A 57,671-nucleotide genomic window follows, 5' to 3' on the forward strand; every position below is an offset into this window, starting at 1 on the left:
AGCCTGAGACAGTTCCCGGTTTGTTCAAGCAGGGGTTGAATTTTGAAAATTACGCCAAATCTGACCATACATTCGAAAAACAAAGATTCTTTCCACTTTAAAAACGTTTTGGACAGCTATGATCGCATAACAAAAGAATGGATGCAGATTTTACACAGTCTAAAATTTTTGGGGCATGCCAGAAGAAAATCGTGTGAAAACTCTTTTACATCTCCCTCTCAATAGATTGCAAAATTTGTCTGATGCGGGTATTGTTGGGATTCAATTCCTGAAGACGCCTTGCCTGCTCAAGTGCTTTCTCGTACTGTTCCTGTTGCATATAAAGCGTCAGCAGTCCGTATCGATAGTCCCCGTTTTCCGGCTCCAGTTCTATCGCCTCAAGATATGCAGACTCGGACTGTTCAGGTCGATCAAGCGTTTGGTTGGCAATAGCAAGGTTATAAAAAATTCTGCTTTGATCAGGATTAAGTTCCGATGCGCTTTCAAAATATGGAATAGCTTCTTCCAGCCGCTGCTCTTCAGCCAAAAGCAGTGCAAGGGAATAATGAGCTTGACCAAATTCCGGCTCCTGTTCAATCACTTCTCTTAAAAGTTGTTCAGCTTCAGCGTTTTGCCCTTGCCCATTATAAAGGTAAGCCAGGTTTATGCGTGCCGGATTAAACTTATTGTCTCGTTTCAGAGCACCTTTATATGCCTCAATTGCCTTGTCTATCTCACCCTGTTGTTCATAAAATTGGCCCCGGTTCATCTCTCCCTGAGGAAAATATCTATTAACCTCCAGGTAGTCTTTATACTCCTGTAAAGCATTTCGAAAATCAGCTTTGTATGCATTTCCAAAATCTTCTGCAGAATATGAGGTCAGGCTTTGCATGGCCGACATACGCACCGCTTTTAATGAATCGGTAAGATTTTTTCTGAGCACAAGTGTTCTCATCTCCGCAGGAAGATTCTGAACGGCTTTCGCTGCGCTATTTCTTATGAGAGGCGATTCAGATTCCAGTGACTCCCGAATCAGATCCGTAGTTCCCATATTTGGGAAATGGCCTGCATACCAGATCGCCGTAGCCCGAATGATCTCTGGCTGGGAGGAATCTGCAATTAAATCGCTAAGCTCCGTTCGAGCACGAATCTCATTGGAACCCGGGTTATCAGCTTGCAAAAAGATATCCGTAAAATGGGTTGAATCATCCAACCCATACCAATCCTCAATTGCGCTCGCGGCCCATTCAGCAGATTGATCGGTATGGCAGTCGTTACATGCATTGGGAGTTCCAAATTGTGCACTTTGATCGGGACGCGGAACGCGGAAACTGTGATCCCTACGGTAATCATTGCCCATATAGGTCCGCCCGGTCATGTGACAGTTAATGCATTGAGACGCCTCCGTATTCGCCTCATGAAAATGGTGGTCCGGTGTGTTGTATCTCGGCTCGTGGCAGGTCATACAGAGCGTGTTATTCGTGAGAGGCTGTTTTAACTGCAACGTATGAGGGTTGTGGCAGTCTGTGCATTGAACCCCTTCTGCAAACATTTTACTCTGAAGGAAAGAACCATACACATACACTTCACCTTGAATCTGTCCATCAGCAAAATAGTTGTCCGGATGGGGAAGCGTCGGATCGAAATGATCCAGGTAATCATCACCGTGTACATATTCATCCGTTAATTTCTGCCGAAGCGAATGACAAGGTGCACAGGTATTTATTTCAGTCATCTGGGATGTAAATCGTCCGTTCAGGAGATCCCTCCGAATTCTCTCTTTGGAAGCTTCTTGTCCCTCGGGACTGCTCACAAAATCTACGTGTTCCCCTCCGGGACCGTGGCAGGCTTCGCAACTCACATTAATTACGGACCATGTAGTATGAAAGGAATCTGCTTCGGCAATATAATTTTCCTGTAGATTCGTTGAGTGGCAATCTGCACACATCGTGTTCCAGTTCATACTGGCACCGGTCCAGTGCAGCCAATCACCGGGTTCAGGCTCTTCATCGGGACGCAGCGAGAACCAACGATTTTCTTCCGTATCCCAGGCAATCTGCAACGCCTGCATCTTACCCTTTCCAAAATCAATCAGGTATTGCTGCAGTGGCTCCCAGCCAAACGTATAGGAGATATCATATATCTGCATTTGTCCATCCAGGCCCGGGGCTTCTACTTTGTACTCCTCTCCTTCCCGAAAGAAACGATAGGTGTACTCACCATCCTGGAACTCGCTGTTTTCAAAATCTGCTCTTACAGATTCCTCATCTGCCTCGGCAATCGCGTAATCGTGATGAGATCCCAACCAATCTTCCCACTCCTGGGCATGACAAGATTGACAAGTTTGCCCCCCAACAAACCGGTGATTTTGAGAGATGTCAGCATCCCCCCCTTCTTGCCCGGCGTTATTGTTTTGGGTGCAACTGTAAATGAGCCCAAAAATCACAAAGAGAGCGAAAATACCTAAAAGCTGAAGCGTTCTTGAGAAAAAAATCTTATGAAACATTGGTTAAATCTATTCCTGGATAGTATACACAAACACGAAATGGTTCAAAAATTAAGTAGAAAAATTTGATAGAGTTTAGTTACAGTTAAAAATCTGGTACCGAAGCAGGGGCTTCGGTACGAGTAAATAATCACGGCTCAGGCGAGCCGTGTTACGTAGATCGGCTCGCCTGAGCCGATTCATAATTTTTAATTCCACTTTTATACCCTCTGTTACAAATCCAATTTCTCAACAAGTCTTTCCGAAGCTCTGAATACATAACCGGCAGCTGCGGCTTCATCATTTTCCATTTCATCCACAAATTGGAGAATAGTATTCCTGATATCATCCGTAATCAAACTTTCATCAAGGGTTTCAATCAGGTTTACTGCCCTGAGTTTAACATGTCCGTCCGGGTTATCCAGTGTTTCTTCGATCAGCTCTATTGCTTCAGAGCTTTCCCCTGCTGCTAAAAGAGCCTCGGCTACAGCTACCCGGACAGTTCCTGAGGGATCATCTCTCTTTTCCAGTAGTTCTGATGAATACTCAGAGGCAGATTCTCCGCTGATTGCTATTCCCATCGCTGCCCAAAACCGAACGGAAGATTCGGAATGGTCTAAACGGGTGACTAATTCTTCCATATTATTTTCAGGTTGAAATGAAGCTATCTCCGCAGTTTCAATGATCTGATTGATCGGAACATTGTCCTCGCGAACAGCATCATAGAGCGGACGTTCTCCCCGAAGATCATCCAAAACTCCTTCAGGAATAAAGCCAAGGTCATTAATTTGCCGAACCCATTCGGAGTTTGCTTCACGTAAACGGCGCAGATCTTCTTGATAGGCAGGATCTTCCGCCAGATTATTCACACTATACGGGTCTTCCGATATCAAATAGAGTTCCTCGGCGGGTTTCGGCTCAAAAAACTGGCTCTGAATTTCATTCAGATTTCCAGCCTGGTACTCCTCCTCCCATACCTGCATGGTTGGTGCTCTCCATAAATAATTCAAATATTGAGCATATACTCGTTGCGGCATATAATTTCTTACATACAGAAAATCCTGATCGCGAACCGCCCTTGACAGATCATATCTTTCATCCATACGGCCCCGGTACAAGTGGACGTATTCTCGCGGTTCTGTTTCATATTCGCCAAAAAACGGTTCCCCATCCATAAAATCCGGTGGCTGAATTCCGACCAAGCTCAGCAATGTTGCAGGAAAATCCACAAAAGAAACCAGCCGTTCTGTTCGATTCTCTTCAGGTTTCAGATGTTCATATTTAGGTGGGAAATAAACAATCAGAGGAATTCTAAGTCCCCGCTGATTCATAAACCGTTTTGCGCCGGGCAAGGCTCCGCCGTGATCCCCATAATAAAAGATAATCGTATTTTCAGCTTCTCCCGATTGCTCCAATTCATCAAGGACCTGCCCGACCTGTGCATCCATTCGGGTCATCTGATCGTAGTAGTGAGCCCAGTCTCGTCGAACCGTCTCGGTATCGGGGTGATAGGGCGGGACCGGTGCATCAACCGGATCATGGATCAGGGTGTCAATCGGATCATGGAGCCTGCTTTCGTGAGTCGTTGTTAAATTTCGGATATGAAAAAACGGCTGGCCCTCAGCCCTGTCACTGTAATGTGCCTCCTGGCTTGATTCATCCCATACCTCCGGCTGATCGATCGTGTTATAATCTTTTTTCACATTGTTTGTGGTATGATATCCCAGATCCTGCAAATAGGCTGGGTAAAACCGGATATTCTCCGGAATGGGATATACACTGCGCATATTCTCCGTTCCCATTCTGTTGGCGTAGGTACCCGTAATCAGTGTAAATCGCGACGGTGCACATACCGGTGTAGTAGCGTATGCATTTTCATAGACGACTCCCGCATCAGCCAGACGATCCAGGTTGGGGGTATCAGCATAATCATCTCCGTAGGCCCCCATGAACGGACTGTTATCCTCACTAGTGATCCATAAAATGTTAGGCAGCTCTTCAGGTTCCGGTTCACCACAGCCGCTAAGCATACCTACTAGTACAATGATAGCTCCAACTGCTAAAGTAAATTTACTTTCAAACATGCTTTTCATATTACTATAATCCATTATTAAATGATTATTTACGATTTGAGGATCGATTTTACAACCTTCAACAACGCCGGATCTGTCTACTCAAGTTGATATTTCTATAATACCGATTTCTTGCTACTATCCATCAATCACTTTCTTTGTTAATAATCTCCTGCATCATATTCAAAACATCAGGATGATCATCTGAAATATTATTCTGCTCTGCCCGGTCAATTTCGAGATTGAAAAGTTCAATATTGGCATTGCTGTTTTCCTGGTTATTATACTGCACCGCTTTCCACTTTCCCTTTCGAACAGCTTTTCGAAATCCATCCCAAAAATCAAACTCCCAATACAAGTACTCATGGTTTTCTTGATTTTCATTTTCACCGAGAAGTGTAGGTACCATTGAAATACCGTCAATATGATGGTCAAAGGAAGCTCCCGTCAATTCCGCTATCGTTGGATACATATCCCAAAATGCTGAAATATGATCACTTTCAGTGCCTGCAGGAATTAACCCGGGAGCCCAGGCGATCATTGGAACCCGAATTCCTCCTTCATACAGATCCCGTTTTATTCCTCTCAACGGACCATTGCTGTCAAAGAAATCCGGATCGACTCCACCCTCCTGATGGGGACCATTATCACTTGTAAAAAAGACAACTGTATTCTGATCGAGCCCCAAGGACTTCAGCTTATTTAGAAGCCGGCCGATATCCTTATCCATTCGAGTAATCATTGCAGCCTTATTTTTCTCAATCTGTGGCCAGTCTTTATCTGAATAAGGTTCATCAGAGGGTACTTCCATTCCGTTCGGTTGCCGTTCATTATTTGCATGAGGAATCGTATATGGCAGGTACAAGAAAAAAGGAGTATCACGTTCTTGTCCGATAAAGTTCAATGCATGTTCCGTAAAACGGTCATGAACATATACCTCTTTCTTATTAGCATAACTCCCAATTCCCCTGGCATATCCCTCTTGTACAATTACGACTTCATTGGGCAGTTCTACCCGGCCTTGATTACTCCAAATATAGTCCGGCCAGTAGTTATGCGCCCGAATGTGGTTGAGAAATCCATAAAACTGATCAAACCCCTGGTTGGAAGGAACCCCCGGGCTTCCCGGATCACCTAACCCCCATTTACCGATCACAGCTGTCTCATAGCCTATTGATTTTAATAATTCAGCAATTGTGAAGTCGGAATCTGGTATCGGACCTTGACCATTTCCATTCATACTAGCATTACCCGGATGCTTACCGGTCAACAAGCTTACACGTGAAGGTGCACATACAGTGTTACCTGCATAATGCTGAGTAAACCGCATTCCCTCTTCCGCCATTTGATCCAGGTGTGGTGTTTTGATCTTCGCCTGTCCATAACTCCCCAGATCTCCATAACCTAAATCATCCGCTAGGATATACACAATATTTGGTGACCGATCTTGAGCACTTAACTGAGAAAATCCGCCGCTATGCACAAAAATGAGAAGAAGACAAGTAAAAATATTTTTCATTGCTCAGTATTTATGCATCTGTTTATTAGAATTAAGATCAGTTGATGTTTTACATCTTACTGATGACCGCCACCCAATGTCCATCACCGGGTGCCTTTAAATGAATGGAATTCCGGCTATTCAGGGACTGATTCTCTGTCCAGTTACTTTTTGATATGTCAAGCCATCGAACCTGCCATGAACCATCTGCTTCCGGCATATCTACATTTACATCTCCACCGTTTGTAAAAAATACGGCATATTGATTCCCTTGAATTCGGGTAAGATAGGCTTCATCCTCCCCACGGTTGGATATTTGTTTATGCCCCGAATCGGGTTCAGCACTGAAGATGTTAAATTCATCCAAAAACATTCGGGCACTTCGCAGTTGGGTTTTTGATAATTCTTGCAATCCCAGTCCCGACTCGGGTCGATGAAAACGGGCAGATGCAGCCCCCGCAAAAATCAACCTCCAAAACTTCTCAACCGCATCGATATTATCCCCGCCATGACGTCCCCCGTCGGCTCCATAGATCTTCACGCTATTAATGGGACGTGGCTCGGATTCAATATAATTTCTCACCCACAAGAAATTTTCCCAGTGGGTTTCATCGGTCTGATGGTTGTTTTGGGATACATCCAAAAAATCAAACCGATCAGGATGATCTATTGTTCGGCGATGTTCCTCTGCAGTAAGATCCCAGTCATCCCACATTTGGGTTATATTGACTTTCCTTTTTTCTGTATCTGCCCTGTCGCGAATAAATTCAGCCCAATAAATCGCCCATGCCTCTTCACCAGAAGTTTCATTATCGATGCAATACAACACATTCGGATACTCCATGGTATGATCCAGGAGCTTATTCACAAATTTTTGCTGGTATTGCAACACTATTTGGTTATTCTGCTGATCCGGCGTAGTAAAAAAGAAAGGCTGTTCATTCGCTCCCGGGTGTTCAGGGTACTCAGGCTGGAAACCGGAATCTTCATAATTGTAATTGATGTTGTTGGCCGGATTATAGGGATGAGGAGGCCAATTCTCCCTTGAATAATCAAAACGGTCCCAGACTTCAATTTGTACGATGATATCCATCTCGGACGTCAGGCGAAGCATATTTTCAAAACGCTGCCAATACTCTTCATTCCATTGATCTAAATCATACATTACGTTGGCCAATTTTTGAAATGGATATTCCTCAAATCCTCCGGAACGGCGATCGCTCATCGTGTTCCGAATGTAGTTACCACCTGCCTCCCTCAGTTCCTCCAGGTGTTCCCTTAGATTGGGCATTTGAAAAAGGTTATCGTCATCTGTACCGCCTAAAAGAATCACGGGCTCCCCATTGTACTGCCAGTAATATCCATTCTCCTGGTACGGTTGTATACGGTCATCATTCCCTTGTGCTGAAAGTGTGTCCCAGTTGAAACTGATGACTAAAAGAAATCCGAAAATCAGGTATGTTTTTGAAGATTTTGTCATTTCCTTTTCATGTAAAGACTCAATCATTTGATTTCATTCATTTTACTAGAATTCAAGATAAGAATTCGTTGCTGGGTGTCCCCACTTTGAAGGGGGATTTTAAAAGCATTCTCCTTATATCGTACTCACATTATTTAGCAAATTGGTTAACCTTTTACTCTAAGCAACATGAATGTTTGCCTGAGAATCGAATCTGGAATCAATCCTGTCTTTCATCGGGCTCAGCCCAAACCGGAACCGGAAATTCCCGCATGGGTCCCCGGAGGCGCGGATAACTCTCCCAAACATCCGGGTTACCTGTTAGATGGGGATCTCCTGTCTCTTCAAGCATTTCTGTAAGGCGATATCGAAGTCTTTCGGTAACCTCACTGTAATCGGGATTCAGGGCTAAATTAATGACACAACCAGGATCGTTTTCAATATCGTAAAGTTCTTCGGCCGGCCGCTTACCCACTGCCAAATAGAGATATCTATTGAAATATGGATCCTCGGCCCGGCTTGTCAAAACTTCCAAAGTGGGCGCAGCATCAATATCATGATAACCGCTGTGCATGGGAGATAATGTGCCATTCTCAATACGCCGGGGAGTTCCCGCGGGCCATCTTTCCGGTGCAAAATTTCGAATGTATAAATATTGATCGGTTCGAATAGCCCGCTGTGGATACCCCAAATTGTTCCACCGGGAGCTTGAGTGCCTCTCTCGTCCTGATAAAATGGCATCACGAGAAGTATTCATACTTCCCTCCTTCTCAGATCTGAGTATTTCCAACAGGCTTGTCCCTGTCATTTCATATCGCCCCTTATGCTCAACACCGGTCGCATCCAAAATTGTGGGCATGACGTCAACCAGGCTTACCAAGTCAGAAACAACTCTTCCACCCGGCACTTGCTCTCCCCACCGAATTGCCAGGGGTACATGAATGCCATCCTCATATAGATTTGCCTTAGCCCTGGGAAAGGCCATCCCGTTGTCTGATGTAACCATGATTAAGGTATTTTCTAATTCACCGATCTCCTCCAAAAAAGCAATGGCTTCTCCCAAGTGCTCATCAAACCACTCAATTTCCACCGCATAATCCAAAAAATCACTTCGCACCTCGGGTGTATCCGGCAGATAATCAGGTACTGAAACATGTTCAAGCTTTTTTCCCGATCTCACACCGATCCCTTTTTCGAACTGACGATGAGGCTCGGACGTACCCAACCAAAAATAGAATGGTTCACCTGCCGACCTTTGTTCCAAAAAACTTTGAAAGTTCACTGCGTAATCCGTTTCGTTGATCCACCGGTAAGGAGGATTCAAGGTTTCACCCTGAAAAGCAGGGCCGGCCGGATTTCTCTCCCAACCACTAGCTTCCCAGTCACCCGGTCCCCACCCCTTTCCGGTGTACCCAACATGGTATCCTGCCTCTTGGAGCAGATCAGGAAGCAATGTAAACTTATTGGGAAAGTAACTGGCATGTGTACCCGCTTCCTCGAGCTGCCATGGATATCTGCCCGTTAGGATTGCTGCACGGGAGGGACTGCAGCCCGGTGACGCCGAAAACGCATTTGTAAACAAAACTCCTTCATCAGCGATGCGATCAAATGCAGGGGTATCGATAAATTCACTTCCATAAGCTGAAGCATGCGGATAGGATTGATCATCACTGATCACAAACAAAATGTTGGGCCGTGAATCCCGGGCATCTACACCAACACCTGTTAATATTATAAATCCGGCGAAAAATAATTTTATCAAACAGGACTTAAAATTAAATACTTCGAAACAATGTGTGATATTTCTGATTCGGCATCCCATTCTAATTCTCGCTATTTACATCTTCCGCCCACTGCTGCCATTGGGCTTCTAATAAATTCACCGTATCCGGATATTCATCAGCAAGATTTACTGTTTCTGTAAGATCAGTGCGCCGGTCATAAAGCTCCCAATCCTCGCCCCATTGCACCAACTTCCAATTCTCGGTTTGAACCGCTCTACCTTCGTTCCATTCATAAAATAGAGGCTTATTTCGTTCAATTGAATCTCCTTGAAACAGAGGCAGCAGGCTGACTCCCTCCATCGGGTACAGTTGTTCGTCTTTATATCTCTCTGGGTATGATCCACCACTTACCTCAACAAAGGTTGGCATCATATCTATAAAGTGAAGCAAACTATGGTTAATCTGTCCCCCTTCCGTAATTACATTCGGCCAGTGGACAATAAAGGGCGTTGCCGTCCCGCCTTCGTGAGAGTAGTTTTTATACAAACGAAAGGGAGTATTCGCCACATTCGCCCAGTCCTCTTTTAAAGATGCCCATCTTGTCATTGAACCAATTTCTCCATCGCCAATCTCAACCACCTCGGCCGAAGCCCCGTTATCTGAGGCAAACATCAACAGAGTGTTATCCAGCTCATCCCTTTCTTCCAGGTATTGCAGAATCCTGCCGATATTTTGATCCATCCGGTCGATCATGGCAGCATAAACCTGCATCCGGCGAACCTGGTCAGCTTTTGTTGAGTCGTTAAGAGCTTCCCATTCACGAAAAGTGGGTTCCGATCGAGGGAATCGCTCATCGAGAAGCCCCATTTGAAGCTGACTCTCATAACGATCTGATGCAATCTTCTCGTAACCCACTTCATAAACTCCCTCATATTTCTCGATCGATTCTTCGGGTGCATGCAAAGGATCATGCGGAGCCTGTAATGATAAGTAGAGCAGAAACGGATCCGCATCATTTTCATATCGTCCAAGCAGCTCCAATGCCCAATCAGTCCAGGTGTCTGTACCGTAGTAATTTTCCGGGGGTGTATACGGTTCGGCTAATGAATCATCAAATACAAATGAACGCGGGTATGCCCACTCTTTTTGGGCTGGTGGACCCGGATCGAATGACCGCTGTTCCCCGGGGTTAAAGTAGTTAGCCGCTCCATCCCGTAATCCCCAGTAGTGATCAAATCCCCATTCATGCGGATTGTCTGTTCCGTGATGTTTTCCCACAAAAATTGTTTTATAGCCAGCATTTTTCAAGACTTCACCAAACATCACTGCATTGGATAAACGATCCGGTGATTCACTCATGCCAACTCGTTGTGCATATTGACCCGTCAGCAGCGAGGCCCGTGATGGAAAACATTTACTCGTATTGTGCATTTGTGTGAACCGGATGCCGTTTTCAGCCAGGCGATCCAGGTTGGGGGTTTCAATTTCTGATCCGTATGCCCCAATGTCTGAATAACCGAGATCATCGGCTAAAATTAGTACAATATTTGGAGGTCTGTTTTGATCGGGAGTGCATCCGGTTGCCAGTAAGAACAAGAGAATACCTACCACTAAAATCGAGAAACTATTAAGTGCCCTGCTAATTAATCGCTTCATAAGATTTTTAATTCTATTCCCGTTCTGCCAGTTGGTCTTTCACTTCAACCAGGTTTTCTTTGTGCTTTTCAACCATTTCCCGGATTTCTTCTAACATCTCTGGATGTTGATCCGTTACATCATACTTTTCTCCCGGATCTTCACTTAAATCAAACAACAAGGGCGTTTCCAGCACTTGTTTCTCTTCAAACTGACCGTAAGCTCCTTCAATAATAAAGTGTGCTTTAAAATTATCTTTCCGAGCCGCATACAACGTAGCTCCCCGATAAAACAACATTTCATTTCGGGGAGAATCATCTTCGCCCATCAACACAGGAGTTAAGTTGAATCCATCAATGATGCGGTCATCCGGCAGGTCACCCCCAACCAGATGACTTATCGTGGGAAAAATATCCAGGCTACTTCCAATATCTGTTACTATTTCGGGTTTGATAGTCCCGGGCCACCAAAAGATCGCGGGTACACGCATGCCTCCCTCCCAGGTCATGCCTTTGCCTGCACGCAGCTGACCGGCACTTCCCCCATGAGTTCTGAATACTAGCCAGGGGCCGTTGTCCGACGTAAAAATCACTAAGGTTTGCTCTTCAATCTCAAGTTCTTTCAATTTTTTTATGATCTGACCAACCCCGTGATCAATCTCTTCTATCACATCTCCATACAGTCCCGCATCGCTGTGTCCGGTAAACTCTTCAGATACAAAGAGTGGAATGTGCGGAAGGCTGTGCGCCAGGAACAGGAAAAAGGGTTGATCATGATTTTCCTCGATAAACGAGATGCTCTCCTGCGTATATCGGCGGGTGATGGTATTTTGATCTGCAGGGCGTTCAATAATTTCAATGTTACGCATCAGGGGTACATTGTAATATTCTATAGGAATGTGTTCATCAGCGTATTCCCAATAGGACGGTTTATCTGCAGTGGCATCCATATCGTTGGAGTAGGGAATTCCATAATAGGTGTCAAATCCATGATTTGTGGGTAGATATTGCTCACGGTGACCTAAATGCCATTTCCCGATCATCGCCGTTTGATATCCCGCTTTTTTTACCTGTTCGGCTATCGTTATTTCCCGGTCAGGCAATCCACCCTTAGAATCCGGGAACAGAACTCTGGTTACATCACTGGCCATTCCGCTACGCACCGGGTAACGTCCCGTTAGAAGTCCGGCACGACTGGGTGTACAAACACTGGCTGCCGAATAGAAATTGGTCCACTTTTGTCCCTCTGTTGCCATTTTATCGAGATGCGGAGTTCGAATATTCGGAGAGCCGAACGAACTTAAATCTCCATATCCCTGATCATCCGTAAAAATGATAATGATATTTGGTTTTGATTTCTCAGTACTTTGAGCAAGAGATGTTGAAAATGGGTAAAGGCCAAGAAGAGCAATCAGGACTGTTATGAATATTTTCATGACGGGGATAGATTTTAATCTGAATTCGGCTTTAAAAAACTATTTGATTTTGAAGGATTCACTGCAACATTTAAAATAATCGAGTATGTCAAAAAACATAATCAAAAGAGTAGTGTTAGACTTAAAAAATCCCGGACAATCGCCACGCCACGCATAACGGTGTCTGTCAAACAGGTGTTACGATACGACAACATATATGCTTGAAGTAATAGATCTGGTGATTATCACTTCTACCATTAATACACACAGAATGCGGGATAGTATTATGGATAGACTCTAATCCTCTGTCTCTTCCAGCTCCTCATCATTTTCAGAATCTGCATCTTCATCCTCACTCTGGTAAACATCAGCTTCAGGGTTTCCAGCAGTCATCAGGTATGCCATCAGGTCTCTCAGTTCATCGGGATTCAATGAATTTATTAAGCCCGGAGGCATCTGAGATATTTCAGCTTTTTCAATGGATGAAACTTCGTCACGTGCCACAAGGATTGGTGGCTGATCGATATTCTGCGTATAAATTTCAACGGTATCCCGGCGTTTAACAATTTGTCCGGTATGTGAATCTCCATTGTTCATCTTCACCATATAACTACTGTACTGATCGGAAATAGACCAGCTCGGATGAATAATCTCTTCCAATATTCCAACTCTGTTAAATCGATTACTGACACTACTCAAATCAGGGCCAATATTCCCTCCTAAACCACCCATCCGATGACAGGATGCACACGCTGTGGCATGAAAAAGGCTACGTCCACGTTCGAAACTAAGCTCATCATTTGATTCATCGTCATTACTATTTTGACCTTCATTGAGCACTGCTAATGCTCCGTCCACAGTCCAATCCCGTCCGGGTCCGGCCGGTGGATGAATTTCAAAATCGGGCGTTTGGTTCAGGCTGACCCCGGTCAGGTCAGATACTGCTTCTATCTCCTCTTCCGATGCATTTCGAAGTGCTTCATCACGCATACGTTCTAAAAATCCGGAATAGCTATTCCCTCCCATCCCCTGTTCAGCGGCCCGGTTGATAAATGAGAAGTATTCGCGACGCTGCTCAATGCTCCAACCGTGGGCCATATTTCTAAGCATAAATGCATATTCCAGTTTATGGATAGGAGGTGGATTATTGAGCATCTCCATAATGGTTCCACCATAATCTTCACTTCTGTTAATCAGTGCTGAGTCCCAATCAGGCACCGGGGGTGCTTTATATTCCTGTAAAAGTGCAAGGGCTTTCTCAATAACCCGGGGCTCCTCCAGGTAAACCAAAAGCCTGATCGCTTCCGTATTCACTCGTACATCATTATGGGGCAGCTGTTCAATTAATATATCCGTGATTTCGGATCGCTGATTATCATCGGGATTACCCATGCGCATAAACATGAGGGATGCGGCTCGCAGATATCCCAGTTTCTGCATGGGAGTCAGAGATTCAAAATTTAGCTCAATCAGCGAATCAATTGCTCGCTCTCGGTACTCATCTGAACCGGCTCGAGCCAATGCAACCAGGGACGTGATACGCGCCTGGGGACTGTCTTCTTCCATCGCTTTTTCAGCCCACTCGTCCACGGGTTGCCACTCAACGGCTACCCTTGCAGCGTGGCGTATGAATCGGTCCGGATGGTCCAGGTGTGGCCATGCCGTATCAATCGCTTCGGGATCTTGAGTTCCATGAAACGCTTCAAGGCGTATACGCAATTCTCGAGCCTCTTTTGCCCTGGGGTCTTCTTCAAAAGAATCAGCTTCGGTGATAGATTCATTTCCTGTATAGATGACCCGATAAAGTACTGATTCTTTATCTCGACCACCCGTCACAAAGTACAGGTAACCATCACTCCCGATAACCGCATCAGTCAACGGCAGCGGGGACCCGGAAAGAAACTCCTCAACCTCTGCCGAATAACTAGCCCCTTCCGGTTTGATATGAAAAGCATACATTGTTCCGAACGTCCAATCCAAGCCAAACAACGCCTGCTGATATTTTGCCGGGTATTTTGCTCCTTTTCCAAATAATAAACCTGTTGGCGACCCCGGGCCTACATTCACAATTGGAGGTAAGCTGTCCTCATAATACTCTTTCCATTTTCCGCTTCCACTCCTCCAGCCAAAATCACTTCCACTCACAGCGTGAATCAATCGTGTGGGTCGATACCACGGCATCCCCATATCCCATTCCATATCTGAATCGTAGGCAAACAGATCTCCATGTTGATTCTGAGCGATATCATAAGTATTGCGATAACCGATACTAACCATGTGCCAATCGGTAGCATCTGAATTTATACGGGCGATATATCCACCTGGTGCCGTAACCCCCCTGGCATGGCCTCGTGCATCCCAGTTACGTGGCAGTAAGATATCTTCTTCCCAATTCAATATACTGCTCGAGGTAAAGTCAGGTGGAGGGGTATGATTTCCATTTACAAGAAAGAGATCTTCATTATCCTGTGCTTTTATCAAAGCGTGATTTCCATGTTCACCACCGCCATCAGGCCCACCAAGGTATTCCAGGATATTGAAAAGGTCACTTTCATCATCATACTTCATTCTGAAGAGGCCTTTTCCGTTAACATTCACATAAAAATAATCATCCATCCACTGTAAGCCCTGCGCACCGGAAATTGGCATAATCAATTCTTCCGTGCTGACTTTCTGTTCATCAATATCATCGGTGATCTTGATACGAAACATCCCCTTCGCTTCTTGGTCAGAGGCGATCAAATGCCCTTTTGGGCCAACACTTAACGATACCCACGATCCCTGCTGATCTCGCGGTACTTCATAGATCTTTTGAATTTCAAAACCGGGAAGCGTCTCAATATTTTGTAAAACTGAATCTCTTTCTGCGTTCGTAAAACCTTCGTTTTCCTGCTGAGAAGTAGGTTGATTTTCATTTGTACCAACATACCCCATTAAAAAAATGGTAGACAATAGGAAGAAAATATTCAGATAGAATCCTGTCCATTTAAAATTCAATTTCATGTAAACCTGGTATCCGTTAATGTTTAAAAGTCATCCATTGAGATAGTGAAACTCTGGGAATAAATCTACTATAACGTCAAGTCGATTTAAATCTACTGAGATTTGACAATTTGACTGCAGTTTCGGCCTTTTCTTGGTCGGAACGGCCTGCCCCCAACCTTCGAGAGAGTGGAAAATAAAACTCGACTCCCTTTTGATAGAAAAGCAGGCTCAATGTAATTTATTCAATCATTTAATTCATCAACATCTCAAACGATCGTAAATATATTGTAAGTTCTAGCTAATAATTCGGTAAGGAATGTCACCGAACTTTTTCTTTCCATTGCTGCCATTTGAGACGCATCTCATCCAACAATTCAGAATATGCCGGATTTTCAGCTAAGTTGACACCTTCAGTCGGATCTGCATTCAGATCATACAGCTCCTCGAAAAGAGGTTGACTGTCTATGTATCTCAAATATTTAAAATTTTCAGTTCGAACACCCTCCGATCGCGGAATCTGGTCGGGGAAACTGTGGTGTTCGTAAAAGAACTCCGTCCGCCAGTTTTCCGGAGTATCTCCTTCAAGTATGGGTACAAGCGATCTGCCTTGTACTTCTTCGGAAGCATGTAAACCGCCCCAATCAAGAATGGTGGGATGAAAATCGGTCATAAGTACCATTGCATCCCTTGGTGCGCCTTGCTTCGAAATAGGCAGTCGGGGATCATGAATAATCAACGGAATGCGGATCGACGTTTCATGACCAAACCATTTGCCCGCAAGGCCACGTGCTCCCAAATACATGCCCTGGTCAGCCGTAAAAACAACAATGGTATTCTCCAACCTTCCTGATTGTTGGAGAGCCTTCATCATCTTGCCCAGTTGATTATCTATGCCTGTCACCAAGCGGTAGTATCGACGGATTGAACGCTGAAAATTCAGTGACTCAGGTGGACCCAGCCGGTATTCCCAGCGCTTACGTCCCAGCGAGTTGCGAATGAGTTCAGGCTGATTCCGGAAAAACTCGGGATCTGAATGAGGCGGTGCCGGCATCTCATCTGTATCATACAACACTGCGGTTGAAGGAGAGGCAGGGTATGGTTCAATGGGATGGAATCCGTCTTGAACATGAGTCGCTTTAAACCCAACGGTAATGACAAAGGGCTGATCTTTGGGTGCTTCATTGATCATTTGAACAGCTTGATCTCCCAACCGGTCGGTCAAGTGAGTTCCCACACCGGGCTTTTCTTCCTCTGACCAAAATTGCCCTTGCCCCTCAAAAGACTGATCATTATCGAACATGCCCTCTGGTACGGGTCCAAGATGCCATTTCCCGACGTAGCCCGTATAATATCCGGCTTCATTTAACAGGTAGGGAAAACTCGTTTCAGCCTGTTTTTGGGTCAGTTTTTCAAATCCGTCAAAGTATATACCTGTTCTTGCTGCATATTGTCCCGTCATGAAGTTCCCGCGGCTTGTGATGCAGATCGCTGTTACTGCAAACGCATTTTGGAAGGTGATACCTTCTTCTGCGAGAGCATCAATATTAGGTGTTTGAATGATTGGATCTCCCTTAAATCCAAATTTTTCGTGATGAAGATCATCAATGTATATGACAAGTATATTCGGGCGGGCATCCTGTTTTTTAGCAGATTGTGCAGATACAGGTGTATTAACCAGACCCAATACAATCAGAGTGAGGAAACAGAAAAAAATATAGATTTTGAATGTGAGGTTAATCAGACGCAATTGATCATCGAATATAGTTTACATTGGATTTAATATTTAAAGATTGATCCTCATCTGGTGCAAGTGTTCAGCGAAGCGTCACTTGTGCCCCATTCCATTTGTAAAAAAAGATTGGGCACAAGTGACATCCTCATATTACCGATGGCACAATGATTATTCCGACAAGTAAGTACCAACATGATTCCAATTTATGTTTTGAAGTATCGGATTTAACACTTGCTCAAGTTTAAGAAAAACCTTGGGAATTTTGTTAAAATGGTATTTAGTTCTCACTTCACTCCTCAAATGGATGTTCTTCCAGCAGTTCTTCAGGAGAATAAAATCCGTTCTTATCCTGAGTAGCAGCCCGTACTTCACCCACTTTTTCAGGAGTGATGGGCGATGCTTCATTTCCAAAAGCATTTCTTACATATGTGAGTACGGCAGCCACCTCTTCGTCGTTGAGCATTCCACCGAAAGGAGTCATGGGTACATTTCCGGGATACTCTTCCCCAAGAACTTCAATAGGGCCCGCTAAACCATGCAGTGTTAATTTGATCAAACGTTCTTCATTCCCATTTACCCATTGGGTACCGGCCAGGGGTGGAAAACCGGAAGCCGTTAACCCTTTGCCATCGGGCTGATGACATGTACCGCAGTAGCCGTCTATAGCATATATCTCTCTCCCTTTCATGAAAAGCTCTCTGTCAGTTCCTGTAAGGGTGGTTTCGATTTCTTCGGGTGATTCGTCCTGAACGGTTTCTCCAAGCAGTCGTGCAAGAGCTGTGTCATAGGAGGGCCTCATCCAATCATCGATGGGATAGTTACCGACTTCGTTTAAAATCGATAAACCGTCGTCCTGGCTCAGCCATGAAGCTGCAACTATTGCTTCAAGGCGAACCCGGCCATGATCATCTCCGGCCGCCTGAACGAGCAGATCCACCTGTTCTTCCACTTGATGCCCTGTATATCGAAGCACTCGTGCTGCTGCTGCCCTGACTCTGTGATCCTCCGCCTCGAGTAATTGACGGAGTAATGGCTCGTGAACCTGGTTCAACCCCCAGCTTACCCATAATCCTTCCAAAAGGTGGTGTTCATATCTTTCATCATTCTCATCGAGGTTGTTAATCCAGGAGTCTAAATGCTGTAATACTTCGGATGCATCCCGGCCTCGCAATTCCAGGCGTGATCGCTGTCGCGTTCTGAATTCCGGAAGCTCAAGGTTTTCAAATAACTCTTCAATTGTTGCACCCGCTACGTTTGCAGGTTCCACCAGCGGCCGATCTGGATACGTAATTCGATAAATACGGCCGTGAACGTGATCTCTGAGAGGATCGCGGGCATTATGCTGCATATGACCGATCAATACATTGTGCCAGTCAACAAGGTAAAGTGAACCGTCTGGAGCAAACTCCATATCCACCGGGCGAAAATTGCGATCGCTTGACTGAACCAAATCCTGTCTGTGACTGCTTTTATATCCCGTACCATCATCTTCCAGTGTATGCTGCTTGGTGCCCAAAAAACCTATGGTGTTGTTAATCAAAAAATCTCCCTGTACTTCTTCCGGAAAATGCCGGCTCGACACGATTTCCAATCCTGAAGTCGGACGAACTCGATGTTCATCTTCAATTAGATTTCGTGATTTGGGACTCGCAACACCATACCTGGGTTTTACAGTACCCGGCATCATCCAAAGAACATCCGGTCCGGAAGTTTCGGCAAAGAAATTCTGTCCCCATTCATCGAATAAAATCCCCCATGGGTTTGGAATCGATAGCTGTGCCGTTCTCTCCAATCGGCGACGCTGCGGGTTGTATCTGTAAAATCCTCCATTTGTTGCCCGGACCGGACCATAAGATGTTTCAACATTGGTGTGCAAAAATACACCTTCACCCATATAGATAGCGCCGGACGGATCCAACGTATATGCACTATGCGCATGGTGCGTATCATGATCATCAAACCCACTTAATACGATTTCGCTGGTGTCGGCCCGGTCATCGCCATCCGTATCTTTGTAGAGCATCAAATTTGTACCCTGTGATATATAGATTCCCTCCGGAGCAAATTGAAAACCCACGGGAAGATGCAATCCATCGACAAACGTCGTCTGTTTATCTGCCCTGCCGTCACCGTCTGTATCTTCCAGGATAATCAGCTTGTCATCCGGTTTTTCGTCCCCCGGTTTGTAGTGCGGATAGCTCGGCATGGTAGCCACCCACAGACGTCCTTCGGTATCAAACGAGAGCTGAACAGGATTTGCAAGGTCAGAGAAGTCCTCTTCAGAGGCAAAAAGTTCAATTTCATAACCGGGAGCCATTTCGAAGGTTGCCAGTGCATCTTCGCCATACTTATACTCGGGATTCCCATGCTGATCGGGATCAAAATTGGTTTCCACTTCAGGCAGCTGCCGTGTGTTTTGATCCGCAGCTGCTACATCCATCAGCTCACCATCTGCCGCACGCCAGATTGCTGTATCCCTGATAGCGGTCATTTGTCGAATTTTCTCAATTTCAGCCGGGTAGTTATCGGGTCCGAATGGATTGTAACGGCGGCCGTAGGCATGCACACCGTTTGGTATTTTATAATCATTATGCCACATCCAGTTTTTTTCAAGAACAGCATCGTGTACTAATTCGCGATGTTCTTCGGCCTCTTTATTAACCTCACCAAAAACCTCATCAGCCAACAGTTTCGCGAACTTCAAATACCCTTCATCGGTGAGTTGGGAACCATCAATGGTTAATGGATCATCACCAGACTCAAACCACTCTTTGGATGGTGAAAAAGCATCCACAAATAGCACATCATTTTCTTCTGAGACCGCATTGTGTTCTTCAACAACTTCCTGCATGGCACGTGAATAGAGTCTCAGGTTTTCATTTTCCGTACTTCCGTCGGGCAGGTCATTATCATCAGAAAGATTTTCAAATGCTATGGGAGAAACAATGGCAAGCTGCGGGGGTGTTTCTCCATTATAATTCTGATTTAACGTATGGTTGATAAATGCATCCAGTTCAGACTTGTAATTCTCCAGCCCATCTTGCCCTTCAAACGATTCATTGAAGCCAAAAAAGGCGATGATAATATCGGTTTCAAGCAGGGTAAGCCACTCGTCAGGTGTTTCAAAGTGACCTTCACTTCCGGAATCTGTAGCTAATTCTGAGTAGAATTGTTCAGCACCGGGAAAAGCCCAGGGGGAATTTCGGGATGAATGTGGACGAAACCCCGGCCTGTTTCCGGGATCACTCATGTTTCGGATAAAGAGTAAACTGTCGGGATATCGAACATGCATCTCGGTTTCAAAATGACCAAAATTCATCATTCTTGATCCAAGATTATTACCGATCAGCGTGATATGAGATTCTTTGCTGATTTGAAGAGTATCATCTGTCCGGCTACATTGAACAGCACTTAGTCCAAATATAACAAGACCGATTAACCAGATTGTTTTACGCATCTAATTCCCAAAATATTTACAATTGAAATTTACTTTTATAGCTGTTTGCTCGCTTTCAAGCTGAGATTCAACCCTCTATATAACTAATAATAGTTTTCATCTACAACTGATTATTCAAATGAAGTAAATTTAACAAAAACCTTCATGGTTGTATTGGAATAATCTGCATCGTGGACCTAATCATTGACTTCAAGAGGATTTATACTTCATTTTCTACTCAGCTATTTTTTCTATATAGGTATAATACGAGGGGTATACACGTCCCTCAGCGTCTCGCAATACAGCCGTCATATCATACTTGCCCGCAGACAGAGTGCCTTCAAAATGTACAGCCTCGTCATCGGCCTCTATGGTTTTTGTCTGGCTGATATCTCCCAGATAAAGAACAGCTTGCATCAAGTCTACATCATTACTGGCCGGCATAGGAGAGCTAATCTCCATTGTTTTTGCCTTTCCTGCTACATGCTCATTGATTGCGAGGCCGCTCTCACGCGGATAACGACGAAGACTAATGCGATATCTGCCTGGTTCAGCCAGTTCCACTTTCAAAATGCCCTGCCCCATTGTTGCTTCAAGCGCCCCGTGCTGATGCCATGCATTCTTGTATGGATAAATATGCATATCGTGTGAGCTGATGCGAACCGGATTTTCATGAGGTGTTCCTGCTTTTATATATGCGTACCTCTCATTTACGGTTTGTTCCATCAGGGAAGTCCACCACTTCTCATAACTTTCCTGAAGGCGCTCTACTACTTCGGGATATTCGCTTGCAAGATCATCCGTCTGATCTCGGTCTTGTTTTATGTTATACAGCTCGCTGCCATTAACCAACCGCCAGGTATCATCCATAACCGCTGATTTTCTCCATTTTACCAGATTAAGTATACGCTGGGAATCCACGATGAGAGTGCGGTTTTTCCACTCCGTTTTGTTGTCCATCAGCAAGGGGGCGAAGCTTTTTCCATCCAACGGTTTAGTTTCTACAAATCTTAAATCCGCCAGTTCTGCGAGGGTTGGCAACAGATCTATATGAGCCAACAAGTGATCAATATCTCTGTTCTCACCTATATTACCGGCCGGCCACCGCAGGGCAAAGGGCACCCGATGTCCTCCGTCATATTCGCTATTTTTTTTACCTCTCAGACCGGCATTAAATCCAAAATCGGTTCCATTTAGGGTTCTATATCCTGCTGCTGTACCATTGTCTCCCAAAAAAATTACTATTGTGTTTTCCCGGAGACCAAGCCGAATGAGGTAGTCTTCTAGACGCCCGATATTATCATCAATATTTGTAATCATCCCGTAAAACCGTTTCTGGTCTTCCAGGAGCCTGTCTTCATCTTTGTACAAGTTGTAATACTTCTCGGGCAGATGAAAGGGAGAATGAGGAGCATTGGTCGCTATATAAGCAAAGAAAGGGTTGTCCTTATTTTTCTCTATAAATGCCATGCTCTCATTGAAAAATACATCTGTTACATATCCTTCATACTTGTGGGGCACTCCATTCTTCCAGTAGGTATCATTGAAATAGTTGTTTCCCCAGTAGTCGGGTCCTTGAGTAACGCCACCTCCGCCGTGACGCACCACCTGCTGAAATCCACGATCTTCCGGGCGAAATGGATGATTATCCCCCAAATGCCACTTACCAAACATGCCGGTAGCGTACCCATTTTCTGCAAAGATTTGAGCCAGAGTCTTTTCATCCTCAAAGAGCAACGATCGGCCGCCAATAGTATGCCATGTGCCTACACGATTGGAATATCTTCCGGTCATTAAAGCTCCACGGGTGGGGGTACAGGTAGGAGAAACATGGAAATTGGTAGCCCGAACGGACTCTTGGAAAAGCTTATCCAAATGGGGAGTTTGAATGATCTCGTTCCCGTGAAAAGCCAAGTCCCCGTATCCCTGATCATCTGTTATAATAACGATTACATTGGGGGAGCTGGCAGGTGAAATATTACCGTTACTTTGCGCTAACAACTGATTGCAGTTTATCAACAAAATAGTAGCCACAAAAAGTAATTTTGTTATACCCACATAGTAACTATATAGATCTTTTGTTGATGTATTATCTGCTTTAGAGTCTTTAATCATCTGATCATTGTAATATGGATTCACACAATTCGTATAGTGATTATTCAAACTCCATTCGTACACTGTCGATTTCGGGACTGATTTTATTTCCAGTTGTTAGCATTAGCTTAAATTCAAATTTGAATCCGTACCCATCCGGCAATCCTGACAGGGACAGTGTAGCCGGGCTACGTGTCACATGCTTGGCAAACCCTTCTCTATAATCGTAGCTTTCGTTGACCTCCTGCCAGTGGGTCCACTGGTCAACCATCCCGTCATTGTCGGTATCAACACCGGCACGCGCCTGCACCCGACCTACCCATGGCCCCGGACTTACGTAATCGGTCTCCATCTGGGTGACCAGGTAAAACTGTCCCTCTGCAAACATGATATCCGGATCAGGATGTCCCCGACCGATATGTCCCTGAAAAATGAACTTCTCATCGAGACTCGAGGCGGTAAACCAGGCCACACTCATATGCTCTTCCCCGACCGGATCGTAGTCAGCAAACAGGTAGTACTGCTCGCCAATACGTATTGCCGCCCAATCCCCAAAGGCCTCCTGTTCAGGCTCGTGGACCTCATATTCAGCCACGTTTGTATCCCAGTCCGGGTGCTGCAGCCAGTGCGGATGCTCGTAGGTACGTATTTCCCCCGTGGGTGTGGTCCGCTCATCTACGACCGGTGGTAGAATTTCGAAGTTGCCAATGCCATCCGGACTCATCGAATGACCAGCCAGCGGTGAGTCCCAACTATGCGTACTCGCGTTGATCGGGCTCCAGTCTTCGTAAATTATATGAAAGTTTCCGTTTTCTCCTCGGATCACCGCATTGTCTGAACCATCAGAAGGATCCTTAAATGCCAATCCCATATTTTTACCCGGCACTCCGTCGGTCAGGTCCTCGTCGATATACAGATGCGGGTCCTGGTCGTTGGGATAATCATAGTATAGGTAGGTCTTTCCATCCACATATTCGGCCGTGGTCACCCACCTTGAGAACCGCTCTGTGACCTGCCCGTGGTGAACCCAATGCTTCATGTCCCGACTTTGCCAGGCGTGGTATCCAAAGGCTTTGTTCTGCCCGCCGGGCGCATCATACTGATCTTCAAATGGAGTCGTTTGCAAAGGAATCTCAAATCCCGGAAGAGATGCGGACTCTGGAATAAAACCCTCGGCCTTCTCCACCTGTTCGTATAGCCCAAACATCCAATAATCGTTGGGGCCCTTTGCCAGAACCACCGGGGCATCCCCCAAATTAGAAGGGCCGATATTCCCGACAGGCATCCAGTTCAGCCATTGATCGGACTGCTTAAAAACGACCGATTTAGCCGTCCGTTTGCTATCAAACTGTTTGAGTTGGCTGCGAAAAACCCCTACATCGCCTTCTTGTTTTACAAGGCCGTCTTGAATAGCAATATTTTCCCCATCCTCACGGGCAGCAATCCACTCTTCCTGAGTATCCACCTTCCAGAACCCAATAGGTTCTTCTTGTAATGAAAAAAAGATCAACATTGCTGTCAATACTATTGAATAGATAAAACTCATGATTGGGTCACTTATACTGTTGCTTCACATATTGAATTCTTTTTAAACACACTTTTTATAATGACTCGTGAAGCAAATTGTATTATTTGTAATCAATCGGCTTAAGCCCTTCAATAAAATCCTCAAAGCCAAATTTTGTTGGGGTATATTCTCCGATAATAGTGACGTTACTATTATCAGGAACTTCTTCACCCATGTCTATTGCCCAATAACAAGCATTTACTAAAAGCCTCCGAAAGCCCTCACTTTCCATATCTTCAGAAGATCCCATTGTAGTGGTGAAAACCTTCCCGGAATTTCCCTGCTCCAACGTATAAGTTTTTGTCCAGGCGACCGGCATCATTGATTTTTCCCAGTTGATAGGTGTGTCGGGTGTCATCCCTTTTGTTGAAGCACCCCACACAAGAACGTCCACGTCCCCCTGGAGCTCCCGGGTGCCATATACATCGGTCGGTCCCCAAATATCAGATACGCCTCTTATAATCGGATGATCGTTCCGCTCCTCAATTCCATCAATCAACCCCCGTGTTCCCTCACTTCCATGATCTCCGTGGTGGTCGACCCAGGTTTCACCTAATATTTTCCGTCCAAATCCGCCCTCCCAGCCGGGAGCGTCGCTGTTCCAAGAGTATTTTGTATATTCGCTTTCTGAGTTCTCTGAGTAGGCAAACGCATGTGTTGCAGTTCGTAAAGCAACGATAGGTTTACCGGCTTGAACATATTCATCAATGTATCTCATCTGTTCGTCCGGCAGCTCGCGGAAACGGGTAAACAAAACCATTAAATCAGCATTTTCAAGATTTTCCAACCCCGGAATATTGTTTTGATAATTAGGTTTAATCTCCCCGGTTTCAGGCTCAATTGCGAAAAGAACTGTGGTTTTAAACCCGTGGTGATTCGATAAAATTTTGGCAAGCAATGGCATCGCTTCTTCAGAACGATATTCATCATCTCCACTTACCAACACAATATGTTGCCCATTACCCGGTCCCTCGTTCGGTTCAAAGGTGATCCACTGTTCATTTTCCTGACCATTACAGTTCTGGATACTGAATAAAGCTGTGATAAACAGAATTGGTATGAACTTGAAAGTTTTACTACTTATTAATGATGCTTTCATTCCTTTTTTTTTAATTCGGTTTCAGACGTTAGTCCAGTTCAATTGTAATTGATGCAAAAAATTTTGCCACTTCTTAAGATGTTAAATTCGATAATGAAATCAAGGTTCAATGTACTTTCTTTTTTACAACCTAATCATCTACTACAATACTTTTCTCAGGTCTCAGGAAAGTCCTCCCCCATTCAAAGGGGGAATCTAATCTTTGATCAAATTTTAATTCTATTCCTATATCACCTATTTCCATCCAATTCATCCCTGTTAAATACTGATTTGGGATCAGGTCTTGACCCATTCAGCACTGCGTTCACATTTTGAACTGTGGAAACGCACATATTCCGGTAAGTGGTAGCTGTAAGGCTCCCTGTATGAGGTGTAATCAGGGTTTTTGGATGCTTCACGAGAGGATAATCGCTATCCGGTGGCTCAACAGCCAGAACATCAGAAGCAAACCCGGAAATCTTTTCATTATCCAATGCCTTTATTAAAGCCGTTTCATCAATAATCGGTCCCCTTGCCGTATTTATAAGCCAGGCCGTTGGCTTCATCATATTTAGTTGTTCCTCGCCTACCAAATGCTTGGTCTCATCAAGAAGTGGTACATGAATGGTGACTACATCTGCTTGTTTAAGGAGATCCTCCATCGAAATGTTCTCATATTCCGATTGAACCGGGTACTTATCCCAGTAGATCACTTTCATTCCAAAAGCATCGGCCAGTTTTGCAACCCGCTGCCCAATATTTCCCATTCCCAAAATACCGAGTGTTTTTCCTCTCAGTTCATCTCCGCTGTATTGATTCCGCCAGCTCCAGTCCCCGTCTTTAACACGCTCAACAGATTTCCAAACATTCCTGACGCCCATCAGCATCAGTGTTAAAGCATGTTCTGCAACAGTTGACGAGTTAGAACCGGGTGCATTAATGACTTTGATTCCTCGTCTTGAGGCTTCACCCACATCCACATTATCAAGGCCAACGCCACAACGGGCTATAACTTGAAGGTCGGGGCAGGAATCCATCAACTCACGATTTACCTTGCCCTTTCCCCTTGTCACAATCGCATGAACAGCAGCACTTTTGGCAACTTCAATCGGATTCCGGGGATGAATTGCCTCATGTACAACTGTATTTTCACGCAACAGGCTATCTGCCTCTGAGGCTACAGTTTCGAGAAGAAGCACATTTTTTTTCATTGTAAAAACTTAAGTTCGATAATTAAAATTGAATATTGAACTCTTTAACTGATTATCTATTACCGTTGGCTTCAGCCAACGGTAGAAAGATCTGATATCTCAGGATGGCTTTAGCCCCAAAATTGAATGTGGCTAAAGCCATCTTTGGGTGAATCTTTTTCACCGTCAGCTAAAGCAGACGGTAATAGAAAGATAACACTAATAGATAAACCTCAACCTTCTCAAAGAATAAAGTTCAAACCGATTACTTTTTCTTTTTCTTCTCGCCGTGATAGAGGGAAGCATCATCACTTCTGTATCCCCGGTAATCTTCACGGTTCGATTTGTAGAGCCCTTCCTCATAAAATTCATCTTCAAAAATAGACTTATCAATCTCAGCGTCCGGATGGGAGGATAACTCTACAAGATTGCCGGACGGATCACGCACAAACATCTGCATGGCTCCATCTGGTAATTGTCGCACTTTGCCCCAGGGTTTGATGTCAATCGCCTCTAACTCTTTCATTCTGTAAAAGATGGAATTGAAATCATCCACCTGCATACATACGTGACCTCGAAAAGAGGGCGTATCTTCCCACTCGGAAAGATGAAGCTGCTGCTCATCGTTGATATCAAAAAACAGAACCGGGTAATCGAAATTGAAAGCGGGGAGTTTTTCAAGTCCCAGCTCATTTTCATAGAAATCACCTGCTTCTTCCAGGTTTTCTACAATGAGTGTTACATGGTTGATTTTAACTGCACGTGCCATAGGTCAGGTGGTTTAATGTTTAAGGTTTCAGGTCTAATGTTTTTTCTCATTAAAGTCATTCCGGGCTTGACCCGGTATCTCCGAACATTTATTAGGTTGGCAGATTCCAGCTCGCGGGCCGGAATGACTCAGAATTAATTTAAACTTTTTGTGTGTATTTCTTCACAAAATCCCAATTCGGTGTGACGCCCAATCCAGGTGCCACGGGAGCATTTATCTTCCCGTTTTCTGCTTCTATATGTTCGTTAACCAGCTCATACATCATGGGATTGCCTCCCAATGAAAATTCAATAATTGTTGCTGAAGGGCTTGCAAACGCAACTGTAACACCCGCCATAAAAGAAAATGCGGACCCCCAACAGTGAGGGGCAAGTTCCAACTGCCATGCCTGAGCAAGGTGACCCACCCTCATCGCTTCCGAAATTCCGCCAATAATCGCTGCATCCGGCTGCACAACATCAATCGCCCGATGACTGATTAAATCACGTACATCAAAACAAGTGTACTCGCTTTCACCGGCCGCAATGGGAATCGACGTTGAAGAACGCACCTCTGCAGTTCCTTTCGGATTATCAGGGCTTATCGGCTCTTCAAACCAGTATAAATTAGAATCCTCTACACCTCTGCAAAACTGTTTGGCCTCGGGTACACTGTAGGTGCCGTGAGCATCCGCCATAATCTTGATGTCAGGTCCCAGGGCTTCACGGGCTGCTTTTACCCTGGCGATGCTATTTGATACAGTATCGTCCATCACTCCAACCCGCATTTTAACGCCATCAAATCCTTTGGAAAGATACCCGGAAAGTTGTTCGCCAATACCATCAACATCCGCCCAACCACCGCTTGCATATGCAGGCATCTGATCCCGGCAAGGTCCTCCAAGAAGTTCAACCACCGGTACTTTTAGAGCTTTCCCCTTCAAATCCCAAAGGGCCATATCCACACCACTAATCGCTGAGACCGTAAGCCCTCTTCTGCCAAGAATTGGGAATTTTCGTCCTCTAGCCAACGAATAATGATCGCGCGAACCACTGTAGAGCTGTTCCCAAATCCGAGTGATGTTCCGCGCATCCTGGCCAATCAAAGCCGGTTTCAATTCATTTTCTACACAGCTAACAATAGAAGCACATACCCCTGAAGAACCGACTGCCGCTTTTGCCTCGCCAAAACCCTTCAGTCCATCTTCGGTGGTTACAACTACCAGTGTCATATCAAAGTGAGTAAGCAATCCATAATCGGACCGGTGTTGTTTTACTTCCTGGATGGGACATCGAAGCCAAAACGCTTCTACATTTTCTATAATCATGTGGTGGTTCTTAGTTACGTATTGAATATTGAATTTCGAGATTTTGCTCCCCCAAGTTTCGGAACCAATTCTGACTTGAGAGTGAACCAGATTGCGTTTCTTTTAGCAAAGTTATGAGGGGTGTGTTGAGATTTTCACAGTTTCACGTTAGTTAATGAAAGGGACATGACCGAACACCCCTCGCCTGCGCTACACTTCGGCACTTCCGCCAGCCGGCGGAGAGATTTTTGGTCCTCAGATTCTTCCAACAGTTACCCATTGATTAACGGCAAAAGCTTTTCAGCCGATCTGCGGGTCAGTTCCGTATAGAACTCTTCAGAAACAGAGGTACTTCCATGGTCTTCAATAAATTTTTTCTGTTCGGCACTCAGTCCTTCAGGCTTCTCATCAATAGAATTGATATATGGATTTGCGGGAGTGCGGTCAACCGGAGAACAGAATTCCACGGAAATGGCCCCGTCGAAGCCTGCTTCTTTTACAGTATCCACAATTTTTGGCCAGTTTAGTTTCCCCATTCCCGGTGCCATGCGGTTATTATCCGCAACATGAATCCCGTTAATTCTTCCCTTTGCCCGAAGAATCGCGTCATAAGTATCATCTTCTTCAATATTCATATGGAATACATCCAGGCATACACCGCAGTTAGGCCCCACCTCTTTTGCAAGAGCAAGAGCCTGGTCACCCCGATTGATAAAGTAGGTTTCAAATCTATTAATGGGCTCGATGCCAATCAGTATCTCCTGTGATTCCGCATAATCATAAATCTCTTTCATGGATGATACGGCCCATTCCCACTCCTCTTCCGGGCGGCCATCTGGAACCAGTTTTCCAACCGTACCGGGTACAACCGATACCATGGTACCGTTCAACTCTTTGACCATTTTTACAACATCTTTTACATACTGGATGGACATCGCCCGCTGATCTTCATCGGCAGCAAGTAAATTACGTTCTTCCATCATCAGGGTAACCGATCCCCAGCAGCCAATACCGTGGTCTTTTAAAAGTTTGCCGATTTTTTGGGTGTCATACGATCCCGGTTCACCGGCAATTTCCAGTTTATGGTAGCCGAGCCGTGCAATTCGCTCAATTGTGGTTTCAATAGACTCGGCACGCATCCAGTTGTGTATTGCAAGTTCCATATGTAAAGAATTCTTTTAGGATTATGTGTCTGTTTGGTAGTTTACATCAATAATAAACAAGTGTGTCAACACTTCAACTGCTTCATGTCAGTTCGCAGAAAATGTGCAGAATTGCTGATGGTTTGTCAAGCATTTTTATAAAATGGGTCTATTCTCCTCGTAACCAGCTTGTCACTCCGCCGGACAATCTCCTTACCGGACCCAATAGTCTGATAAAAATCCCGGAGAAGTTTTGGAACCGTTCAAGCTGCGAAATATCAATCACTAAATATTTACAGGAAGTTATTTCAAGGTTTTAATGTATTCGATAATGGCATCGATCTGCTGTTCACTCAGCGCACCCGCATAGGATGGCATGCCCGGATTATAGCCTGATGCAATCTTCTCATTGGGACTAAGAATACTCTCTCGGATGTAATTCTCATCAGCCGAAACCGTTTCATCCCCCTGAATTTCCCGCTCAGACATCCACAATCTCTGAAGAGATGGTCCTACAAGACTTGTTCCATCGGTCGTATGACATGTGAAACATGCATTTTCATAAATCTGCCTGCCTTGCTCAACCATGCCAACTCCTTCATCGTTGCCGGCAAGGTCCATATTATGTACTGCACCTGCAAGTATTGCAGCCTGCTGAATCCATTCGCCGGTCATGTTCTCTTCCTGAAGCAATACTTGTGAAATAGCATGCCCCGCCTCTGGACTTGACGGTTGTTCAGTCATAACTACCAGTGTACGAAGCCGTACATTCAGATCGCTATCTTCCAGCAAATCTGCATTCAGGATTGCCTGAACGGATTGATCAGAAGGCGGAAGTACCTGCACGGCATTTGCCCGTACTCCGGCGGAAGGATGTTTTAGGGCTCCAATTGCTGCATCATAAGCTTGCGAGCCGGGCTGATTCAAAGCACCCAGTCCGTGAAGGGTCCAAAGGGCATGAATCGCACCGGCATTGATGCCAACATCATCAACCGAGGCATCTTCTACAAGATCGATCAGGGCCGGAATGGCATCCTCATCTCCGCTTTCCACCAACAACCGCTGTGCATGCTGACGCCAGAGCATATTGGTGTGTGATAAGATCTCGACCAGTTGTTCTGTATTTGCTCCTTCAAGCGACATCGGTTCTGGCTCTTCCGTACCTTCGTAGACAATGCGGTAAATTCTTCCGTGCTGACGATCCCTCAGAGGATTCGCATAAGCGTTGCCGGGTGTTGGTTCCTGGCGGTCGCTCTCAGCATTGTGCTGAAGGATATAGTTGTACCAATCGGCGATCCATACATGCCCGTCCGGCCCTACTTCTGCCATCACCGGGCTGAACCACTCGTCATCGCTGGCAATAAGGTTTCTCGGATAACCGGCGCTGTAACTGTCGCCCTCTTTTTCCAAAGTCATTTCAGCCACCAATTGAACGGTCGGTTCTGTAATAAATGCTCGCTGATTCCAATACTCTGACGGCCACTCGCGTGCTGTGTACAAACCATGCCCCGCTGCAGATGTAAAAGCGCCAACCCAGTCAACCTGGCGAAACAGGTTGGTAAGAGTAATCACCCGTGCCGATTCCGCCAGCCTGTCGGTCACCAAATCATTCAGACCATCCACCTCCTCATAATGCCCCCGGGGAATTGTAAACATCGTACTTGGATTACCATTGGCCGTGGATATAAATGCATTTCCCTGTTCATTAAAACCAAGCCCCCAGGTATTGTTATTGGTTCGCTGGAGAAACTCCAGTTTCGACCCGTCTTCTTTAAAACGGTAAATTCCCATGCGAAACTCGTGCCGCTCTCCGCCAACCGTTCCTTCCATTCCGGCATACCCCAAAACGCCCCAGAGCCAGTTATCCAGTCCATAATGCAGGTTGTTCGGTCCTGCGTGGGTATCCCATTGATTCCAGCCTTCAAACAAAATCTCCCTCACATCGGCCTTATCGTCTCCGTCGGTATCCATTAAAAACAGTGTTTGCGGAGCCTGGTGAACCACTATACCGCCGTTGACAAACTCCAGGCTGGTGGGAATATTCAAACTATCAGCAAACACAGTAAATGTGTCTGCTTTGCCATCTTCATTGGTATCTTCAAGAATTATAATCCGGTCTTTGCCGCCATTATCCGGCCAAAATTCGCGGGGGTACGGATATTCGATCGATTCAATCACCCACAAACGACCTTTTTCATCCCAATCCATGTAGATTGGATTGACGATGTCCGGCTCTGATGCAAACAATTCTACACGGTATCCCGGCTGTACGATCATCCGGTCAATCGCTGTAATCGCATCAAGTGGTTTCTGTTTGCGATAATATCGCGGATTATTTCCCTGGCGGTCCATCGGGCCCACCTCTTCCTCATAGCGCAGCCGTTCCTCATGTGGCGGGGGAAAGGGCACATCCAACACCACGTATTCAAAAGGGTTTTCAATAGTCCGTGATGCCAGTTCTGCCTGAACATCCTGACCGGCTGCCCAACGGATTCCGCGCTCCAGCAGTTCATGAAATCCCGAATTTTGCCAAGTACGCTCATCATGGCCCCACGCTGTATAAAAAACACGCCCGTCTCCCTGGGTACGTATCCAGGTCCAGGGTTCATCCTCACGGTAGCTTAGAACGGTGCGATTTTCTTCGTTATGCTTTTGATGAACATAGGTTTCGTCCCAGCTTTCAAATCCGTTAAACCCTTGCATAATTTCATGGTCGGGTTCAGCAATACGTGTCCGAAACGAATCTACTTCGTGGCTCAAAAATGCTCCTCCAACAAGATTGATATATCGTTCAGAATCCCGAAAATTTCCGGATGCTGAATGTACCGGTATAAACCCGCCACCTTCTTCAACATATGTAATCAGCGCTTCTTCCACATCAGACGGCATCTCCGGGTAAGCCGGTTCGTGGTAATTTGCATAGAGCAGGAGTGCATCATACTTCCTCAGATTTTGCAAATTGATATCCTGGAGATCACTTGTATAAAATAGTTCTATACCTCTATCCATCATCGGCCTAAAAACATCACGAATCCGAACGCTGGGTTCGTGTCCGCCGTCATCGCCTAAAAACAAGACATTCAGGCGGGAATCACCAGCTCGTTCTTCATTTTGTGAACTTCCGGAAGTACAGCCGGTCAGAGCTAGTACAATGCTTGCCAGTACAAGCACACCCCATAGTTTAGATTGTATATTTTTTGACATGGAATAAATGATTACTTGGTCAGTATTTATATTTAAATCCAGTTAAATTACTGATTATATCGTCAGATCTTTAAATGATCTGGCCTGTGCCTCAATTGCCCGTTCGGTTGCTAAACGTTCCACACTGGATGCGCCGAAAAAGCCCGCCACGCCTTCAGTATGTTCAAAAATGTACTGCGCATCTTCGGGTTCTGCAATTGGTCCGCCATGGCAAAGTACAATTACATCCTCACGAATTTCTTTAGCCACATCATGCATCTCCTGGATTCGTTTTGCCGCCTCTTCCAATGTGGGCGCTACATCAGCACTGACCCCGATGGATCCTTTTACAGTGGTGTTCATATGAGTAACCAGAACATCTGCGCCGGCTTCTGTCATTTTAATGGTTTGGTCAACATCAAATACATATGGACAAGTAAGCATCTCTAACTCATGTGCCTGGCGGATCATCTCCACTTCCAGGTCGTAACTCATGCCCGTTTCTTCAAGAATTTGCCGGAAATTTCCATCGATCACTCCAACTGTTGGAAAATTCTGAACACCGTCAAATCCCATCTCTTTGAGTTGTTTGAGAAATACGGGCATCAAACGAAAGGGATCAGTTCCGCAGACTCCAGCCAGAACCGGTGTATCCTGGACCACTGGAAGAACTTCACGCGCCATATCAACTACAATTTCGTTGGCATCGCCATAAGCAAGAATACCGGCCGCACTGCCCCGACCGGCCATCCGATAGCGGCCGGAATTATAAATGATAATAATATCAACACCGCCTTTTTCTGCAAACTTTGCAGAAATTCCTGTACCGGCACCGGCACCAATAAGCGGTTGATTTTTTTTGATTTGATTGTTGAGTCGTTCGAGACATTCCTGGTAGGGTATAAATGGCATGTGTTTTGTATGTGGTTTGTTGTTAGTTGTATTCTTTTCTGTTACTAAAAGACTGGTGTCCTGTTCAATTATGTTTTTAAAAAAAGGACTTCTTATAACATTGATAACAGTTCTTCTGCAATCCTGTCGGCAAATTCAGGATCGTTGATATGGAGGTCTAATTCAACTACATTTACATTCGTGGACACACTCTCCCGCAGTGAATCAAATAATGCCTCATCAGTTTCAGAATCAAAAAATGGCTGTCCATCAGCATCCAGGCTGCTTACTCCTTTTAACGGCAATATTAATGTAACCGGCCCATTCGCCTGATTGAGTTTTCCTGCAATCTTATTCCCGATTTTTCGGCATTCATCTGCAGTGGTGCGCATGAGCGTAACCGTCGGATTATGCTTATATAGGTTTCTACCTTTAAACTGTTGCGGCACTGTTTCCATGGCATGGAAATTCACCATATCTAAAGCCCCGCAGGAAACCACTTGGGGAATGCCTTTTCTTCCTGCCGCTCCAAGACGGTCTTCTCCGGCCGGTAGAACACCGCCAACTACCTGGTCTGCCCACTCAGTCGTGGTAATATCTGCAACAGCGGCAAAAAAACCATCTTCTATCAATCCTTCCATCGCCCGGCCTCCGGTGCCAGTAGCGTGAAACACCAGAAGTTCATAACCCGCCTTTTCAAGCTTTTTTCGTACTTCGCTTACACAAGGTGTGGTTACCCCGAACATGGAGGCTGCAATGAGCGGTTTATCCTCTGCCGCCGGAGCAACCTGCTCCGCCATTCCGCAAACCGCACCCACCGCATTGGCCAATACCTGTCGGGAGAGACGATTCAGCCCGGCAATGTCGGTAACTGAATACATCATTGTAATGTCTTTAACCCCTACATAAGAACTCACATCCGAACTGGCCAGGGTTGATACCATGACTTTGGGAACCCCAACCGGTAACTGCCTCATCCCAGCCGTGGCAATATTTGTTCCGGCCCCTCCGCCTAGACTTAATACGGCATCAAAGCGTTGTTCTGAATAAAGCTGAGGGACAATTTTTTCCACACCAGCAATCATTACATCAATAGCCTGTCCGCGATCTCCTGTTGACCGTAATTTTTGAAGGCTGCTTCCACCAGCTTTAGCTACTTCTGCCGATGAAATATCAGGTTGAAGATTCACCGGATCTTCAAGAACACCTACATCCGTCAATAATACATGGTGACCCCGTCTCACAATAAGATCCCTGGCGTAGACGAATTCCTCCCCCTTTGTATCGAAAGCTCCAATTAATAAGATTTTTTTTGGCAAAAACTCGGATTTTGAGAGTTAGCGGTTTGTTAGCCTGATTAACAATCTCAATTAAATTTCAATACTCCTCATTTCACAAACCTAATAGCTATAGGCTATTACTTTATACTTGCCCACGGTTCTTGATCATCTACATAAACCATCGATCCTTCCAGGTCCGCCGCCGGGCCCAGTATCGCCAGAAAAGACAGTGTTTCATCCGTAGTGTTAAAGGTTGCATGAACCATTTTTTTGGGGACAAAAACAGACTCCCCTGGTTGCAAAAATTTCTTTTCTTGTTGGATCCACTGCTCTGCTTTGCCCGATAAAATATAAATTACTTCATCCATATCCGGGTGGAAATGAAATGGATGCCCCCCGCCAGGCCCAACCTCAACCCGAACCACAATCAAATCCTTACTACCCGTTAAATCCGGCCGGGAAAACCAGTGGTGAATTCCTCGTTCCAGCTTTTCGACCACCATATTTTCCCGGGTAAAAAATTTACCTTCAAGATCACTCATATGCACACTCGGTTTATTTGGTTTCTGTTAGCCATTTAATACTGTTTTGCAACAGGGTAATGTATGCGGGATGTAGATGTGCTTCCCCGTCATGCCCCAAAGTAATTCCTACAATCCGGCCTTGCCCGTATTCTGATGTCCAAACAACCGGGTATTCGGCCCCAGTCTCCTCTTCGAGTCCCGTTGCCAAAACATGAATCTCGTTTCCATCCGGGTCTTCTTCAAAACGGTACAGCTCATCTTTAATGGTAAATTGGCCCGGCACAGCTGCCATCAATGGATGATTAGTTTTGGTTACACTTACTTCAAACTCACCATAGGGAGGGTGGCTGCGGGATCCTCCACCCACCAGGTCTCTGTTATATTCCGGCCAGTCTTCCCAGTTGTACCAAACCGCTGGATGTACAAGCAATAATCCATTCCCCGCTTCAACAAATTCAAAGATGGCATCTCTAAGATCAGGATCAGGGAGCGGCTGATTGTTGCTCAGATAGAGAACATCAAGGCCTGTGAGCTCTGGAAGGATCTCATTCGGCTCATCCGTGTAACTGACGGAAGCACCGGTTTCTGAAATAATTTTTTGATCTTCCTCATTAAACCAACGCTCAAAATCATGGTGCATACCGCCGCCGACTATCAGAACAGAAAGTGAATCACTTTCGGAAGAATGACTAAATGCTTGCAGTTGATTGATTGATAATATCACAGAAATTATCAAAAAGAAAAGTCCAAAAAATATGTTCGAGCACCTTAGCATCTTCTTCATCGTACAAATAAATTTGCCTGGGATTATCTATTTCAGATTTTGATGTATCATTACCTTCGGTTCCTGAGTAAGAATTGCATTCAATTCATGGTCAATTTCAAGATGTATATTAGCAATATTTCATCGTTCCACTAAACCCAAAGAGTAATTATACAGCTGAATATCGGCTGTTTCCCGGTCAGCTCCAATTTCTTTCCATTCCACTACGTGTCGGGGTTCGATCCGGATCGCCCGAGCCATTCATTTTCTGCGGGGATAATTTTGGTATCCATTCTCACTAGACTCTCACTTGCAAATTCCGTAATACAGTGACAAGGTTTATCTGATAGTATATATACATAAGGTGATGCGCAGGGTGAAATCATCCCTTCTATAGTTAAAACAACTAGAATACTAACAACTATTTGGAATATGTCAATGATAAACTATTGGAACACTCAGTTAAAGTCCTCTTCCAACTGTAGAGAAAAGTTTTTATTCCGACTTTTGCCGATGGATGACACTTGACGAGACACGAATAAAGATTAATCCACTCTTTTTAGCATCAGCAAGCGAATATCCGGTCCGCCACTACCCGGCAGATCTAATGCTTTGAGCGTTAATAAACCTCGCCCAGCTTGCAGGCTGATCATGCCCATGCTATGCGGTCGAAAATCTTTTACATAGGACTCCTGCCGGGGGATTCGATCATGTCCCATCCCCTCAACAGGCGGGTCATGAGCCACATCTATCGTATCAGAGAGACTGTTGTCCCCGAAGCTCAATTCAATAACAGATCCCAAATCTTCTTCCGGCAAAGTATAGTACAAATCAATCTCAAATTGTCCGCTTTCCAACACCTCAACATCCCAGGTGATACTGTCTGACCTGCTGCTCCAATTCCGAAAGAAAGAATCATTCGGGAATCGGTTGGATCGTTCAATATTACCATGTGGTACTGCATCCCTGGCCGGCAGTTGAGTATTTCGAAAATCCGGGTGCCCGACCGGAAACGTCCTGTCGTCTGCTTGATCCGATTTCAGATCCGCAAGAACATTTTCTTCCCATCTATTGAGTGAGTCAGAAAGAGAAGCTGCAATTTCAGGAAATTGATCAGACACATTATTTCGCTGGGCACGATCTTGGGTGATATCATACAGGTTCCCTTCATGATCCAGCCTCCACTGCTGAGATCGAACACTTGTTTTGCCATTCCAATGATTAAAGAGAAGGCGATCCTCCCAAGAAACAGGCTCCTGCAAAAGCAATGGTTTCAGAGATACTCCGTCCAAAGGGTGACTCGTTTTATGAGGAATTTCAGCCAGGTCAGCCAATGTAGGCAGCATATCTATTGAAGACGATATCTTATCAATTTTAGTTCCTTGTTCAATCTTTTCCGTCCACTTCACGAAAAGCGGCGAGCGAACCCCACCCTCATGGATACTGCCTTTCCGTCCCTTCATTTCTCCATTCCATCGCCAGCTATTGGGTCCGTTATCACTCATGTAGAGAACAATCGTACTCTCTTCAATCCCCAAATCTTCCAGTTTTTGGTTGATACGACCCACATTCCAGTCAATATTCTCCACCATCGCCAAAGCGGCTGTGGTGAATGTGGTATTTTCCAGATCCGGTTCTCTGTGACGCAACTCTATACCTCGCTCTTCAACCCGCTGCCACCAACTATCCGGAACCTGCATCGGGGAATGAGGAGTATTGTAGGGTATGTAGGCAAAAAACGGCTGGTCTTTGTGGTTCTCAATAAAGGAGATCGCTTCGTTTGTAAAATCATCAATGATAAATCCATCGCCCTGAATCAGTTCACCATTCCTTTCCAGGAAATTGGGACTGAAATAATCTCCCCAGTGGCCGGAGGCAAAACCATAGAACTCATCGAAACCTCTTCCATTTGGATGGTATGGGTATTGCATTCCGTTGTGCCATTTGCCAAAAATACCCGTGGCATACCCAGCTCGTTTGAAAATTTCAGCAATTGTGGTTTCATCCAGGTCCATGCGTTCCCCTCCTGCCGAAGTTCCATATACCCCGCTCCGCGGATGGTACCTGCCCGTTAGAAGTTCTGCGCGAGTGGGAGAGCAGACCGGGCTCACATAAAAATTGGTGAAAGAAGCGCCTTCATAGGCAAGAAAATCGATATTGGGCGTCCGGATATTTTCGTTTCCTTGAATACTCAGATCACCCCAACCTTGATCGTCTGTTACAATGAGTACAATGTTAGGCAGTGTGTCCTCATTGCTCGTATTGTTTCCGCTGCATGCACTGAATAACAGTACCAACAGAGTGATTATAAGTCTGTCGTTTATTACTCTCATTTGTAGTTCATTAATTTTTTATCTGTGCTCAAAATGAGAACTTGGAATATGAGTTTCCCCTCCTTCGTAAGGGGGCCAGGGGTGGTTAAACGTAACCTATTCAAGTCGACAATTTCCTCTTTTCTTACTATAACTTGTCAGGATAATTTGTTTCGTCAATCCTCAAAAAATTTTGCCCGGTGTTCTTCGGCAAAGCGCAGCAGGCGTTCAGCAATTTCAGGGTATTCGTCGATAACATTTACCTTCTCATATGGGTCGTGAACCATATCAAACAGGGCCGTATCGATCTCCGCCTGTTGATAGAGGCCAGGAATACCATCTCTGCCGCCAACGGGGCTTGTCCTGTAGCCGTGGGGAACGTGCAATTTCCATTTTCCATCTCCGCTCATCACTCCCTGAAAATCCTGACCGTTTGTAAACGCATAGTACTCCTGCGGAGATTCAGTACCGTCGTCTCCAAGTATTAAATCCCATACATCTGTACCGTCAATCTCATAATCGGGCAATTGTGATCCCGTAAGTTCAGCCAGGGTGGGCATCAGGTCAATTGAGAAAAATGTGTTTTGGGATACCGTATTTTCTTCAATTTTTTCCGGATAGGAGATAATCAACGGGCTTCGAATGCCTCCATCAAAAGTAGTTCCTTTGCCTTCCCGGAATGGCGTTTTACCGGAGTGATTGGCATAGGAGAGCCACGGGCCGTTATCTGATGAAAACAGGATGATGGTATTCTCACGAACCCCGTTCTCTACCAGTGCATTCACAATTTCACCCACAGACCAGTCGATCTCCATCATGACATCCCCATAAAGGCCCGTACCAGATTTTCCTTCAAATTTATCACTCACAAATAGAGGCACATGCGGCTGTGGGTGCGGTACATAGAGAAAGAATGGACCGTCGCTATTCCTGTTGATAAAATCCACAGATTCTTCGGTAAACCAGGTAGTAAACTCTTTTTGATGATCAGCCGTCACAGAATCGATCATCACCTCCCCGTTTTTCCAGTAGTGCATGGGAAACTGACCCCAGTACTCCGGATTTTCAGGATGATCTGCCCACATATCGTTGGAATACATGATCCCGGCCATTTCATCAAAACCACGATTATGCGGGCGTGTATCCTCCTGGTCTCCAAGGTGCCACTTTCCGAAAAATCCGGTGGTATAGCCGTTCTCTTTCAGCATTTCAGCCATAGTTGTAAACTGCGTATCAAGTCCTCTGGCTTTTGGCGGGTGTGCACCAAAAAGCTGGTTTCGTCCCGGGTAAGTACCGGTCATCAACGCTGCACGGGAGGCAGAACAGATCGCCTGCGGGACATAAAAATTGGTAAACGTTCGGCCCTCTTCTGCAAGGGATTGAATATTCGGTGTTGAATACCGGATTTCCATAAATGGGCTAAAATCGCCGTAAGCGGCATCATCCAGGAAAATCAAAACGATATTGGGAGTATCACTTCCAGGTTCATGAGTGGTTTGATTAGAGTCAGGCGTACAACCCATTATTAAGATGAGAGCCGCGGTTATTAAAAAAAATAGCTGGAGTGATTTCATAGATAACTTGATTGCTTAATTGTTGTTTAGTTCTATAACCTGTTAAACGAAACTTACGAAGTATTCCCAGGCGTCGTTGAAAATTAAATTAATGTACATGAGTTCGACTTAAGAACCCCGATTATCAAGCTCCTCCCGTGCAAGAAGGGACTTTTTCAATATCTTCAGATTTATTTTATATCGAACTCACGCTAGGATAATTTTAATACATTCCAGCTAATCATCCCAGGTATCATCCTCATAATGTTCCTGTAGTTCATCAATTTTATCCTTCAATTCTTGCTGAACCTCGGCGTATTCCGGTTCGTCATAAACACTTTGGATCTGTTCAGGATCAGTTTGGAGGTCAAATAACTCCCACTCATCAAAAGCAGGGTAATGCACGAGAGTGTACCGGTCCGTTCGGACACCGTAATGACGGGCCACTGAATGCCAACCCCCTCCAATATCAGGGCCTTCATAATAGTGATAATAAACGGCGTCCCGCCAGTCTTCCGGACTTTCTCCATTTAACAGGGGTACCATCGATTTGCCCTGCATCCTTTCCGGGATGTTTGCATCGGCCAGATCTAATATCGTGGGTGCCAGGTCCAGGTTTTGTACAAGATCGTTGTTTACCGATCCTGCCTCGATTCCTTCCGGCCAGTGAACAATCAGCGGCATGCGCATCGACTCTTCGTAAATCCAACGTTTGTCAAACCAGCCGTTTTCACCCAAAAAGAATCCCTGGTCGCCTGCATAAATGATAATTGTATTGTCAAGTAAATTCTCTCGTTGCAAGTACGAAATCATATTACCCACCTGGTCATCCACTTCACGGATCACCCGAAGATAATCTTTTACATACCGCTGATAACGCCATCGCGTTCGATCCTCCTCAGACCAGCTTGCATAATTATCATACAGGTACTGATTATCCCTGGCATATGCGTCCTTAATTCGCTGAAGCTGATCCTCGGTCAACCTGTTACCTTCAACCAACGATTCCCAACGTGGATTTGGCTCTCCCGTTTCCGGGTTGAGCGGCACTTTTAAATCCCGTCCCCAATTCATCGATTGAGGACCACCCTTTTCACTTATTTCCATATCCTGCTCGTGAGCAGCGGTAGTTAAACCTGAGTAGTCGTAAAAAAGTGTGGATGGTTCAGGAAGATCCCGGTCTTGATAATCATTCAGAGCCGGTCCGGGCAACCACTCCCGATGAGGTGCCTTGTGATTATAAACCATCATAAAAGGCTTGTCCCCGTCACGTTGTAACCGCAGCCATTCAATCGCTCTCTCCCCGATGATTTCGGTGGTATGGCCGTGCCTGTCCACATCTCCGTTTGAGGTTCTCATGGTTGGATTGTAATAAGGTCCCTGGCCATACAACACTTCGTAGTAATCAAAACCCTGTGGTTCCGTACCCAAATGCCATTTTCCAATCATCGCAGTTTGATACCCATGTTCCTGGAGAATCATGGGAAATGTTTCGAGGTCCATTGAGATCGATTCACCATTTGTCAGAACTCCATTCTTATGGCTGTGCATGCCTGTCAGAAGCACGGCGCGTGAAGGTTTACATATGGAGTTGGTGACAAAAGCATTATCAAAACGCATCCCGCCTTCAGCCAGCCGATCAATATTTGGAGTGGGAGTATGATCCAGTTTCAGCCCGTAATTTAATGCTTCCCGGTAAGCCCCAATGGATTGAGCCGTATGATCATCGGAGTACATGATGATGATGTTGGGATTATCAATAGATTGAGAATCTTCATCATAGACTTCTACATTCATCCCCAATAGTATTAAAGCTGTCAAAACGGAAACTGAAAATCTCACGGTTTTTTTCACTGAATCTCTAAAGTTTTCCGATGTTACATACATATCATCTATTTGCTTTTTGAATGTTTGAATCATTTTAATTCTGTGTAACCTATCTCATTGAGCGACTTAAATGAGAAGTTGTTAATCCCATTGTTGCTCATTTTAATTCATGAATGGATCACTTTTTGGTTGATTTCAGCACCCGGCAAAGAATACCTCAAACCAATTTTAGTCAAGCGATACCGGTAGTTTCACATATCTGACAGTTCGAAGAATGACATCAATTAATCAATTTCACTGATTTTAATATTCCGAAAGTCAACCCTGTCACCATGATTTTGCAAACCAACAAAACCGGATCGTTTCAATAACCCGGGATGATTCGGCACATTATTCATATAGTTAATCAATGTAGTGTTCACGATTAATTCGCCGTTCAATGTTACCTGTATTTCAGGTCCCTCCGCTCGCACCTTCAGTGATTGCCATTCTCCGGCAGGTTTTGTGACTCGTTTTGAAGCCGCTTCTTCAAAATAGATACTACCGGTAAACTGCCAGGGCTTCAGATCGGCGTACTGATCTGCGTAATCATCCAAAATTTGAATTTCCAAACCTTCATAAGCGGGATTTCCTTCGCGTGGCGATCTCAGAAACAGACCACTGTTTCCGCCCTCAGGAACTCGATACTCCAATTCAATGACAAAATTATCGTAACGGTTTTCAGTGGATAACCAACCGCTGCCATCGCCATCGGTAAAGAGTATTCCATCTTCTACACCCCATGTACCCGGGGTACCGATAATCTGCCAGCCTTCAAGATTTATACCGTTAAATAGAGTACCGTATTTTGGCTCTGTATCCGTTTCATCTTCATCTGAATCTTCACTGTCAAGTTCTGCTTTTTCTGAAAGGATCGATTTGATTTTTTCTCTGGAATCCTCATTTAAAACTGCCAGTACTGCCATGGTACCGTCCACCCCCTCAGATTCTTCTTTATAGTGGGGTAATAATAGGTTTGATACGGTTTGATATGCAGCATTACGGATATTCTCATTCCTATTTGTTAAGTAAACGCCCACTGCCTGAAGTGCTAAGAGATCGTCAGCCTGTTCAAATTGTTCCAAGGCTGAAATTTTACTGTCCTCTGATTGTGTACCATTAAATAGTTCATGCAGACGCTGTTCTTTTTGGTTGAGAGTGCCATCCAAATCATTTACTAATTGCACATAGCGCCCGATCACAGCTAATTGTTCCTCACCCGATGTCATAGGAACAGACCCGATCAACAAAGGAAGAGCATCAGCACTATTCCATTCCCTGAGTGATTGTATTGCTGCAAATTGAATTTCACGATTTTCATGATTCAGTCCGCGTCTTAAAATCCCGGCATTGTCAACGCCTTCAATCCTTGTAACCACTTGAATAAGCTGCTTTTTCTGATCTGTAGTACCTTCAGAATAATATTGACCGATCAAATCATTTCTATCAGCGTCCGAAACAGAGCGGTTTACAACAGAAGCAAATGCATCCTGCAAGACACTCAGTTCCTCATCAGAAAAATTTTCTCCCATCTGGTCAAACAGCGTACCGGCATCTTCTTCAACTCCCACACTGCCAAGATATTCATATGCAGCTATTCGAACGTTCTCGTTATTTATATCCAGCTCATTACGAACTTGATCCAGGTATTCATCCGCTAATCGGATAGTGAGCACACGGATAAGAACGGGTTTCGCTTTCAGGCTTGCATCCGGAAGGGCACTTGCAACAGCTTTTACAATATTTTCAGATTCCAGTTGCAGAAGGAGTTCTTCCACCCTCTGAACCCCTTCATCGCTATCAACATCATTTAAAACCGTAACTACAAGCCCCGGATCAATTTCCCCCTCCAATTGGTATAGTGAATAAAGAGCGGCTATTCTGATTTCGCTATTTGTATCACCGGTATGACTTCTAAGTGCGGAGGCTGCTGATTCATCACCACGCTCGCCCAGCGCTTCAATAAAGTAGATTTTGTTTGATTCCGGAGCTGACTTCAGTGCATCAACGATTTGTTCTGTAACCTCAGACTCTTCCAGAGAATTTATCATCGCCAGGGCAGATTTCGCACGAAGTGCTTCTGAAGACTGTGCAGTTTCGAGAAGTTCATCCGATATATCTTCACCATATAGGTGGAAACGGACCTGAAGAGCTGAATTTTTGATATGTTCCGCAAAATCACTCTGTAAAAAGTATTCGGTAATTCTGTTGCTTTCTTCGCTATAACCTTCAACTGCAAGCCTATTTGCATAGTGCAGGTAGTATGAAACAACTTCCGACTCCCTGAAACCTTCATATCCCTGAATTGCTTCTTCGAAATACCGCGACGATCCCGTTTCCCCGATATTTGCAAGTGAATTGAGAGACATACGTTTTATCGGCCATTGATCGGAAGCTGCAAATTCCATCAGCTGCTCTGTAGATGATTTATCCTCAAGCTCACCCAAAGCTTTAATCAATGCGATTTTTTGTTCTCCATCTACAGCCGGGAGAGTATTTCTTACTGCTTCCGCCGCTGATGGTGTATTCAGGGTCAGGAGTACTTTTAGTGCATTATTATAAAGTCTTTCATGAACTAAAAGTGGTTCAAGAACAGGTACCGATCGATCGCTGCCGGTTAATATCAACTGCTCCAATAAAAAATCTTTAACGTCTATTGGACGATCTTTTTTTATTTCAGCCAGTAAAGCCGATTCAAAATTCTGTTTATCAGGTTCGGAACCAAAACCGGCTGTATAATTGGCTAAACTACTCAGAGCATATCTTGCCTTAAGATCGCTGCCCACAGCAGGATCCGTAAGCATCCACGACAACGCCTGAACCGCTTCTGCTCCATAAGCAGTCATCTGCTCATTTACCCATTTCTCTTCCTCTTTTTCTTCTGCAGGCATATTTACAATGAGTCGTGTAATCTCCTCGTAAAATTCTTGCTGATGACCAGGTTCCGCCGTTTGAGCGTTTGCTTCCTCAATAGATTTACCGGAGATCATGAGAAGGGTAAAGATCAACCCCAGATATAAATATTTGCGTAATTTTTTCATGAAATTATTTCTTTTAATAGAATTTCGATGTCTTTGCCCTTTGATTATTAAATATGCCATGGAGAACGCATAGGTTGATGGATCATTCGGTTGGCTGCCTGATCGTTCACAAATGTCTCTGTTTCCGGGTCAAACTCCAGAGACCGGCCCAGACGGACTGCAATAATTCCAAGATTTACAACATTGCATGACCTGTGACCATTTTTTTCATTCAGGGCGAACTTCTGTCGAGTTCTAACGGCTTCGCTAAAATCAGTAACCCGGCTTTCAGGTTCCGGCAGTGTGTCTGCTAATTTCCTGACATTTGGAATATCTGATCGAAATCCTCGATATAGTTTCCCTTTAGGCCCTTCGATAAATGCAGCGTCTTTATCCCGGTTTTCACCATCCAACACAATCTTACACCCATCCTCATAGGTAAACTCAATTCTGCGCCAGGATGATGCTGCATCCGGGTGTTGCTGGGGGGCATCTACATCTACATAAATAGGATTCGTGTCATCTTTATTTAACAAGTATTGAGCCGGATCAATATAGTGCTGACCCATATCACCCAATCCACCGCCGTCGTAATCCCAGTATCCCCGGAAATTGCTGTGAACACGATGTTCATGGTATGGCTTATACGGTGCCGGCCCTAACCACATGTTATAGTCCAGTGATTCCGGTATCCACTGAGGCGACAGATCCGTTTTGCCCCTCCAAATAAACTTCCAGTCAAATCCCGTTGTTTCGCTCAAAGTAATTTTTAGCGGCCAGCCGAAAACATCATTCTCAACTAATTTCTTAATTGGCTTTACGGGAGTTCCCATTCCATAGAAATTGCTTCTGAATCGAAACCAAGTATTCAACCGAAAGATAGTACCATTTCTTTCTACAGCATTAACAACTTCTTGTCCCTCACCGATGGTTCGGGTCATCGGTTTCTCACACCAGATATCTTTACCGGAATTGGCTGCATCCACGGCCATTTTTCCATGCCAGTGCGGAGGTGTTACGATATGCACAATATCCACGTCATCCTGTTCAAGTACTTCCCGATAGTCACTGTATCCTCTTACTCCATCCGGGGTGATCGAAAGAGCTCTATTCAAGTGTGTTTGATCCACATCACATACGGCAACCAACTTTGATCCCGGGTAGTTTAAATGTCCCCTTCCCATCGCACCAACTCCAATTACCGCTTTCGTCAGCTGATCGCTGGGTGCTGTATATCCCGTACCACCAAGTACATGACGCGGAATAATCGTAAACGCTCCAAAAGTAAGTATCGATTTTTTTAAAAAATCCTTTCGGCTGTAGTTATTATTCTTCTGCTTTTTATCAGGCTCCTTCATTTATATTTCCTTGTGTGATTAATTATTTATCCGGTTTTAATTGTTAATATAATCTGAGGTCGTTTCAAAATAATAACTTAAGCATTGAAAAAGTCCCCTCCTTAATCAAGGAGGGGATTTAGGGGTGGTTAGTCCCCCTTTGATGTACACCCCTCCCGCCTAAAGGCGTCCCGACGGTTCGGGACCCTCAAGGGGAGATTGCTACCTCCCCCAACCCCTCCTTACACCCCGACGTATCGAGGGCAGGCATGACGGGAGCACAATAATCAACATACATATGTCGATTTCACGTTAATATAGATTTAAGAAAGTAGAAATCTGAACATTTTAAAGGTCTTGATCAGAATTTGAAAGCTAATATTTTGCTGTTCATAAATTATAGTAAAATTACTTTATGCGAAAAGTTCATGGATGACTTCGCCATGCCCGTCGGGTGTTGTGTAAAACGGACGCCCTTCAATCACATAATTGGTCTCTGGCGGAATTCCCATAGCATGGTAAATGGTTTGATGAATTTCATCGATTCCTACCTGATTCTCAATGGTACTGCAAGGACGCTCATCGGCTGTTTTTCCATAAACAAGACCCTTTTTTATACCGCCGCCGAACATCAGTAATGAACATCCGTTCGTAAAATGCCGGTGCATCCCGTAGTTGGAGATATCCTCCATTTTATCAGGTACTTCGACTTGATCTTTGACTTTTTGTCCGGGGCGCCCTTCAACCATCATATCACGGCTAAATTCACTTGCAAGTACAACAAGAGTTCGGTCTAAACGACCGGACTGATCCAGATCTATTATAAGTTGTGCAATCGGCCTGTCGATCATTTCCTTCATCTTCTCTGCCCGGGTATGCCCGTTCTCGTGAGTATCCCATCCCATAAATGGTTCATACTCAGTTGTAACACTTATAAAACGGGCTCCCGCTTCTGTTAACCGTTTTGCAAGCAGACAGCCTAAACCAAATCTGCTCGTATCATATGCTTGATAGGTTTCATCTGGCTCCTTGCTGAGATCAAACGCCTCAGCTTCAGGTGATTTGAGCAGTGCATAAGATCGCTCCATAGCCCGAAGCATGGACTCTTTCTGGTAACCGCTGCTGCGCTCCCCCACCGGGCTTTGCTCAATCAGGTCGCGATAAAGTTGATGTCTTCGCTCAAATCGTTCTATCGTCATCCCTACCGGTGGGCGAACACTATCCAGCCCCGTTGATGGATCGGGAATGAGAAACGGACCATATTCACTTCCCAGGAAACCTGCGGTGTGATAGGCCTTTAGTTCTTCCGATTCACCCACATCGAAACGCTGACCAATACTAATAAAAGGCGGGATCACCGGGTTTGCAGGTCCGCGCTCCCGTGCAATCCATGCACCGATATGCGGAACGTTCACCGTTTGAGGCGGTTCATAGCAGGTGTGCCAGTGATATTGATGCCTTGAATGTAGAATATGCCCCATATCAGCGGCCCGGTACGACCGGATCACCGTTCCCCTGTCCATAATATCTGCGATGGACTCAAGGCCTTTTGAGAAGTAGAGGTCATCGACAGCTGTAGGAATTTTGGGAAATGTGCTTAGCACACGCTTGCTTTCAAGTCCTTTTTCAAAAGGCGTATAAGCTTTCGGATCGAAAGTCTCGGTATGAGCCATCCCGCCGGCCATCCATAATAAGATTACCGTATCGGCACTCGACTGGATACCGGTATTACAACCGGTTAAAAAAGAGGAAACCGGAAGTGATGCCGCCATTGCAGCCAATGTAGCGGCAGAAGTTTTCTTCAAAAAATCCCGTCGGTTCATACGGTCATTCATAGGACCTCATTTTTATTTTAGTATATCATCTGAAATTCAGGTTTCATAGTCACGGCCCACAGCAAATCCTGCACAGCCTCATTATTTGGCTTCTGTCCAAGCAATTTGCCAATAATCCGGGCTTCCTGACCAGTCGGAGGACGGCTCAGAGCCCGGAGATATATCTGCCGGATCAACTCTTCCGGATCCTCTCCATACTCACGAATCCATCGGTCAGCACCTCTCGAGAGAACATCATTCACCATCTCTCCATTGGTAAGCTCCAGGGCCTGTAATAAGGTAGGCTCGGAATCTCTTTTGGTGATAACGATCTCCCTGGGAGGACGTCCCAGTGCTTTTTGAAAGTCATCATTTTCCACCAGGGAAGCGCGAACAAACTGTAACCTATCCTCTGTGGATTCATGGCTAAAATCGAGCAATCGCCCCCAGTATTTATTATCCAGGCTGCTGCCAAAAGAGCGTACGGAATACCAGTCACTGTCATCGAAGTCGGATAGAGCCCAATCCGGATCAGGGTCCTGATTGTTAATTTTCCAATCCGTATTTGATCTCACCTCACTCTTTGTGCCATCTGAATAGGTGATCTCCATGTTCAATAATACACCGGCAGGTTCCGCAGTTGCACCTCTTTTTTCAGCTTTTACAGCCAGCAGATTTTTTCCGGTTGTTAAATAATCTGTTACATCTACATTCTGAACTTCTCGCCAATCATGGCCACCAACCGTTGACTCTCCATTAATAATGAGTTCAAACCGTTCATCAGCTGAGATGAGTAATCGTGCTTCGTTAATAATTTTATCGTTAGACAGATCGAATGTATGCCGCAGATAATACTGCCCCGGTGGAGCAAATGCCGGGCGTCCATTCTCCCGGGCATCAAACCAGATCCATGATGCTTCTGCAATTCGGGTGTCAAAAGGATCATAAGCTACAGAGCTGTAAACAGGTACAGCCAGACGTGTCAATGCATCGGCAAACTGCTCTGCCGTTAATCGTTTTCTCAATGGACCTTTGAAAACATATTCATCTGAGGGAGCTCTCGCTTCCTCGGCACTAAGTCCCACGGTAGGTAACTGATAAGTTCGGGAGCGTAATATTAATGAGAGTAAATATTTCTGGTTGTAATTGTGGTCAATGAAATCCGCTGCAAGCCAGTCCAAAAGCTCCTGGTTCCATGGTTTCGTATCCATCTCATCTACAGGTTCCACAAGGCCTTTTCCCATAAGTCGCTGCCAATGTCGATTCGTAATCGTACGATAGAGTCTGCCATTTTCCTCCTGAGTAACGATATCCGCCAGTTGTTCCAGCCTGTCATCGGTTGGCAAATTCTTATCCACTTCACCGAGTTCGCTGTATAGAAATCCGGGTTCGGCAAAATCTCCCGTGGGTTCTTCACATCTCTCAATCGCAAGCGATGTATCAGAGAAAACAGCTGCCAATGAGTACGCGTCCTTAAGGGTCCAGTTACTCACAAAGCTGTTGTGACAGGATGCACACTTTAAGTTTACTCCCATCAAACTCTGAGACAAGTTTTGAGCTGCTTGCATCTCTGTGGTCTGGCTGGCATTAACATCTCCCCGCCATTGAATGCCGCGAATGAAACCCTCCGATTTTTCACCGGGAGAGAGAAGCTCACTGACCATCTGGTTATACGGCTTGTTGTTCTCAAGAGCATCATACAACCACTCTGTTATCTGCTTTCTGCCGCCCGTAATAAATCCGGTTCCCGTATAAGCATTTCGAAGCAAATCATTCCAGAAGCTCAGAGAGTGCTGAGCATAATCATGCTCACGATTCAAAAGCGACTCGATCAATTGATCGCGTTTGTTGGCAGATGTATCACTCAAAAATTCCTTCAATTCACCCGGTTCCGGTAACAATCCGATCACATCTAAATAGACCCTCCGAACGAAAAGTGTATCATTAACCGGTTCCTGCCAACTTATACCTTGTTCTTTAAAATAGATGTCCACAAAACGGTCCACAGGATTTTCAAATTCATTTCCGGAATGCGGAAGTTCCGGTTTCGACAGAGCCATTTCAGCCTCACGAAAAGTCAGCACCTCTTCGTCAGACCAGTGTGCACCAAGTTCGATCCAGGTTTGGATTAGCTCGATCTCATCCGGGAATAACGCCCTCCCTTTTTGGGGCATCACATCATCGTGGCCCGCCGGCAGAAGCAGTCGCTTCATGAGTTCACTGCTTTCCGGTTCGCCCGGCGTTATAATGGGTCCACCATCACCCCCTGCCATAACTGCTGCTTCACTATCGAGAGCCAGCCCTCCCTCCATCTCATCGGAGGCGTGACAGCGATAGCAGCTGTTTGCAAAAATACGGCGAACCCCCACATTCAATTCATTCAGATGCTGCGGAGCCACAGAACCCATCTCACTGTGTTCTTTCACTTCAGTGAGCAATTCCGTGAACTCTCCCTCAGACACAACCTCATGATTCCATGGCAGAACATCCGAAATAAATCCTTCTCCGTGAGTGAGGCTTGCCCCGAAGTGTCCGGCAAATGTTAGTAAGAGCACGGTTAAGCCAAGAATACTGCGGTAGATATTCAGATCTTTTTTCCGCCTGCTCAAATCCGCCCGATAAAGAAGACCGGCCGCAGAAAGCGCTGCAACAGCTGTAGCAATGCCGGTCCATCGATGTAAGTTCAACGTTGATTCACTGTAATTCGACCCATAGGCAAGCATAAGCCCAAATAAAACAGCTACCAGGGATGTTCCGGCACCGATATATACAAGCCATCGGATGCCTGCTCTCAATTCAGATCGTTTGTTCCCGAGTGTGAATAGTTCAAGAAAAAAAGCTACAACCAACACCCCGATTGGAAAATGCACAATGATCGGATGCAGCCGCCCCATGAGTTGCCAAACCCATAGTTCTGAAAGGGAATCTATAAACAATAGAGCGATTATTACATTCACAATAGAGATTCTATCGGGATTAAGGTCTAAAGAATATAATCAATGAAGTTGCTGATTCCACTCATCACCAATTAAATGTTTCAAATCTTCAGGACACTTTTAATGTTATTTAAAGTATTGACAACGAGTTTACCGGTTAAAGGACACTTCTTTGGCTTTAATGTTTTTAAAGTATTGACAATGAAATCGCAGTCTACTTCTCTGTGTCACTCAGATTTAATTTGATTGTCATAAAATTCCGGCCTTGTATTTTCATCAATAATTTTTTGAAGCTTTAACAGCACTTTTTTTTGATTCCCTGACAACTGATCCAATGAGATCGGTATGTTTTCTTCTAAAGGATCTTTCGACAAATCATAAAATCTACCGTCTCTGTAATATTTGTATCGGTGGGTTCGTGCAAACTCATCGCCGGGCCCCTCTGGATCGTTATTTCGATACCACCACATATAGAGCCAGTCTGGTAACTTGACGTCTTCCCCGTAAAGAACTGGGGCAAAATTCACTCCATCCAGTTCCAAATCTTCAGGAATTTCAATTCCTGCAACGGCTGCAAGAGTCGGAAAAAAATATGTAAATCCTATGAGATCATTATTAACGAGACCTTCTGGTATAACACTTGGCCAGTTTGCAATTAACGCAACATGAGTGCCTGCTTCATTAGACGACAGTTTCGCACCGATGAATTCTTCGCCATTTATTATCGAGGAGACTCCCCTGGCCGTTCCGTTATCAGAGGTAAAAATGATGAGTGTATTCTCCCGCAGCTCCAGTTCCTCCAGTTTAGAAATAACTTTACCAACTAATTTATCAGCATACTGAACCATATCACCAAAATATTTGGGCTCTGTATGTAATCCAGGTATGACTTTTTCCTCTTCATGATCTCTTCTTAGAGTGGGATCCCAATCAGGCGAATCGGGAGTCGGTTCAAACGGCCAATGTGTTAGATTCATCGGGTAATAAACGAAAAATGGTTCCTCCTCATGGCGGTCAATAAAGTCCAGTACGTGATCATTTATAATGTCTGGCCCATATTCTCCATTTTTAAAATCCACCTCCTCGCCATTGATTTCTAATCCCGGATTAGGGTAACGATTCGGACGACGAGTAAGCTGCCACAAAGCATACTCATCAAACCCAAACTCATACGGAGCATTCAGTCCGCCTCCAAGTTGCCATTTTCCACCGATAAACGTTGCATAACCGGCATCTTGAAACAGATTTCCGAAGGTATATACGTCCGGATCCATTTTTCCAAACTCTGTGTAGTTACGACTATTATACTTTCCACTCATGATGGCCAGCCGTGTTGGAGTACAAACGGGTGTTGCATGTGCCTGATTAAACCGAATACCGGTTGCGGCCATGTTATCAAGAACCGGTGTTTGGTAAGACTCCCCTCCATAAGCCCCGATGGTTTCAAAGCCTTGGTCATCGGTCATGATTAAGATGATGTTGGGTGATCTCTCCTCACTATCGCAAGACACGAGTACGATTAATGCTATTAGTAATAAGAAAGACCATACTCGAGATTTATTCATCTGAAGTACAAGTATTTTATGATTCAATAAATGAATTGATTTCGTTACATCTACAGGGCACTCTTTAAATACTAAATAAATTTGAAATATTTGATAAGGAGTTTTGGTGATGTTAAATCAATTTCAGATATACCGAAATAAGATCATTCACGGTTACCCAGGTGTTCGATGCGCCAGCCGATCTGTCGGGAATCAACGACCGGTTCAATTGACCCAGGATTCACCTCATAGCCTAAATGGTCCCGCAAATAGGTCATTGTATTCAGCGCTAACAACACATCAGATTCATTATTTCTGGTGTTTACTATATCATATAGTATCGACATAGGATCGCCATCACCGATAATCCCTAAAAATTCTGCTGCACGGATTCGCACCACAGGTGACCCGTCATAGATAAGATCTTTGGCAAGACGAATCATCTCCTCTGCCTCCTCTCCAAACACACTACAGGAGATCAGGGCCCAATATCTTTTGAGGGGATCGTCAGCCTCAAGAGCTAGTTTCAAATCACTTTTCACTTGTTCGTAGGGAAGCAGTGTCAAATCTGCAATGTCTGACAATTCTGTGATGCGAGTTGTATTCTTTTGAGCAAATGAAAGTGGATCCTGAACTGCATTTTTCACCAAATAGCTCTCTGGAAAAAGACCCAAGTCCGGCATCGATCTCATGCGCAGGCGAAGACGACTGCGCATCTCTTCCAACACCTCTGCATATTCGGGATCATCGGCAAGATTTTTTGTCTCATGCGGATCTGATGAGATGTCATAAAGGGCTTCCGGTTGTCTCTCCTCAAAAAAATGTCTCTGTACTGAGTTTAATTCACCGTCTTTATAAGCATCTCTCCACTGCCTGTAGGCAAGCTGAATATAGCGGTACCGATTCCAGAGGCCGTCAGGGTAAAATGGATGAAAGTTGCGTATATATTTATAATCACCTTTACGAAGCGCTCGTACCATATCATATTTTTCATCAAACCGATCGGCATAGCTAAATGTCTCATCACGCTCATTAACCTGCTCAGCTGAGACATCCTTACCGAGGAATGGAACTCCGTCCATATGAGCTGGTAAGCCCACTCCTGCCAGGTTGAGTATCGTTGGTCCGAGATCAACAAACTCGACGAATCCTTTTACACGACTGCCGGGTTTAAACGGGGAAAGATGTTTGAACTTCTCCGGAATATAGACAACTAACGGCACGTGCAGCCCCGATTCGTAAACATACCCTTTACTCCTGGGCAGCACACCACCATGATCACCATAGTATATAATGATCGTATTTTCCATGAGGCCGTCTTTTTCCAGCTCAGTAAGCACCTGTCCAACTTTCTTATCGATATCAAGATGACGGTCCAAATAAGTTGCATGAGTATATCTTAACAATTCGGTATCCGGAAAGTAGGGAAAAACCTCAACCTCATCGGGATCATGAACAGTTGATTGTGTGCGAAAGGTCTCTTCATTAAAATGGAGTCTGCTCTCGTGGGTATCGGGTCCCGTTTGTTCCATATAAAAGAATGGAGTGTTTTCATTGGGTCGGCTGTTCCAGTGCGCCTCATTTCCATCTTCATCCCAAACATTTCCCTCCATCATGTTAAAATCTTTTTTCCCATTTACTACTGTGAAATAGCCCTGCTCTCTCAAGTAATGGGGAAACATTTCCCAACCCTCAGGCATGGTAACTTTTTCAATAGCCCGGTGGTGATGTGTCGCAGTTCGAGGAGCATATACACCATTCATTACCGCACTTCTCGCCACAGAGCAAACGGGTGAATTGGAAAAAGCACGGTCGAATGTGATTCCTGCCTCAGCAAGTGTCTCAATATTTGGCGTTTTGGCACCACCGGGGGAAAAATGGACCATATAATGGACGGAGTTGTCTTCAGAGACTAGTAAAACAATGTTTGGTCGATCATGAACCTCTGTTGAACTGTTTGCAATTGAAACAACCGGGATGAGTAAAAGAAGAGTAACAATCCAGTACAAGTGTTTATACTGTATATTTTTTTCAAATTCTACATACATATTTATCATGGACACATTATAAGTCCTGACTAATTAAGGGACCATTTCAATAGATTAAGTGCTAAATGAAATCACAGTTTCTTCTCTGCCTTAATTAACAGTTTAAAATTCACGTAGTAAGATCAAAATAATTAATTAAGGACGACTGCGGCCATTCCTGTCATAATCTTCAAGTATGCCCTGTAAGCGATTAACCACATCCGGATGATCCAACCATAAATTATTCGTTTCATCCAAATCATCCTCAAGGTTATAGAGTTGACCTTCCGGTCCGCCGGCTTCCGGCTCAATAGAAACAGGATCTGTGAAGCCACCTGAACCAAGTGATTCAATCAGCTTCCATTTGCCATCCTGGATGGTTCGAACTCCACGACTTGTTACACTAACAACCGGAGGCCGAATCGACTCTTCTCCAGAATGTTCACCTGCAAGAACTGAATAGAGACTGAAACTGTCCTCTCCTGTACTATCCGGAAGTTCTGTGTCAAGAACATCAGCAAAAGTAGCCATTAAATCCGTGAAAGAGATTGTCTGATGAGATACCGTTCCTTGCTCAACAACTCCGGGCCATCGTACAATAAACGGCATGCGGTGCCCGGCTTCGTAAGCATCACCTTTCATACCGCGCAGCCCCCCCTGGGAATCGTGATCAAATTGCTCTTTGTCTTTATCATACCATACCGGGCCGTTATCACTGGTAAAAATCACAAGGGTTTCATTAGACATACCTTGCTGATCTAATGCAGAAAGAATTTCTCCGATTTTCGAATCAACCATCGCCATAAAGTCTCCATACATACCTACGCCACTGACACCATCAAACTCCTGAGAAGGCAGCCATGGCGTATGTGGAGCCGGATACGCTATATACAGGAATAGCGGCTGGTCGGGATTCGATGAGCTGTGATCTTCAATCACATTGATCGACTCTTCCGTAAACCGGGGAAGAACATCTGCAAGATCGAGGTCCGGAGAAATACCGCCTTCCCGCCAGAACGCCCCCTGGATATCGGTCCAGATGCCACCGCTGTAATTATTACCAATGGAGTCTGATGGCGGATTTACCACACGGTCATCCCGAATATAGAAATAGGGTGGAATATCAGTTGAAGCCCGGATTCCGAAGAAGGAATCGAAACCACGATCTACGGGACCACCTGGCAAAACCTGTCCCTCCTCGTAGGTTCGATAGGCTGCTCGTGTATTATTTCCGGTTTCCTCAGCATTTTCTTGGCTAGCCTGAATGGCTTCCGATTCGTCAAACCCTAAATGCCATTTCCCAACCATTGCCGTATGATAACTTTCAGACTGTAACATGGAGCCAATTGTCATTCGATCTTCCTCTATCACGGGCTGCTCAGGCCAAACATTTGTATTCGTTCGGAATGGGTAACGGCCCGTCAGCAATCCATATCGTGACGGATGACAAACTGCGCCGGGTGCATGAGCATCCGTAAAACGCATTCCTTCAGTTGCAAGCCTATCAAGGTTGGGTGTTGGAATCTTTGATTGCGGATTATAACTTTTGAGATCCCCGTATCCCATGTCATCGACGAGGATGAGCAGAATGTTGGGTTTGCCCTGTTTTTTCTCATTGCTCCCAAATTTTTCTCCACACCCGGTAAGCAGCAGCAATACGGCACAAAACAACACCCTGAGCATATTATTATCTAAATTTACAGTCATCATAGCATAATTATTGATCAATATTATCTGTTAGTCCTCAATGCAGGATACTTGCCATTTCTAGCCTTAATATAACTGTGCATTTCTTTTCTGAGCATTTCTGTTTTATCCGGATATTGTTCTGCAATATTTTTCTGTTCCTCAATATCATTACTCAGATTATATAGCTCAACAGAATTGTCTTCATAAAACTCAATCAATTTCCAGTTACCCTGGCGAATAGCAGATCCCGGCCTCCAGGTGGAACCATGATAATGAGGGTAATGCCACACCAATGTTCTTTCCTTTCGTCTGTCTGAGTTTTTTAGATAAGGAACAATGCTTTCTCCATCCATATGTTGATCTTTTTGCATTGGCAGACCGGCCAATTCCAGAAGAGTGGGATAATAATCCATACTTGTCACCGGCTGACTGGAAATCTCACCTTCCGGCAAATTGGGACCCTTGATGATTAAAGGCACCCTAATTCCACCCTCATAAGCCCATCCTTTCCCGGCTCTGAGTGGACTAACAGCTGTTGGCCCAATATTTTTCAAGGTTGTTAGCCCCCCATTATCCGAAGTAAAAACGATGATGGTTTTTTTCGATAAATGCAGTGATTCCAGCTTGTCCAATATTTTACCCACATTTTTATCCATAGAACGAACCATAGCAGCATACTTATCGTCTGTCTGGTTCAGTCTAGTCTCACCCAGCCCTTCCCTTCGCTTTTGGGATTCTCCCCCGTCCGATAACATTGATTTTTTGTATTTGTAAAATTCATCAAATTCTTTAGCCCCCCTGAATGGGCGTGTGTACCGTATAAAACGACAGAAATAGAAAGAAGGGATCTTCTTCCACACTTTCTAAAAACTGAATTGACTCATCAGCCAATCGATCAGTCAGATATTCGCCCTCCGGCCCATCATTCAAACGCGGGTTTTCATACGGAGAATAATATCCTCCGGGTGGAGAACCTCTGTCATGACCTCCTTTATTGATATCAAAACCCTGATGTTCGGGCCAGTATTCCTCTGTTTCTCCCAAATGCCATTTCCCGGCAAAAAAAGTTTTATATCCATGATCTTTAAGCACTTCGGCTAAAGTTACCTCTTCCAGGGGAAGGTTGTGGATATCTTCCGGTGGTATGAGTTTCGGATTCTCAACCCGATCAATTGGCCGGCCGGGAATCCAATCAGTGATGCCCACCCTAATCGGGTCCTTGCCGGTCATAATAGCTGCTCGAGTGGGGGAACACACCGGATGAGCTGAATAAGCATCTGTAAATCGGATTCCTTTTTTGGCCAAATCATCCAGATTAGGGGTATCATAGAAATCGCTACCATAACTTCCCAGATCCTTCCAGCCTAGATCATCTACAAGTATGAATA

General features: G+C 44.9%; 34 protein-coding genes (1 of these 34 running past the window's edge). All 34 read right to left on the reverse strand.

What is annotated here, in order from left to right; genetic code table 11:
- Window positions 1–205: 205 nt before the first annotated feature.
- A complete protein-coding gene (locus L6773_RS16560) occupies window positions 206–2,485 on the reverse strand; it encodes a tetratricopeptide repeat protein (protein WP_237855567.1) in 2,280 nt (759 codons plus the stop codon).
- Between the two features lie 212 nt (window positions 2,486–2,697).
- Window positions 2,698–4,572 (reverse strand): sulfatase family protein, encoded by a 1,875-nt coding sequence (locus L6773_RS16565; RefSeq protein ID WP_237855568.1) that lies wholly within the window; start codon window positions 4,570–4,572, stop codon window positions 2,698–2,700.
- Between the two features lie 109 nt (window positions 4,573–4,681).
- Window positions 4,682–6,055 (reverse strand): arylsulfatase, encoded by a 1,374-nt coding sequence (locus L6773_RS16570; protein WP_237855569.1) that lies wholly within the window; start codon window positions 6,053–6,055, stop codon window positions 4,682–4,684.
- Between the two features lie 49 nt (window positions 6,056–6,104).
- Entirely contained in the window at window positions 6,105–7,514 is a 1,410-nt protein-coding gene (locus L6773_RS16575) for a hypothetical protein (protein WP_237855571.1), read from the reverse strand.
- 199 nt (window positions 7,515–7,713) lie between these two features.
- Window positions 7,714–9,255 carry a sulfatase family protein gene (locus L6773_RS16580; RefSeq protein WP_237855572.1) on the reverse strand — a complete coding sequence of 514 codons (1,542 nt, stop codon included), beginning with the start codon at window positions 9,253–9,255 and terminating at the stop codon, window positions 7,714–7,716.
- Window positions 9,256–9,316: 61 nt separating this feature from the next.
- Window positions 9,317–10,873, reverse strand: coding sequence for an arylsulfatase (locus tag L6773_RS16585; RefSeq protein WP_237855573.1), 1,557 nt, complete (start codon window positions 10,871–10,873; stop codon window positions 9,317–9,319).
- A gap of 13 nt (window positions 10,874–10,886) precedes the next feature.
- Complete coding sequence (locus L6773_RS16590; protein ID WP_237855574.1) at window positions 10,887–12,287, reverse strand: sulfatase family protein; 1,401 nt, start codon at window positions 12,285–12,287, stop codon at window positions 10,887–10,889.
- A 276-nt stretch (window positions 12,288–12,563) separates the two neighbouring features.
- Window positions 12,564–15,269: a c-type cytochrome gene (locus L6773_RS16595; protein ID WP_237855575.1), complete on the reverse strand. Its 2,706-nt coding sequence runs from the start codon at window positions 15,267–15,269 to the stop codon at window positions 12,564–12,566.
- A gap of 301 nt (window positions 15,270–15,570) precedes the next feature.
- Window positions 15,571–16,998, reverse strand: a complete 1,428-nt coding sequence (locus L6773_RS16600; RefSeq protein WP_237855576.1) for a sulfatase-like hydrolase/transferase — start codon at window positions 16,996–16,998, stop codon at window positions 15,571–15,573.
- 274 nt (window positions 16,999–17,272) lie between these two features.
- Window positions 17,273–20,440 (reverse strand): PVC-type heme-binding CxxCH protein, encoded by a 3,168-nt coding sequence (locus L6773_RS16605; RefSeq protein WP_237855577.1) that lies wholly within the window; start codon window positions 20,438–20,440, stop codon window positions 17,273–17,275.
- A gap of 213 nt (window positions 20,441–20,653) precedes the next feature.
- Window positions 20,654–22,582 carry an arylsulfatase gene (locus L6773_RS16610; RefSeq protein ID WP_237855578.1) on the reverse strand — a complete coding sequence of 643 codons (1,929 nt, stop codon included), beginning with the start codon at window positions 22,580–22,582 and terminating at the stop codon, window positions 20,654–20,656.
- A complete protein-coding gene (locus tag L6773_RS16615) occupies window positions 22,575–24,059 on the reverse strand; it encodes a glycoside hydrolase family protein (protein WP_237855579.1) in 1,485 nt (494 codons plus the stop codon). Before L6773_RS16615 ends, L6773_RS16610 begins: the two co-directional genes overlap by 8 nt.
- 82 nt (window positions 24,060–24,141) lie before the next feature.
- Window positions 24,142–25,179 (reverse strand): ThuA domain-containing protein, encoded by a 1,038-nt coding sequence (locus L6773_RS16620; protein ID WP_237855580.1) that lies wholly within the window; start codon window positions 25,177–25,179, stop codon window positions 24,142–24,144.
- Window positions 25,180–25,409: 230 nt separating this feature from the next.
- Window positions 25,410–26,369: a 2-hydroxyacid dehydrogenase gene (locus tag L6773_RS16625; RefSeq protein ID WP_237855581.1), complete on the reverse strand. Its 960-nt coding sequence runs from the start codon at window positions 26,367–26,369 to the stop codon at window positions 25,410–25,412.
- A 244-nt stretch (window positions 26,370–26,613) separates the two neighbouring features.
- Complete coding sequence (locus L6773_RS16630; RefSeq protein WP_237855583.1) at window positions 26,614–27,117, reverse strand: VOC family protein; 504 nt, start codon at window positions 27,115–27,117, stop codon at window positions 26,614–26,616.
- Between the two features lie 139 nt (window positions 27,118–27,256).
- Complete coding sequence (locus tag L6773_RS16635) at window positions 27,257–28,423, reverse strand: mandelate racemase/muconate lactonizing enzyme family protein (protein ID WP_237855584.1); 1,167 nt, start codon at window positions 28,421–28,423, stop codon at window positions 27,257–27,259.
- Between the two features lie 251 nt (window positions 28,424–28,674).
- A complete protein-coding gene (locus L6773_RS16640) occupies window positions 28,675–29,565 on the reverse strand; it encodes a sugar phosphate isomerase/epimerase family protein (protein ID WP_237855585.1) in 891 nt (296 codons plus the stop codon).
- 282 nt (window positions 29,566–29,847) lie between these two features.
- Window positions 29,848–32,748 (reverse strand): PVC-type heme-binding CxxCH protein, encoded by a 2,901-nt coding sequence (locus L6773_RS16645; RefSeq protein WP_237855586.1) that lies wholly within the window; start codon window positions 32,746–32,748, stop codon window positions 29,848–29,850.
- Between the two features lie 54 nt (window positions 32,749–32,802).
- Window positions 32,803–33,639, reverse strand: a complete 837-nt coding sequence (locus tag L6773_RS16650; protein WP_237855587.1) for a phosphoenolpyruvate hydrolase family protein — start codon at window positions 33,637–33,639, stop codon at window positions 32,803–32,805.
- 92 nt (window positions 33,640–33,731) lie between these two features.
- Window positions 33,732–34,937 carry a Tm-1-like ATP-binding domain-containing protein gene (locus tag L6773_RS16655; protein ID WP_237855588.1) on the reverse strand — a complete coding sequence of 402 codons (1,206 nt, stop codon included), beginning with the start codon at window positions 34,935–34,937 and terminating at the stop codon, window positions 33,732–33,734.
- A 98-nt stretch (window positions 34,938–35,035) separates the two neighbouring features.
- Window positions 35,036–35,440, reverse strand: a complete 405-nt coding sequence (locus L6773_RS16660) for a cupin domain-containing protein (protein WP_237855589.1) — start codon at window positions 35,438–35,440, stop codon at window positions 35,036–35,038.
- 13 nt (window positions 35,441–35,453) lie between these two features.
- A complete protein-coding gene (locus L6773_RS16665; protein WP_237855591.1) occupies window positions 35,454–36,146 on the reverse strand; it encodes a ThuA domain-containing protein in 693 nt (230 codons plus the stop codon).
- 584 nt (window positions 36,147–36,730) lie between these two features.
- Complete coding sequence (locus tag L6773_RS16670) at window positions 36,731–38,518, reverse strand: arylsulfatase (RefSeq protein WP_237855592.1); 1,788 nt, start codon at window positions 38,516–38,518, stop codon at window positions 36,731–36,733.
- Between the two features lie 155 nt (window positions 38,519–38,673).
- Entirely contained in the window at window positions 38,674–40,071 is a 1,398-nt protein-coding gene (locus L6773_RS16675; protein WP_237855593.1) for a sulfatase family protein, read from the reverse strand.
- 216 nt (window positions 40,072–40,287) lie between these two features.
- Window positions 40,288–41,970, reverse strand: coding sequence for a sulfatase family protein (locus L6773_RS16680; RefSeq protein ID WP_237855594.1), 1,683 nt, complete (start codon window positions 41,968–41,970; stop codon window positions 40,288–40,290).
- Window positions 41,971–42,161: 191 nt separating this feature from the next.
- Window positions 42,162–44,957, reverse strand: a complete 2,796-nt coding sequence (locus L6773_RS16685; RefSeq protein WP_237855595.1) for a DUF1080 domain-containing protein — start codon at window positions 44,955–44,957, stop codon at window positions 42,162–42,164.
- Between the two features lie 47 nt (window positions 44,958–45,004).
- Entirely contained in the window at window positions 45,005–46,294 is a 1,290-nt protein-coding gene (locus tag L6773_RS16690) for a Gfo/Idh/MocA family oxidoreductase (protein ID WP_237855596.1), read from the reverse strand.
- Window positions 46,295–46,686: 392 nt separating this feature from the next.
- On the reverse strand, window positions 46,687–48,108 hold the full coding sequence (locus L6773_RS16695; protein ID WP_237855597.1) for a DUF1501 domain-containing protein: 1,422 nt from the start codon (window positions 48,106–48,108) through the stop codon (window positions 46,687–46,689).
- A 17-nt stretch (window positions 48,109–48,125) separates the two neighbouring features.
- The gene (locus L6773_RS16700; RefSeq protein ID WP_237855598.1) at window positions 48,126–51,044 is read right to left on the reverse strand and encodes a DUF1549 domain-containing protein; all 2,919 of its coding nucleotides are present in this window, start codon (window positions 51,042–51,044) and stop codon (window positions 48,126–48,128) included.
- A gap of 206 nt (window positions 51,045–51,250) precedes the next feature.
- Window positions 51,251–52,588, reverse strand: coding sequence for a sulfatase family protein (locus L6773_RS16705; protein ID WP_237855599.1), 1,338 nt, complete (start codon window positions 52,586–52,588; stop codon window positions 51,251–51,253).
- 143 nt (window positions 52,589–52,731) lie between these two features.
- Complete coding sequence (locus L6773_RS16710) at window positions 52,732–54,615, reverse strand: sulfatase-like hydrolase/transferase (protein ID WP_237855600.1); 1,884 nt, start codon at window positions 54,613–54,615, stop codon at window positions 52,732–52,734.
- 135 nt (window positions 54,616–54,750) lie between these two features.
- Window positions 54,751–56,304 (reverse strand): sulfatase family protein, encoded by a 1,554-nt coding sequence (locus L6773_RS16715; protein ID WP_237855601.1) that lies wholly within the window; start codon window positions 56,302–56,304, stop codon window positions 54,751–54,753.
- Window positions 56,305–56,324: 20 nt separating this feature from the next.
- Window positions 56,325–57,038 (reverse strand): sulfatase-like hydrolase/transferase, encoded by a 714-nt coding sequence (locus tag L6773_RS21495; protein WP_255727772.1) that lies wholly within the window; start codon window positions 57,036–57,038, stop codon window positions 56,325–56,327.
- A gap of 34 nt (window positions 57,039–57,072) precedes the next feature.
- Window positions 57,073–57,671, reverse strand: partial view of a sulfatase-like hydrolase/transferase gene (locus tag L6773_RS16725; RefSeq protein ID WP_255727773.1) — the 3' portion only. It continues 124 nt past the right edge of the window; only the last 599 of its 723 coding nucleotides appear in the window; its start codon lies off the right edge, out of view; its stop codon occupies window positions 57,073–57,075.

It is taken from the genome of Rhodohalobacter sulfatireducens (genome assembly GCF_022012475.1).
GTDB lineage: Bacteria > Bacteroidota > Rhodothermia > Balneolales > Balneolaceae > Rhodohalobacter > Rhodohalobacter sulfatireducens.

Bases quoted from the DNA above. Each gene is read 5' to 3' on its own strand.
- L6773_RS16560 (WP_237855567.1), bottom strand. From the start codon at position 2,485: ATGTTTCATAAGATTTTTTTCTCAAGAACGCTTCAGCTTTTAGGTATT.
- L6773_RS16565 (WP_237855568.1), bottom strand. From the start codon at position 4,572: ATGGATTATAGTAATATGAAAAGCATGTTTGAAAGTAAATTTACTTTA.
- L6773_RS16570 (WP_237855569.1), bottom strand. From the start codon at position 6,055: ATGAAAAATATTTTTACTTGTCTTCTTCTCATTTTTGTGCATAGCGGC.
- L6773_RS16575 (WP_237855571.1), bottom strand. From the start codon at position 7,514: ATGACAAAATCTTCAAAAACATACCTGATTTTCGGATTTCTTTTAGTC.
- L6773_RS16585 (WP_237855573.1), bottom strand. From the start codon at position 10,873: ATGAAGCGATTAATTAGCAGGGCACTTAATAGTTTCTCGATTTTAGTG.
- L6773_RS16590 (WP_237855574.1), bottom strand. From the start codon at position 12,287: ATGAAAATATTCATAACAGTCCTGATTGCTCTTCTTGGCCTTTACCCA.
- L6773_RS16595 (WP_237855575.1), bottom strand. From the start codon at position 15,269: ATGAAATTGAATTTTAAATGGACAGGATTCTATCTGAATATTTTCTTC.
- L6773_RS16605 (WP_237855577.1), bottom strand. From the start codon at position 20,440: ATGCGTAAAACAATCTGGTTAATCGGTCTTGTTATATTTGGACTAAGT.
- L6773_RS16615 (WP_237855579.1), bottom strand. From the start codon at position 24,059: ATGAGTTTTATCTATTCAATAGTATTGACAGCAATGTTGATCTTTTTT.
- L6773_RS16620 (WP_237855580.1), bottom strand. From the start codon at position 25,179: ATGAAAGCATCATTAATAAGTAGTAAAACTTTCAAGTTCATACCAATT.
- L6773_RS16625 (WP_237855581.1), bottom strand. From the start codon at position 26,369: ATGAAAAAAAATGTGCTTCTTCTCGAAACTGTAGCCTCAGAGGCAGAT.
- L6773_RS16630 (WP_237855583.1), bottom strand. From the start codon at position 27,117: ATGGCACGTGCAGTTAAAATCAACCATGTAACACTCATTGTAGAAAAC.
- L6773_RS16635 (WP_237855584.1), bottom strand. From the start codon at position 28,423: ATGATTATAGAAAATGTAGAAGCGTTTTGGCTTCGATGTCCCATCCAG.
- L6773_RS16640 (WP_237855585.1), bottom strand. From the start codon at position 29,565: ATGGAACTTGCAATACACAACTGGATGCGTGCCGAGTCTATTGAAACC.
- L6773_RS16645 (WP_237855586.1), bottom strand. From the start codon at position 32,748: ATGTCAAAAAATATACAATCTAAACTATGGGGTGTGCTTGTACTGGCA.
- L6773_RS16650 (WP_237855587.1), bottom strand. From the start codon at position 33,639: ATGCCATTTATACCCTACCAGGAATGTCTCGAACGACTCAACAATCAA.
- L6773_RS16660 (WP_237855589.1), bottom strand. From the start codon at position 35,440: ATGAGTGATCTTGAAGGTAAATTTTTTACCCGGGAAAATATGGTGGTC.
- L6773_RS16670 (WP_237855592.1), bottom strand. From the start codon at position 38,518: ATGAGAGTAATAAACGACAGACTTATAATCACTCTGTTGGTACTGTTA.
- L6773_RS16675 (WP_237855593.1), bottom strand. From the start codon at position 40,071: ATGAAATCACTCCAGCTATTTTTTTTAATAACCGCGGCTCTCATCTTA.
- L6773_RS16680 (WP_237855594.1), bottom strand. From the start codon at position 41,970: ATGATTCAAACATTCAAAAAGCAAATAGATGATATGTATGTAACATCG.
- L6773_RS16685 (WP_237855595.1), bottom strand. From the start codon at position 44,957: ATGAAAAAATTACGCAAATATTTATATCTGGGGTTGATCTTTACCCTT.
- L6773_RS16690 (WP_237855596.1), bottom strand. From the start codon at position 46,294: ATGAAGGAGCCTGATAAAAAGCAGAAGAATAATAACTACAGCCGAAAG.
- L6773_RS16695 (WP_237855597.1), bottom strand. From the start codon at position 48,108: ATGAATGACCGTATGAACCGACGGGATTTTTTGAAGAAAACTTCTGCC.
- L6773_RS16705 (WP_237855599.1), bottom strand. From the start codon at position 52,588: ATGAATAAATCTCGAGTATGGTCTTTCTTATTACTAATAGCATTAATC.
- L6773_RS16710 (WP_237855600.1), bottom strand. From the start codon at position 54,615: ATGTATGTAGAATTTGAAAAAAATATACAGTATAAACACTTGTACTGG.
- L6773_RS16715 (WP_237855601.1), bottom strand. From the start codon at position 56,304: ATGATGACTGTAAATTTAGATAATAATATGCTCAGGGTGTTGTTTTGT.
- L6773_RS21495 (WP_255727772.1), bottom strand. From the start codon at position 57,038: ATGTTATCGGACGGGGGAGAATCCCAAAAGCGAAGGGAAGGGCTGGGT.